We start from the raw sequence: 57,671 nt of genomic DNA, 5'->3' as shown, positions 1-57,671 counted from the left end.
TCTGCCATGATTTTTTCTTTTAGCAAATCATCCTGCTAGACTTATTGATTATCATTCTTATGCAGATTTATTTCCACTCAAAGATGTATTGACAAAATTCACTCATCTTTAACTTGTTCCAAATGAACTGGGAGTAGGTTTATCTGTTTGTTAACCCAAAAGTTTGTCATGACTTAATTTTGGGACAGTAGCTCAATCGGGATGAACTATCAGTAGAGAGCCAGCACTCAAAATATCGTGTCAAATTCGGTGTCAATCACTGATAGTATAGATGCGGAAATATTTTTATCCTAGAAGCAAAGCCTCTCTTAGGCGGGCTACGCCTACGCAAAATCCTGGAGTCCTCGACGGAGGCGGGAAAAACTGAGGAATTTTTATGAAGTTAAATGTACATTTACGATATAGCACTTATGTCCTCAAACTAGTTACAATCGCTCTGGTAGTGGCGATCGCTTTTATAGTCACACTCTCCTTTGCCAACAAAGGAGAAGCTGTCAAGGGAGTAATATGTAACAAATCTACCAATAATGTGATTGCCAATCAAGCTAGGCAGATAGTCGATGAACTGCGCCTTGAGTTGGCTGGGGTAGAGAATCAGATCCGCAACCATCCCTATCTAACGGCTCTAGAAAAAGGACAAGTGTCCCAAGAAAACCTCAAAGCTTTTGCGGGAGAGGAATACAACATAGTTAAGAGCGATATTCGCAGCGATAGCCTTTTGGTGCAGCGCTTTGGTGGGACTCGTAACGGGAAATTCTTTCGAGATATTCTCTCTGGCGAGGTTCAATCCCTCAATTTGTTATTAGATTTTGCCAAAGCCTTCAACCTCAAAGAAGATGACCTGAAAAAGTACGAACCATTACCGGGGGCGCAAGCATATCCCGCCTATGTAGTCTCCCTTGCTCTATACGGTTCGGAGGCTGAAGTCGCAGCCGCCTTTTTATTCAACTTCTCTATATTCGGTGAAAATACTGCAAGGATGAGTGCTGCACTCCAAAAACAATATCATCTCACTCCTAAAGATACGGCATTTTTCGATTTCTTTGCCAGTCCTGTACCGAACTTTGAATGTGATTCTTTAACTGTAATTGAAACAGGCTTAAAGCATGGTGCAGAACCGCTCTTAATCAAGCGTGCAGCGCGGTTGCTGCAAGCCTATGAGAAGTTATTCTGGGATACAGTTGCGCTCTTGTGATGAGCAGATGCAGGAGTTTAAAGCACTGGCTATCCGCAACAAACACATTAGAGTACTCCAAGTAAAAAAGTGCCCAATTGTCATTGCGGGAGCAAAGCGGAATGAAGCAATCGCAATATCTTGGGATTGCTTCTCTTCTCCTGTGGTCGTCGCTCTTGCTAGCTTGCTTCCACGAAGTGGTACGCTACACTTCGTTGCGTACCCTACGGGAAGGCTTTGCCTACGCAATGACAGGTTTTGGATCATTTATTTCTTGGAATACTCTTATCAAAAATTACTTGAATGTCAGTATTTTAGAGAAACTTACTCCTGTGCTCTATATAATGTCCCGAAAAGGTTTTCAGCCAACATTCTTAATAAAAGCAGATTAATTAACTTCTCCAATAGCAGATGCTGCACGTACCAAAATCACAGTTTGGTTGTTATTGCGGCAGATAGTTGCTGGGATATTACCATGCATTACTTGTTGCAACATTCCCTCACGAGAAGCTCCCAAAATAATCACATCACTGTGGTTGCGTCTAGCACAATCCAAGACGGCTTCTGACACAGAATTTGCATAGACTGGAGCAATTGTTACTAAACCATTGAGCCGTTGTTTGAGAAAATCAGCAGCTTTTTTGAGAGTTTTTGTATCCGCTTCGGCTTTATTTGGTTCAAACACTTGACATAAGTTGACTACTGGAGTTTTACTCAGTGAAGTCAGTGCTGGGAGCAATTGAATTGCCTGTTGAGCATTGGGGCCACCCGCTATCGGCACTAACCAGCGTTCCAACTGGGTTTGCTTATTCAGCTTGACTAACACCACATCACAGGCTGCTTGCCGGATAACCGTATCTACTACCCGACTGAAGACCCTTCCTGGTGTGGCTGTACTACCTTTCCAACCCATCAGCATGAAATTAATATGACGGTCTTGGATAGTTTGCAAAATTGCTTCTGACAAGTCGTGAGCAACTCGAATTTGGGTATGTACTGGGATATGCCATGTCCGTCCCAAACGTATTCCTTGTCGCAGTGGGCCCATAGCTGCTTTGATATTCACTTGGGTTTCTGCAAGAATCTTGTGCCGGGGGACAACAATAATATGCAGACATTCTATTTCATAATGGCGATCGCGGGCAATTGCTATAGCCATCTCCAACAGCATACCTGCTGTTTTTGGGTTACTCAATGGCACCAGTAACCTTCCCTGTCCAGTTTCTGGCGCACTGGTACGATAAATCACGCGGGATGGTTCGGGTTTAGAACCTATGAAATCTTCGGAACCATTGAAATAGGCAGCTTCCACCCGAATAATATCACTACGGGTAATGATACCTACCAAGCGGTTTCCTTGCACAACTGGTAAACAGTTAATCTTGTAACGGTTGAGCAAGTGCAGCACATAGGCAAGGGTATCACCAGGAGAGGTAGTTACTGGTTCTGGAGTCATCACTTGGGCGACAGTGGAATGCTCACTTAAGCCTGCTCGGGAGAGATTTGTGATATCTTGTTGGGTTAAGATTCCCACCAATTTACCCTTTTCCAATACTGGAAAGTGGCGGTGGGAGGATTGAGAAAATGCCTGCAATGCCTCATCCCAGCTCATCCGACTCCCCAGAGTTTCCACACTTGGTTGCATGACATTGGCTGCGGTTAGTTGCGTCCAAGGTGCTTGGGGATTAGTTTCTTTTGGCAAATGAATGCCTTTGAATTCTAATAGATGGTCGTATAGTGACCCCGTTTCTAGGGCTTCTGCCACCAAATAAGCAGTTACCGAAACAATCATCAACGGTAACACTAAATTAAAGTCAGTTGTCATCTCAAACACGATGATCACTGCCGTAATTGGGACTCGCGCCACACCACAGAAAAATGCCCCCATCCCTACTCGTGCATAGGTTGTCGCCAAACTCACACCGAGAAAGTGGTGTTCTAAGGTTCCTACCAAATAACCCAAAGCTGCTCCCAGTCCTAGTGTGGGAACCAGCAATCCAGCAGGCGCACCAGAAGCGTAGGTAAACAGGATAAGTAGGAACTGAAGAAAGAAAACTAGCGCCACTAATTGCCAGTTTGCTTCACCTGTCAGCAACAGTTCCCGTAATCCAGCGTTGTCCCGAAATAATGAGGGAAGGCTAGCAAATACCAATCCCGTCACTAATCCAGCCAGTCCCATCCGCCAAGGTAAGCTGATTTTGAGAAAGCGACGACTTAAACCTAAACTGGCGAGAACTCCGCGATTGAACAGTACGCCCCCGACTCCTGCCAAAATTCCCAACAGCAGGTAAAAGGGAATTTCCGACACATAAAAGCTGGTATTGACAGCCGCTAGATCCAGATTTAAATCTAAACTATGGGTGTCACAAATACGGGCAACAACAGAACCAATAAATGAAGCGAGGATTGCCGTTCCCAAGGTGATGTCAGAGACATCTTGCAAAAGTTCTTCGACAACAAATAATACCCCAGCAATCGGGGCATTAAAGGCCGCCGCCAGTCCCGCCCCGGCTCCAGCTGCAATCAGTTGGCGACGGTGTTCAGGGGAGGTGGGAAACCAGCGACTAAACTGATTAGCTAAGGCTGCACCAATTTGCACTGTAGGCCCTTCCCGCCCCAAGGGTATCCCAGATGCTAGCACCAGCGTTGCACCGAGCAATTTTACCAAAGCTATTCTCAAGTTCAGGGGCATGGGCACCTTTGCCAGCACCGCTTTTACTTCCGACATCCCACTACCAGCAGCTTCCGGGGCGATGCGCTCCACCAACCAGCCTGCGAGAAATCCGCCCACTAATCCAATTATCGGCAGTGCCAACAAAGCAGGAAACTGATGGGATATTTGCTGTCGCCACCCACCTAACAATCCCACGCCTTGCCCTAACAAGACAGCAGCCAATCCAGAGACTAAACCAATCAGACAAGCTTGCACCATTGCAAGGCGTTTAGTGGGCAAAAGCTTATGGGAGATGCGCTTCCACAAAATCTGCCCCATGCGTGTCATGTTGATTTTAAACTTGACAACCAATTGGCTACTCATTGAATTCAACCACTTTAATAATCATAAGAATAAGTTACTAGTGGGCGATCGCTTCAATTCCAGAGATTTTGCTGGTGCTAATGTTGACACCGTAGTTGGAGTCTCAGAGGATTGCTAGGGCAATTAGTGATAGTTAAACCAATAATCTACAGAAAATCCCATGACGGCAGCTATTAGTAATAATAAATATAATTCTTTTCACTCAACGTTATCAGCTGAGTTTTCAGTCAAGTTGGATTGAGATAAATTTGAGTTGACATCAACAGTGTGATGTCTCATAGAATACCTGCAACTTTATTGTTAGTAACATGGAAGAGGATTTTTATCAGTTGAAATCAAAAACCCTCGAACCGAATTACGTATTTGGTTCGGGGAGATTTTGCTATGTGGTGTTCCGATGAGTTATTCAGAATATCAGCTTAAAAAATAGTTGTGGAAATATCAGGTAGAAATCGGGTAGACAATCACAAGCTGAAACTAAAGCTGCTTCAGACGATAACCTAGTCCGTGAACTGTGTCAATAAAATCATCAGGAGCGCCAACTTATCAAAGTTGATTACGTAAACTTTTGATATGAGATTTAACAGTTTGTTCACTGGGTGGGTTTTGCAATGACCAAATTCGCTTAATAATTCCACCTCGACTCAGTACCCGGCGATCGCTAGAAACCAGCAGTTACAGCAGGGCATATTTTTTTGGAGTCAGGTATAAAATGCTCGTCTGCATATAGTTACTTTATAAGTGCTAGAATTTAAACGCAGATTTCTCCAACAAAGGTCAGCTGAAGTTCTAGATTATTGAGTTTGTCCAACAATTATCCAGTACATCCCATCTGGTGCAACTAACCCGAAAGAGGGTTCGCCAAATTCATTAGGCAAAATTGGGCTAACTTTAGTAGCAGCGCTGGCGGTAATGCGCTGATGAAAAGCGGTAATATCGTCAACTTGATAAGTGAAAAGACTCAGTCCCAAAGAACCGGGTTGAGAGTATTCCCGTTTATCTGGTGTGGGGTAAAGTGGGCTGTAGACTTGAAATAAACCCACAGATGTCTTGGGTGAAGCAAAACCTGAAAGATAAAACTCCTGCCCTTCATCAAGCATCAATGTCTGGCGAGTAGAAAGTTTTTCATAACCCGATCGCTTGGGGTTGCTCTCAAAGGGTACAAGTCCAAAAACCTCTGCGTAGAAAGAACTGAGGCTGTGATCCGAGATGATCAAACTGGAATGAGTTCCTTCGCTTACCAACAATGGGGAACTAGGATCAATCGTGCCGTAACCGGGTCTATTATAGTTATATCGCTGAAAAAACGCCTGTCGTGTCTGTGAACTAATCACAAACATTTCGCGCACCCCGACAAAGCGGTTATATAAACTCACTCCTAAATTGCCTGTAAACTCGATCGCGCGAACTGGTTCTGAATAAATCCAGTCTCCACCGTTAGCTTTATCATCGTTAAAAGCATCGGCCAGCGCATAAATATCTTGAACCAAAGAAGCAAACCAGCGGCTACCATTCACTACTGGCAAGGTATGACCTAGACCTTGATTACGAGGTTGTTTCCACGATAGCAACCGTACTAATCCATGATCTGATGAGTTACCATTTTGCAGTCGTAACGATGTCAAATCTGATGCATAACCGTAGAGTAATCCCGCCTGTTCTGCTGAGAGTTGTCCTCTATTGACCTCTCGATAACCGAACTCAGTCCAATATTTTAAAGTAGCTTCAATATCCTTTAAGCCAATACAGTTTTCAAAAATTCCACTAATCATTGCAATTTCCCTAAATTTAAGAAGTATAGCAATACCTTGTCCTAAAGGACACGCTGTTCGCGTTCGCCAATTTACGAGGGTTCAATTACATTCTCGAATAGAGACATTTTGGTGTTGTTTTCTAACGGGACTTTCACCGTTGACTCTGAGCGTTCGCGTAGCGTCCTGAAGAGAAGTTATAAAGCCTGCGGCATAGCTACGCTTAGGGCGCAGCCTCTCGTAGAGAAGTAAAAGTCAAAAGTATTATGGAATAAGCTCTTTAGGGCTTTTCAATGGTCGCTTATTTACGCCATGCTGTAGTAGTATGAATTGAGACTTTCCAACCTTTAAATATTGGCTACAAATTTGCTTTCGAGATTTTTTCAATTTGCTCAGTAAAGTATGCTTCCTGATGTTTGAGTTGTTGCGCTAGTTCTAACCCTTTTTGAAAAGCTGTTAGTGCTTGAGGAAATTCTTTGCGTTCTAGATACAATTGCCCAATTTGGTCATAAGCTTGCATCAACCCGTAAAAGTTGGCGGCTTGCGCCTCTATCTGCACAAGAATTTGGCTAGCCTGCAAAGCCTCGTCTGTTTGTCCTTGAGAACGATACAGCGCAATTAATTTCTGCAAAGCTTCACCAGCACGAACGTACTCCTGTAATTGCCAAGCAGTAGTATAAGCTTCTTGATAATTTTTAAAAGCTTCTAGCAGTAAGTTAGGATCTTTCTTTGCTAGAGATTCGTAATCTGAAGCGATCGCTAGCTTTAATTCTAGTATTTTAGTAAGATTATTTTCATTGACGTAAATTTCTGCTAATTTATTAAGTACATTCAATGACTGCTGTGGTTGTTTTGTCTGCTCGTAAATCTCAGCCAGCTGTTGCAGATATGTTATCTCGTTTACACGTTCGCCAACAGAAGTAGCTAAACCCAACAATTCCTCGTAGATTGGGGCGGCTTTGCGATAATCAAACCAACTCAAATGCAGTTCTCCAATTGTCTTGAGGATTTCTACTAGGGCTGTTGTATCTTTTTGCTGTCGCACCACTAACAAAACTTGGTCGTAAGCTTCCAGAGCTAGTTTAGGCGATCGCACATTTTGGTAAGCTTGCCCTAGCGATCGCCACAATTCTAGATCAATTTGGACAGTTTTTTTCTGAGATTGTACCTGCTTTTGAATTGCTTGCAATCGCTGCGTAATATATTGTACTTCTTGGCTGTCGTTTTGCTTCCAGGCGATCGCCCCGACTCGTGATAATGCTTGCACCTCTGGTAATGAACCTAAAAAGCGTCGCAAGCGCAGTTCCCGATTCCAAATTTCAAACGCTGCCACCTGATCCCCTGCTTGCAGTTTCGCTGCTGCTTCTTGGTTTAAGGCATCCAGCGCTGGTTCTAACTTTTGCTGTTCTTCGAGAGTTAACGGCTGTTTATCCTTGGGCAAACGCGGTAACAGTGGATCGGGTGTGGTAATTTCTAGGGGACTAGGAGGAAATTCATCCGGTGGTTTGGGCTTTTTACTCTCTGCCAGCGTCAAGGAGTTGCTAAAGAGTATAGCGGTAGTAACAATCACAATTAAGCGCTTGAGCATGGGTACTTTACCTTGCCTTGAGTTAGTTGCATGAGGTAATTGGTAATTATCCCCATGCCCTATTATTTACTAACTATTCCCCAGCTTTACAAGGTTGAGTTGAGGTACAAAAGTCAAGAGGAGCTATTGCGGTAGGCAGATAATGCTCAAATTGTACTTCTTGGGAAAACCCGCAAGGTAACAACTGGCGTTCAATAGTCAAGGGTTATTATCCTGCTCCCATACATTACTTTATGTCTCTATCTAGTTTACGTATTTAGTAAGTCAATTTAATATCAAGCTAATACAATCAAGAATTTTTAAGTGCAATTACTGATATTTTATAGTACATTAACATAATTTATGCAAGCGAAAATCTCTTGAAGATGGCTGCAAAAATATACTAAATAATTTGATTAAATTTATTATTGGCGTTCGCATCACTCAGAAAATATACCCTCCCAATAATTAATTAATACAGATATCCTTTATTAAAGCTAATTCGCTCTCGAAGTTAAGAAACTTGATATCAGTTTCCAGGACTATGACGAGTAGTGCCGTGAAAAAGTCTTGGCGGTGCTCAATTACAGTATGAATTCAGATCTAGAGACGCGATATATCGCGTCTCTAGATAGGTTTTGACATCAAACAAAATCATTTTCATACTTCTTATTCAGCAACCCCAATTTTTTCATGGGTGCTGTTTGGTGGAACGAAAATATAGCCGCTTAGACTGGGGCTGCTAGTCATCCTTCTCCTGTGGTCGCCGCAGGGACGGGTTTGCCACTTTAGTCAGCGACTACTTTTTTTAAATAGGAAGGTAAAAAATGGAATGGGCTATTTACAAAAAGAATACAGGCAGTTTTGTAATAGCAGTGGCAATTATGACTGGTGTTGGCGTCGTCTCTTATCTGAGTTTGCTTCAGTATAAAGAAAACGCTGAATGGGTCACACATACACTTGAGGTGCTAGAAAAGACTAAAGAAGTAATGTCACTGCTCAAAGATGCAGAGACTGGGCAACGCGGCTATCTGCTCACGGGCAAAGAACGGTATCTAGAACCCTATCGCGGTGCAACTGGCAAGATTGCTCAGAATGTTAAGGCTTTGCGCCAATTGACTACGGATAACCCCAATCAACAGCGGCGGCTTGATAGCCTTGAACCGATGATTGCCAAAAAACTGGTTTTTATTGAACAGACAATTAAGGCGAGGAGCGAAAATTTAGAGTCCGCACTGCAAATAGTTCAGACAGATCAGGGTCAGCAGCTCATGGAAGACATCCGAATGCTCACTACAGCTATGGAGAATGAAGAGAATCAGTTGTTGAAAAAGCGGTCAGCACAGGCAAACGCCAGCGCTCGTCAAACAACTTTGCTGACTATTTTTGGCAGCATTATAGCTTCTGTGATCGTCGGTTTAGCAGCTATGATCACCAATCAAGAACTCGTCAAACGCGAGCGGATGGAGAAGTCTCTGGAAAAGGCTCGCGATGAGTTAGAAATAGAGGTGAAGAAACGGACTACCGAACTTGTAAACACTAACAAAGAATTGCAAACTGAAATTAATCAGCGCAAAAGTGCGGAGTCAGAGATCCTGCGCCTGAACGTCCAGCTTGAACAGCGAGTCATTGAACGCACAGCACAACTCGAAGCTACTAACAAAGAGATGGAAGCATTTAGTTATTCTGTATCTCATGACCTGCGGGCGCCCTTGCGGAGTATCGACGGCTTTAGCCAAGCACTACTAGAAGACTATGCTGACAAGCTGGACGCACTAGGTCAAAACTACCTCTTGCGGGTGCGTGCGGCCACGCAGCGGATGGCACAACTCATCGACGATTTACTAAATCTGTCACGACTGACGCGCAGTGAGATGCGTTGCGAAAAGGTTGATCTGAGCGCCCTGGTGGAGGCGATCGCCACAGAGTTGCACAAAACCCAACCAGAACGCCAAGTAGAGTTTGCGATCGCGCCAGGATTGGTTACCAATGGTGATGCTCATCTGTTACGGATTGTCCTAGAAAACCTATTGGGTAATGCGTGGAAGTTTACAGGAAAACATCAAAAAGCACGGATAGAATTTGGGCTTTTGCAGCAAAATGACACCAATACGTATTTTATCCGTGATGATGGCACAGGCTTTGATATGTCCTATGTCGATAAACTCTTCGGTGCTTTTCAGCGCCTGCACGCCATGACTGAGTTTGAAGGTACTGGTATCGGATTAGCTACTGTGCAGCGGATTGTTCACCGTCATGGTGGCCGTGTCTGGGCTGAAAGCGCAGTTGAGCAAGGCGCAACATTTTATTTCACCCTTTAACTATAGGAAAATATACAAGATGATTTTATTAGTAGAAGACAATCCTGACGATGAAGCGCTAACCCTACGCGCACTCAAGAAAAACAATATTTTGAATGAGGTAGTGGTAGCACGCGATGGGGTGGAAGCCCTAGATTATCTCTTTGGTAGAGGTGTATACGCCGATCGCGACATGAGCGTTATGCCGAATCTCATCCTCTTGGATTTGAAGTTGCCTAAAATGGATGGTCTGGAAGTTTTACGACACCTGCGAACCGACGACAGGACAAGAATCCTTCCTGTAGTCATTCTCACCTCGTCCAAGGAGGAGCAAGACTTAATCAATGGTTACAGCTTGGGTGCCAACAGCTATGTTCGCAAACCAGTAGATTTTTCCCAATTTAGTGAATCAGTGCGACAACTAGGGTTGTACTGGTTTGTTTTAAACGAATCACCGCCGAGGCTATAGTTTAGATGGGTATGGGTACACCTCTGCGCGTATTACTTGTTGAGGATTCAGAAGATGACGCTTTCTTGGTGCTGCGGGAACTGCAACGTAGTGACTATCAAGTAACCTTTGAACGGATTGATACACCCACAGCCATGAAAGCTGCGATCGCAGGGCAAACATGGGATATCGTCATCTGCGATTATTCCATGCCCACCTTTAGCGCCCCTGCTGCATTGAAGCAGGTTAAGGAAAGTGGGCTTGACCTGCCATTCATTATCGTCTCAGGCACTATTGGTGAAGATACGGCAGTAGCCGCCATGAAAGCTGGTGCCCATGACTACATCATCAAAGGCAATCTAGCACGACTTACCCCTGCTGTTGCACGCGAGTTGCGTGAGGCACAGGTGAGACAGGAGCGTAAACGAGCAGAGGAGCAGATTAAAGCATCGCTTCAAGAAAAAGAGGTGCTATTGAAAGAAATTCATCACCGGGTAAAAAATAATTTGCAGATTATTTCTAGTCTGCTCAACCTACAAGCAGATTATCTCAAGGACAATCAAGCCCTTGAGGTATTCAAAGATAGCCAGAACCGGATTGAATCAATGGCTCTGATCCACGAAAAACTATATCAATCTCAAGACTTGGCAAGAATTAATTTTGCTAACTATATCCAAGATTTAGTAAATAATTTATTTTCTTCATACAACGTTAGTTCAAGCACTATAACCTTGAAAATGAACGTTGAAGAGGTTTTTCTAGTCATTGATGCAGCTATTCCTTGCGGCTTAATTATCAATGAACTTATTTCTAATTCCCTGAAATATGCCTTTCCCCAAGGGAAACCGGGAGAAATTTGTATTGAATTTTGCTCCATAGAAGCAAATTTATTTACACTTATTATCAGTGATAATGGTGTCGGTTTTACTAAAAAATTTGACTTTCAAACTACAGAATCATTAGGTTTGCGATTAGTAAAAGGTCTAACACATCAGCTCCAAGGCAATATCGATTTCATCAGCCAGAACGGAGTGAAGTATAAAATTATATTCCCAACTAAAAGTTTCTAAAATTATAAGTTAAACAAAATCATGAACCCAGTAAATATATTAGTTGTTGAAGATGAAATCATCGTGGCAATGGATATACAAAATCGGCTACGAAAATTTGGATACACTGTTCTGGGGCTTGCCGATTCTGGAGAAGAAGCAATTAAGAAGGCAGCAGATAATTCTCTAGATTTGGTTCTAATGGATATTCACCTCAAAGGAAATATGGATGGTGTGGAGGCCGCTCAGATAATTCATAATATTTTTAATGTTCCAGTCATATATCTTACTGCTAATGCAGATGAATCAACATTAGCTCGAGCAAAGGTAACAGAGCCGTTTGGCTATATTCTCAAGCCTTTTAAAGAAAAAGAATTAAAGTTCACTATTGAAATTACCCTTTCCAAACATCAGACGGAAAAAAAATTAAAGCAAAATGAACAATGGCTGACTACTGTACTTAAAAGTATTGGCGATGGTGTGATTACTAGCGATGTATTAGGAACAGTAACTTTTATGAATCCTATTGCGGAGGAACTGACGGGTTGGAATTATCCAGATGCGTTTGGTAAAGAAGCAACAGAAGTATTCAATATTGCTCATGAAAAGACTCGTACAATAATTAAAAGTCCTATTACACAAGTTCTTCAGTTGGGTGTTAGTGTCAATCTCCCAGAAGAGACAATACTTATTGCTAGAAATGGTAGAGAAATACCAATTGATGATAGTATTGCACCAATTAAAGATGACAACGGTAACATCACTGGTGCAGTTTTAGTCTTTCAGGATATCACCGAGCGGAAGCATATATTGGAGGCACTAGCGCGTCGCCAGCAAGAATTCAAAGCATTAGTTGAAAATGCACCTGATATCATTTCCAGATTTAACACTCAATTGCGCTACGTTTACGTTAATCCAGCTATTGAAAAGGTTACAAAAATATCAGCCGAAACATTTATCGGCAAAACAAACGCAGAGTTAAATCTGCCGCAAGAATTTTGTTGTATATGCGCTCATAAGCTCCAGCAAGTTTTCCAAACTAAGCAAGAGATAGAGTTTGAATGTAGTTTAGCGCTCGCTTGGCAAACAAAACATTACCATACCCGCCTTGTCCCTGAATTGGCTAGCGATGGTTCAGTATATTTTGTCTTGAGTATCGCTCGCAACATTACTGCTCTCAAACTTGCAGAGGCGCAATTAATTCATGATGCCTTTCACGATGTGCTAACTGGGCTACCAAACCGCGCCTTATTTATGGAACGGCTAGAACGTGCGCTTATGCAGACAAAACGACGTGCGAACTATACATTCGCTGTTCTCTTTCTAGACCTAGATCGCTTCAAAGTTGTCAACGACAGTCTCGGTCATATGATTGGTGATCAACTACTAACTGCGCTTGCTCGCAGATTGGAGAATTGCTTGCGCTCTGGAGACACAGTTGCCCGTCTAGGGGGAGATGAGTTTACAATTTTGCTTGATGATCTCAACAACATCAATGACGTAACAGGCGTAGTGGAGCGGATACACGAAGCTTTGACATCTGCGTTCAAACTCAGCGGGCACGAGGTATTTACTACCGTCAGCATTGGCATCGCCCTGAACAAGGGTAATTACAACCGACCAGAGGAACTCCTGCGCGATGCTGATATTGCAATGTATCGCGCTAAGGCATTGGGTAAGGCACGCCATGAGATATTTGATTCAACCATGTATACCCAAATTACGAATCTATTAGAGTTAGAGATGGATCTACGACGAGCAGTTGAACGCCAGGAGTTTCAGCTTCACTACCAGCCAATTGTTTTGTTAGAAACTGACAAGATTATTGGCTTCGAGGCTCTCGTTCGCTGGCAGCACCCGCAGCAAGGATTAATTCCTCCAAATAAGTTTATTCCCCTGGCGGAAGAAACTGGGCTGATTATCCCTATTGGTTATTGGGTACTCCGCGAGGCTTGTCGTCAGATGCGTGCTTGGCAGGTACAATTTCCTACTGACCCACCCTTGACAATCAGTGTAAATCTTTCCACTAAACAGTTTTCACAAACCGAGCTGATTGAGCAAATTAACCAAATCATCCAAGAGACTGGTCTGGAAGCCGGCAATTTAAAGCTGGAGATTACCGAAAGCGTACTTATGGAAAATATTCAATCAGCAACTTTTATACTCTTGCAACTGCAACAGATGAATATCCAATTACACTTAGATGATTTTGGCATTGGCTATTCATCCTTGAGTTATCTGCACCGCTTTCCAAGCAATGCCTTAAAGATTGATCGTTCTTTTATTATCAAAATTGGTGCTAATGGAGAAAACTTGGAGATTATTCAAGCGATCATCGCCTTAGCACACAGTCTAAATATAGATGTCATCGCAGAGGGCGTAGAAACGGTGGAGCAACTGACACAACTTAAAGCCATGAAATGCAAGTACGCACAAGGATATTTTTTCTCTAAACCTCTGGATAGCAAATCGGTAGAGACATTAATTGCATCTGGCATTCAGCCGAGATAAGGATAGGGTTAGGCAGCAATACGCTTGGGTTAAGCATTTTTCTTCTCTGTGCTTCTACAAGCCCCTGCTAATCGCCTAAGCGGTTAGCGACGGATTATTGACTCTCTTTTTTTCCTCCGGCTCGTTCGCGTGTCAAGCTATCAATAGCATCACCCAAGGCAGTAGTCAGGCTATTGCGGGTTTGGGCGTGGTTATCCTGCTCGGTTTTTAAAGCCTGCAAGAGGCGTGAGCGTTCTTTGATCACAGCGATGAGTTTAGCTTGCAAGTCCTCCACAGATTTTAGTTGTTCTATTTCTTGTTGGATCGCTGTTAGCGGTGTCCCAGCAGCCAGTGTCTCGACCTTAAGACCCTGGAGTTTATGTAGGTCTGCCTTAAGGGATGCGATCGCCTGTTGGGACAGTTGGGCATCTGTGCGGCGTTGTTCTGCTTCTGTGTTGTAAAGCTGACGCCATTTTTGGGCACTTTCCCAAGCAGCATCGCGATCGCTCTGAAGTCCTGCCATCTGCTCTTTGAGCACCTGGATTTCTGTCAACCACTGTTGTGTTAAATCTTGATTCATAAATAAATAGTTATTAGTCATTAGTTAATGGTCATTAGTCATTAGTCATTAGTCAAGAGTCATTAGTTAGGAACTCTCCCCCTGCTGCCCCACTCTCTATTCTTGCGGTGAAAAGATAGATGCGATCGCTAATAAACCCAACTAGTTTTAACTCTAAATCATGCCAAAGCCTCGTTTTTTCCGCTTCTTTCGCCACCTCAATTGGCACACGCTCAAAAAAACTTTTACCAGGACAATCGAAAGACGACTTTTGGGACTCGCCTCGGAAATCGCCTTCAATGCCATGCTATCGCTGTTTCCAGCAATTCTGGCTTTGATCACAGCCATTGGCTTATTGGCAGAATCTTTGCAAGCCACCTTTAACAAACTGGCGAATCAACTCAGTCAAATCCTACCTGAACAAGCACTGGATCTGATTCGTGATTTTGCCACCACAGAAATTACCAACTCCAAAAACAGCGGTTTGTTTTCTCTGAGCTTTGTATTAGCAATTTGGACTGCTTCTGGGGCGGTAAGTACCGCGATGACAGCCCTCGACCAAATCCATCAAATTCCTCCAGAAAAGATACGCCCCTTTTGGAAAGCCAAGCTCATCTCTCTAGGATTAACAGTCGGTACTATGTTGCTTTTAGTATTGGCTTCTTTATTAGTGTTTACCAGCGATTGGCTATTGGCAATGGTAGTGCGCGGAAATAGCTCTTTGATCTTCTTGTTGCATCTTTGGCAGTTGTTACGCTGGCCTTTAGCTTTAAGTATTGTTGCTGTGGCCTTTGGCTCTGTCTATCGCTATGGCCCAAGCGAGTGGAACTCAGGCACGCCAATGATGCCTGGAGCAATTTTAGCAGCTATTTTTTGGGCAATTTTGTCAGCCCTATTTCGGCTTTATGTGGCAAATTTTGGGAATTATAATAAAGTCTATGGTGCAGTCGGGGCTGTGATAGTTTTAATGCTTTGGCTGTCGATGAGTGCTGCTGTTCTGTTAATCGGCGAGCAGTTGAACGTGACTGTCGGCGAAGATATGCGCCCAAAAGCACAGTCAGAACCCCTCGAAAAATAGAAAATATAGCTAAAATCTCTGAGGAAATTTTTGCAAAAGCTCAGTAGAAGAGTAGAATATCTAACGATTCAATCCAAAGCTAGCGATCGCCTTTATGCCTGATTCTTCTTTTCGGTTTTCAATGATTGAACCTGATGCTAAAGCACCCACCTTGAAACGCCTGCGTCAGTTAAGTCGGCTGCTGGATAATGTTATTACCATTCCTGGTACGCAGATTGGTTTTGGTCTAGATCCAATTTTAGGACTGATACCTATTGGTGGTGATTTTTTGGGAGTCATATTTTCTAGCTACATCATCCTAGAAGCAGCGCGGCTGGGTGTATCTAGAGCCACTTTAGGCAAAATGGTTTTGAATGTGATCATTGATGGTTTAGTAGGAGCTGTCCCAGTTTTGGGAGACTTTTTTGATTTTGCTTGGACAGCTAACACTTATAATCTCAAGCTCTTGGAAGAGTACTTAAAGTTTCCTAGCCAGCAAAAGCGTGCAGACAGGTGGTTTATCTTTGCCGTTTTGGCTGGATTGTTGCTAATCTCCATTATTTTAGTGGCATTACCGATAATACTAATTAGAATGTTGTGGAACGCCTTAACTGGCACTTAAATTATTTATTGATAATCGAATGAAAGATTGGTGGCAAGCTACTTTTCCTAAAGGGCGGCAAAGTCTAGTTATTACTGATGCTAAAGGATATCCTGTACAAATTGCTTATGGCGAAAAAGGTAAAGGGAAACCGTTAATTTTATTACATGGCATGGGGAGTTGGAGCTATAATTGGCGCCACAGCATAGCACCATTATCTAAATATTTTCGGGTAATTTGTTTTGATGCCAAAGGTTTTGGTTTTTCCGAAAAACCATTGTTTCGTAGGGAACACGACGGTCATCAAGTTATTGAGTTTCAAAGAATTATTCAGGCATTATGTGATGAACCCCCAGTGATTGTGGCTGAATCTCTAGGGGGATTAGTTGCCCTTGCCCTTGCTCAAGAAAATCCGCAGTTAATCAGGCAGCTTGTAGTCGTAAATGTACCTGTTTTTACTGAACGTCTACCCCATTGGGCTATGTGGTTACTTGCTCAAATGCCCCTGGAAATAATGCAAACAATTGACTCCTTACGTCTGGCATATCTGTTTGCACCTCTATTTAGAGAAGTTATGGCAATAGAAAGACGTGGGGTATTATTTGATCCATCAATTTTGACACAAGAAGATGTCTATTGGATAACTTACCCGTTTATTGAACTGCCTGGTACGGTTGCAAAAGTCGCTGAAGAGTTACAAATAGCAGCGCGAGAAATTGAGAATTGGCAAGCAAATAAGCCAAATATGCTCACCAAAATTCAAAATAACCTAAGTGCAATTAAGTGTCCTACACTAGTTTTGTGGGGCGATCAAGATAGTTGGTTTCCTGCTAGTCATGGTGAAAAATTGCATCAGCATATTCCCAATTCCAAATTAAAAATTTTATCTAACTGTTATCATGATGCCTCAACTGGTGCTTTTGAAGTGTTGAATGCAGCGATTCTTGAGTTTTTACGAGATACTGACTTATAAAAAGAATTTATGTTCAATTGAGTTGATCGTTGTTTTTTTTGATTGGTATATTTGAGAGCGATGCCTACGGTGGTCACGTCGCTTCTCTACGAAACGCTGCGCGTAGCAAGATCCCCAAAGGGATACGCTCCCAATTCAAAATTCACGCATTTAAAATTCAAACATTTTTAATCCCATAATAAATTTAGCGCAAAGTCTGAGCGGAGGTTTCCGACGCTCTCTACGAGACGCGCAAGGGACGCGGACTCGCTCTAAGCGTTCGCGTTAGCGTCTCGTAGAGAAGCTATGCCGTTGGCGTTCGCGAACAGCGTGTCGCAGACAAGCCTCTCGTTCGCTGTCTTCGTCTCTGAAAGAGAAGAGAAGGCTTTACGCTGCGCTATCCGTTGGCTAGCAAATACCGTAGGCATCAGAACTTTGTAAGAGAGGGGCTTGTATCATGAGTCTTTGTCGGTCACTGAGCGCGGCCGTTGTGCGGGCTACGCCTACGCTAAATAAAAAAGAGTGGGAGGAAGCATATCAGTCAGCTTTCAAACTCCCACTCTGCCATTTGCTGCTGAAGTGAACAGGAATGTATACAGACGTTGCCCGTTATTTAGGGGCTAATGCGTACTTCGACAACAACGCCCGCACGCATTTAATATTCCTGTTGCAGCAAATGCCAAACCTAATTATTGATATTTATCTGCTGAGAAAAACCCTCTGCAAATAATTAGTATAGATATAGCAATACTGAATCATTCGGGAGAAAACACGTAAGAGGAAATCTAGTTTAATTTTTTACTATTTCTCTACGTATCTTTTTGGGAAAAACTCCTATGAAATAGTTTGTTTAACTCATAAATCAAATGTTAAATTTTTTACTTGCTAATAGAAGATGAGTATGGTGTTTTTTCATAATTCACTTAAGATTGCTATAGTTTTTATTTTTGTAAATCACTTAGTAGATAGTCTTTTACAAGTGGTAGCCCCTGATAACAAAACCTTTGAAGTCGTTTATCTACTACAATTTAACTGGGTTAATCAGAATCTGGTTGCCATTTTGGCAGGTTTTTAAATTTCCTGATTGTTTGTCTGTTGCAGCACCGTCGCCTTCTGCTGCTTTTCTGGTGGATAACCATATTTCCACAGCAGGCGCTTGACTAATCAGCGTAGATTCGCTTTTCCCGATTCGGGAAATAGATGTATAACGATGTAGAACAGCTTACTCATAATTGACACTTAAGATTTAGTAGCTTTGGCATTTTTACACCCAGGTTTAATTGCTTAATATGCTAACCAAAATATTAATTAATTCAGTTCGTATCGAAATATGCGCCTAATACCAATTCACAATTCGCAATGACGCTCGCGGACTCGCTAACGCTGCGCTAACGCAATTCAATAACTTAGATGCAGCAAGGCTTTGAGGGTTTATACCAATTCTGTATGAAGATGCGCCAAAACTATATAAGAAACGAACCGCGAAGGCCGCAAAGGACACAAAGAAAGAAAGAAAATTAGGCGCAGCCTCACAAAGAAATGGTATTACATTTGTTTCATTATTTTAGTGAATTGGTATAACACAGCCTGCAAGAATTTTATTTTTACTTTATAAATAGCCTCTAAGCAGCAACTGCCGCTTCTTGTTCACTGGGAAGTGGATATATACTGACGAAAAGCTTTGTCGCTTTAATGCCCAGTGAGCTTGCGGGGATAACTGGGATCAACATCTAATAGCAGTAAATCTTCGCCCTAAGCCTGTATTAGACGAAGACAACAAAGATTAAGCTCACTAGGAATTCCTGATAAACCACTCTTGGGCGATAGTATAACTGTAGATTCTTTCAATTCTCTGATCTACTATGCCAAAACAGTCTATAGGTCTTGACAACCAACTCTACAATTATCTTTTATCCGTTTCGCTGCGAGAACCGGAGATTCTTCGGAAGTTGCGCCAAGAAACTGCCAGCCATCCCCAAAGCATAATGCAGATTTCACCAGAACAAGGGCAGTTTATGAGACTACTGGTAGAACTCATTCGAGCCAAGAAAACCCTGGAAGTTGGTGTATTTACAGGTTACAGCTCACTCTCAGTTGCCTTAGCCCTTCCTGAGGATGGCAAGATTATCGCTGCTGATGTGAGTGAAGAATTTACTGCTATCGCCCGCCGATATTGGCAAGAAGCCGGAGTTGCCGATAAAATAGATCTGCGATTGGCACCAGCTTTGGAAACTTTAGATGAACTATTGGCAACTGGCCAAGCCGAAACATTTGATTTTGCTTTTATTGATGCTGATAAAGAAAATTATGATGGATATTACGAGCAATCGCTGCAATTGGTACGTCCAGGTGGATTGATTGCTATTGATAATGTTTTACGGTCAGGAAAAGTTGCTGATCCGCAAAATCAAGATCAAGGCACCCAAGCTATCCGAGCGCTCAACGAAAAGTTACATCATGACGAACGGGTAACCCTTTCCCTTATCCCCATCGCTGATGGACTTACTTTAGCAATCAAGCGACCTTAATACAGTTTAATGCCAACTTTCTATTATATCATGTGCGGTAAAATACACATAAGAAAAACTTTGGTTAATAGTGAGGACTTTAGTCCTGACTACGGACATTTTTTACTTAGATCGATTAACCAGACATGATATTATAGCTGTTTTCAATTTGCTGGAATTCAGTAGGGTAGCACAGCTGTGCTACCCTACCGCGTCTCTATTTCTATTTACTTAGAAGTTATAGCCAACTCCTAATTGTAGTCCTACATCAGTATCATCCATAAAAGCAGCATTTACACCACCTGTTAGCGTAAGTTTAGAACCGAGAGGAAGGTCTACACCACCAGTTAATAGTAATCCAATATCAGTATCAGCATTAGCTTCAATTGCTACGCCAGCACCTATGTAAGGAGATATAGCAAAGGTTCTTTCACCCACCGAACCTGCTCTGCGGGGAGAAAAATCCAAAGTTACGGGAACTAGAAATACTGTATCGTCCCCAAAGATCACCGATGGTCGCACTGATAGATAGTTTGTTAGACCAAGTTTGCTGATTACTGTAAAGTTAGTATCGCTCAGAGCTGTATCGTCGCCGCCCAAACCAATGTTACCCCCAACCCCGATGTAGCTTCTGCCACCACGAGTAGCTCTACCTACTTTAACATCAGATGTCCCATTAGTTCCTGTTGGTGGCTGATTTAACTTACTGATATTAACATCAGGCGGGATCAGGACTTGGTTAATTGCATAGATAACACCATTGCTAGCTTTGACATCCGCCTGGATAACTTTGGCATTATTCACCCCCACTTGATTGTTAGCGCGATCGATTTTAATATTTACAGGTCTTCCTTCATCGGTTCTCAGTTCTCCAGCCGAGAGTTGACTAGAAGTTACTGCACCAGGAACCACATGATATCTCAAAATCTTAATCAATGCTTCTCTGTTCTCTGGTTGCTGTAACTGTTGTAAGGTAGCAGCAGGTAAAGCAGCAAATGCTTGATCGGTGGGAGCGAAGACTGTATAAGGGCCAGGCTGTTGAAGAACTTCTGCTAGACCGGCTGTCTTTAATAAAGAAGTTAGAGTTGTAAAAGAACTACTAGATGCAGCAAGAGAAACAATATCGGTACCAGTTTGAGTTCCACCGACAATATACTGAGTAGCTGGAAGATTGCTCGCAATCGGTTGCACCCTTCCCTGTTTGACCAAAGCTTGATATAAAAGTGCCGCAGCTTCTGCACGAGTTAAGGACTGTTGCGGATTGAGTTGTTTTATATCTGGATAATTTACAACAATATTAGATTGTGTTGCTGCTGTCACACTACTAACAGCATAGTTCGGGATACTTGAGGCGTCATTGTAGTAGGTGCCCAGATCACTACTTGTTCCAGTGCTGCTAGGAGTTAAACCTAAACCACTCGCTAAGGCAACGATCCCCTGCACTCTCGGAATTTCTTGATTTGGTCTAAACACATTCCCAGGATAGCCTGCTAGAAATCCAGTTTCATAGGCGCTCTGAATTGCAGAAGCTGCCCAGTAGTTAGCAGGAACATCACTAAATCCACCTGAGCTTAATTGCCGAACCCGGTTTTGGTTACCGAAAGCTTTTTGAATTAGGGCGGCAAATTCAGCACGAGTCACAGCTTGATTTGGCCTAAAGGTGCCATCAGGAAAGCCAGCAATTACGTTATTGTCAGCTAGGGCTTGAATGAAGGGACGCGCCCAATAATCTGAGGAAACATCAGACAAGTTAACTGTTGAAGCAGGCGATGGTGTCGCAGGTGATGGTGTCTCAGGCGATGGTGTCGCAGGTGATGGTGTTTCAGGCGATGGTGTCTCAGGCGATGGTGTCGTAGATGGAACAGTATTTTGAGCTGAAGCTCGGGTAGAAATTACGATGGGAGTTATTGTAGCAGCTGTCATTCCCAGAACTAGCAAAGAAACCCTTGCTGATGACCAACGAAAGAAACTAGACATGGAAATATCCTCTTTTCAAATTCTTGGATTGACTATTGGAAAATACTGGATGCAAGGTTAAGTGAATACAAATATCGAGATAATTGTTTGGTTTGCCTCGATATGAAAACTACAACTATAACCATTAACTCTGAAAAATTCAAATGTTGGACATTAAATGTTGGACATTATGAGTAGCTGCTCTGATATTTCATAACATTTATCAAAATGTTCACTATACATAGTATGTGATTCCTATTTGCTTTTTAAAGTTCCGCAGTTCGCACTAATAAGGATAAGCAGGGATACTGTGGTAATATGGTATGTTGCAACAATAAAGATAATTAGTGCAGGTAGGCGATTTTATTAGTTCTAAAATTGCAGTCAAGCAGTAAAATAATCGGACTTTAATAGCCGTCTCTTCACAATTGCCGAGGAGGGTTAATGCCGTCAAGGTTAATGCATCATGATCTTTAGCAAGATTTAATAAATAAAATGTCTCTTGGCGATTATGATGTATTGTTAATTTTTTATCAAAATTATACAACTAACTAAGGGCTGGATTTTTAAAAAAAACTTTCACTCTTTAGATAGTTGTCTGTGATGGAAAATTTTAAAATGTTAGATTGGAAATGAGCGATCGCAATCAAAAATTTCCGGCATGATTGCGCCAAGATTTTTGGCTATGAATTATTTTTCGCCAAAGATAATTTTATAAAAATGAACTCACAGATAAACTATTAATCCAGTTGCTAGTTACTCTTGCACGCGATACCTACGGTAAGCTCGGCTAACGTAGATGCTCACTTAAGCAATAAAATCCTCTCTAAGAACAAAATTAGCAAGGATATATGCTAAACGAAATAATTTTCTAGACTATCCTCTGCTGCTGACAAATCAGTAGATCCTGAAGATGTTTTGCTGGAAGGCGCTACTACAAATACAACCAGAACCCAAGAATTTGTTGATTATCATCCCGCCACGGAACGCCCAGGCGAGGAGCCAAAGACTGGGAATGAAGAGAAATAGAGTTTTATTTACGACTTTGCCTTAGCAAATCTGCTATTGAGGTTAGTAATTCAGTTGGTTGTACTGGTTTGGCAATGTGTTTTTGAAACCCAGCTGCTAAGACTCGATGGCGATCGCTTTCTCCAGCATAGGCGGTAAGGGCGATCGCCGGAATTTCTCCTCCCTCCTCTTTTGGCATGGCTCTGAGCAGCCTAATCAGGCTGTAGCCATCCATCTCAGGCATTCCTAAATCACTGATTAATAGATTAGGTACAGTCTGTGCTACTATAGACAACGCTTCAGTCGCCGATGCTGCGACAGCTGTCAGCGCCCCATTCTCTTGTAGGAAGAAGCGCATAAACTCCCGTGTGTCAGCATCATCATCGACAATCAATATCCGTAGTCCGCTGAGAACTGACGAGTTAAATTTTCCCCCTGCTCCCCCTGCTCTCCCTGCTCTCCCTGCTCCCCCACTCTCCTTCATCAGTGGCAGTCTAACAGTAAAAATTGCTCCCTGCCCAATTCCTGGACTAGCTGCGATCGCAGTACCACCGTGCAACTCTACTAAGTGGCGAACTATTGCTAATCCCAGTCCTAGTCCGCCAAATTTTCTGGTTGTGCTGCTATCGGCTTGACGAAAATATTCAAATACGTGGGGTAGGAATTCCGGGGAAATACCTTGACCTGTGTCTTTAACTTGAATCAGTGCTGAAGGGGAAGTGAATTCCCGACTCAATGATAGGCTGACTTCCACAGATCCATGAGGGGGAGTGAACTTGACAGCGTTCGAGAGTAAATTCCCTACAACTTGCTGTAAGCGATAATAATCGCCTAATACTTTGCCAACATTGGGGTCAAGCTGTATTTTTATCTGGATGGATTTGGTTTCTGCTATTAACCGAACTGTTTCTAATGCAGCATCAATTACAGCTACCAGGTTAACAGTGGCAAAAGTCAGGTTCAACTTACCACGAATAATTCGGGACACATCGAGTAACTCATCAATTAATTGAATCTGCAATTGAGCATTTCTTTCGATGGTTTCCAAAGCACGATTTGTAGTAACTTCATCAAATTTGCGGCTTTTGAGTAGCGATGACCAACCTAGAATCGGGTTGAGGGGCGATCGCAGTTCGTGGGAGAGAATAGCGAGAAACTCATCTTTGTTCCGGTTTAACTGTTTGAGTTCCTCTGCTTGTTGTCTAAGTGCCTTTTCTAATTGCTTGTTGGGAGTTAGATCAAGAATAAAACAAATCCAAGACATCGGATCTCGCTCCACCAAGGCACCACCAATTAGTATAGGAATGCGGGAACCATCCTTGCAGATATATTCTTTTTCATAAGGAGTACATACTCCAACCGTTAAAAGTTGCTCTAACCCCTGCTGATCAAGAGCATGATATTCAGGTGGGGTGATGTGTCGTCTGTGTACCTTACCTGTCAATAGTTCCTCTCGCGTATAACCCACCATTTCTAGAAAAGCCTCGTTCGCCTCAGTAATGTAGTCAGGAGTGGCGAACATAATGCCAATAATGTTGGAATCAACTAATCGCCTTAATTGAGTTTCGCGCTGGCGCAAATCATTTTCTGCTTGTTTGCGTTGGGTAATATCCTGGGTAGTACCCATCATCCGTACTGCCTTACCCTCGGCATCGTAAAAGATGCGACCTTTAGCAGCAATCCAATGAATACTACTATCAGACCAAAGGCTGCGGTATTCAATGTCACACTCAACCTTTTCCTCAAGAGAGCGGGCGATCGCTTCATGGATGCATTGGCGGTCTTCTGGATGTACACAGTTGAGGAAAATCTCAAAGCTGATTTCGGCTTCTGGGGACACTCCAAACATCTGATAACATTTCTCTGTCCAAATTACCTCGTTGGTGGTGATATTCCAAAACCACATGCCCAGTTCCGCAGCAGTAGTGGCCAACCGAATCCGTTCTTCACTCTCGCGCAGGTTTGTTTCAATTTGCTGGCGTTCACGCAGCACAGCTTGCTGTTCGGTAATATCAGTAGTAGTACCAACGACCCTGACTATCTGACCATTTGCATCCCGAACAGCAAACGCCTGGTCTTCCACCCACAAATAGCGACCATCTTTGTGACGCACTCGATACTTAATGCTATAACGGTTTCCATTGGCCATACTAGCCATGAACTCGTCATTAACTCTTTGTTGGTCATCGGGGTGAATGCGTTCTTGCCACCACTCGAAGGTAGGTTCAGCTTCTTGTTGTGTGTAGCCAAAAACCTGGGTTAGACCCTGAGTTCTTTCCACAGTATTTCTCTGAATCTCCCAGTCATAGATTAGGCAATTAACCGCCGCCGCTGCTAGCTCAAACCTTTCGTTACTTTGGCGCAGGGAAATTTCTGTGTGTCGTCGCTCTGTAATATCAAAAGCGATCCCTAAAATATATTGCGGCAATCCATCAGCAGTTCTGCTGTACACCGTGTCATAGCTACAAAACCAGCGCCACTCTCCATTAGCGTGTCGAATCCGGTACTCAAAGCTGAGGACTTCGCCATTACCAGCAGAATTAAATCTTTCCAAATTGCTAGAGAGCCGAGGCAAATCTTCAGGGTGGAGAAGTTGGGTAAATAACTCCTTTCCCATTGCCTGGATTTCTGCTGGTGTGTAGCCCCAACTTTGAGCAATTTCGTAATTAACGTAAGAATTTCGTTGCTCAATTAGGTCATAAATGTAGAGTATCCCCGGAAGAGTACCAGCAATTTGTTGAAACAGACGTTGACTATCCCAGTGTGCTTTAAATTCATCTGCATCAACTTGTTGAGTATCTTGAGCACAGCTACAGTTTTCTTGAAGCTGCGCGTGCTTAGATTCAGTAATATCCGAAAAAGTTGTCATGATCGCGTAGGGAGTGCTGACTCCAGCTTGGAACAGAGGTTGTGAAGACACCAATAGCCAGACTAGCTGACCATTTAGCTTATAAAAACCACACACCACATTCAAGCAAGGTTTACCTGTATTTTGGGCAATGATCGCAGGGTAAGTTTCACAGAGGAAAGGAGAACCATCTTCATGAATAAATTGCCACCTGGGATCAAGCAAATTTTGCCCCACAAGCTGTTCTGCGGTCAGTCCCAGAATGCGATCGCAAGTTGCATTACAAGCCGCAATAGTGCCATCGGCCAACTGAAGCACCATTCCGTCTTCTTTCCTGGCTATCAACGAATAATTTGCTTTTTTACTAACTTGGGGGTGCAGCAGCTTCTCATTAGCCAGCTGGTTTTGGGATTTTTCCGCGTCTGGCATTCTATAAAGTTATATAAATTAAAGTTAATGTAAGATTCAGCAGCTTCATACTTACACAAATTTTAGGGCAATTTCTTCCACTTTTAGATTTAATCTAGCTAATACGCTGATCTATCCTTGCTGCCACAGGGACAGCTTATATCGTTGCCAAAGCCACTACAGCGATCGCCTGTGAGATCATAGATTGGCTAGTCTCAGTGGGATGGGGTGTTGCAGCAGCAGCTTCTGTCCATCTGCTGCGCTGAAGTGTTGGGCGGCTGGTGCTAACATCTTCAAAGATATTGCTTGAACCAATCAGCAACGACCCTCTCAATTTCAACAATATCTGCTTGTTGTTCCGGTGAGGAGTTCGATGTTAGATCAATCGCATGTCTCAAATGTTGGAATACTCTCAGTGACAACCTTTCAGGATGACTGAGCTGCTGATACTGAATTTTGAGTGCATCATGCAATGCTTCTACATCATCTAGATTGAATGCTTCATCTTGAACACCATGCACAAACAGGATTGCAGGAAGTGGATCTCTTTGAACAATTTCCTTTGAATGAGCAACGAAATCAAGACGATTTCTGGCTGTCTCAGATTCCTCAGACCATTCATACTCTGGCTTCAGCCCAGGATACTGCTCAGAGAGCATTTCATAGGATGACTGGGTAAATCGTTCGTAAGTCGCTACTGCTGCTGAAAGGTCTTTTGTGACACCCGTAAGGACAACAGATTGAATTGGAAGATGACTTTCTGCAAGGGTTAAAAGTGCAGCAAGTCCACCTGCGGAAAAGCCAAATAAACCAAGGGGCGAGTTCCTGTCTAAATCACAATGCGATCGCAATGCCTCAATTACCTCTGGTAACTCTTCTACCGCTTGCTCAACTACAGGTAAAAGCAGTTGCAGCACATAGTCTTCCATCTGTCGGCGCATCAGATCTTCAACACCAACTGACCGTTGACCAAAAAGCGGCAACCCTAAATAGGCTTTCCAAGCTTCGACGTGTTCTAGAGCAAACGCCTCCGCAATATCAGCCTCACCGTTAGGAGAACCAAAACCATGCCAGAACAAAATCAGAGGAGTGTGACGATCACGGTTGGCGGGTGGACGCAGTAGCAGCGGAACGCCAGCGACCTTTAAGGTTTCTAGACTGGGCATCAATACCTCCAGCGTAAGTTATTGTTCCTTCACGAAAGAATCTAACTTGGTCTGTTAATAAACACTATCAGTCTGATGCTAGGAGCCAATGCTGGGCAAGGAAGTTAGGCAGCACTGGCAGCCCTAAACCTTTACTAAAAGTCATTGCCAGCCAAAAAAAACTAGAAGCGCAAAACTAGATTCATCCACTTTTGATACTCATTCATCCACCTTTGATACTCATTAACGAGTCTTTGATACTTGTTCATCCACTTTTGATACTCATTCATCCACCTTTGATACTCATTAACGAGTCTTTGATACTTGTTCATCCACTTTTGATACTCATTCATCCACCTTTGATACTCATTAACGAGTCTTTAATACTCGTTCATCCCCAAATGATCAAAGCAATTGCTAATAATTCCCAAATTGCCGACAATCAGCCCAAGGTACGCTCATCAATAATGCTACCAGAGCCATAAAATAAGAAAAAATTCGCTGTTTTTTTTCTTTTGCTATCCAAATACCAAGATGCCTTCTAAGCGAATCTTATTTATCAGTAACGGCCACGGAGAGGACAACCATACCTCTCATGTTATTCAAACCCTGCGTCAATCGTGTCCTTCTCTTGACATGGCAGCAATGCCGATTGTCGGGGAAGGAAAAGCTTACCGCAACTTAAACATTCCGATTATTGGCCCAACGCAAAGGATGCCCTCTGGGGGATTCTTTTACATGAAGCGCCTCTATTTGCTCAAAGATTTTCAATCGGGATTGATTGGGTTAACCTGGCGACAATTACAAGCGGTGTTGGATTATGCTCCCAATTGCGATTTGATTATGGCTACTGGGGATTTTATCTCTCAGACATTTGCTTACTTAACAAAGCGCCCCTTTGTCTCCTTTATCTCTTGTCTTTCTGCCCTCTACGAAGGGCGGTTACGACTCAATCCGCTTTTGTGGCACGACCTCAATTCTTCTAGATGTCTGGCAGTTTTCACCAGGGATTCCTATACGGCTGATGACCTGCAACGGCAAGGTATAACTAAAGCTCAGTTTGGTGGCATTCCGGCTTTAGATTGGCTCGTTCCTGTTGGCAAAGACTTGCACCTGAAACCGAACCAAAGAGCGATCGCTCTTTTGCCAGGGTCACGGATGCCTGAAGCTGCGCGAAATTTCTGTTTGCAGTTGCAACTGGTGGTAGAAATCGCCAAGGTGATGCCTGAATTAGGATTACAGTTTCGTGCAGCCTTGATCCCGGATTTGATCGAACAACTGGACGACATTGCCAAAAGTCAAGGTTGGCAACATCAGCAAGGCGTACTCAGCTATTCTCCTCCAGGAAGTTCTGCTGACGAATCACCGCTTGTGGAAGTGAGATGTTATTCAGATGCCTTTAATGACATCCTATGTTACTCTACCCTCGTCATTGGTATGGCAGGGTTGGCAGTAGATTTAGCTGTAGCGATCGGGAAACCTATCATCCAGATTCCCGGAGAAGGCCCTCAATTTACCTATCGATTTGCAGAGGCGCAAACACGGCTGTTAGGCATTTCTGCCCAAACCATCGGCACCAAGCCAGCAACCCCTGAGATTCTCAAGCAAGCAGCTCGACGAGTAGTCGAGACTTTACAAGATTCAGACTACCTGATTAAGTGCAAAGAAAATGGCCCTGAGCGATTTGGCCCGCCCGGCGCATCTGAGAGAATTGCCCGCTTTCTGCTAACCTATCTAGGAGAAACAGAGTAGAAATTACTGCTGCCAAATTTCAATAATGAAGGTAAGGCATACTTTGCGGCGTTGCCAGAATATAAGCATACAAAATTGAACTATGAAAGTCCGCTCTAGCTACTGGCAACTGTTGCCTTATCTGTGGCCCCAGTGGCCGCTATTAATTCGGGGATTGGCTTGTATCTTAGGATTTGTGTTATTCACCCTAGCAGTGCCCTATTTAGCAGGTAAGGTCGCTTTTTTTATTGGCCAGGGAAATGTTAACCAGATTGCCTACTGGCTCGGACTAGCCACTTTAGTATTTTTGGTTCGAGGGCTTTGTCAATACGGGCAGAATGTCTTTATGATAGCTGCTGCTCTGGAGATGGTTTTAAACTTGCGTAAGCGAGTTTACGCTCACCTGCACAAACTCGGATTGGATTACTTTGAAACCACACAGACGGGAGACCTCACTTATCGCCTAACTGAAGATATCGACCGGGTAGGCGAGATTGTTGATAAGTTATCCCATCAGTTTCTTTCCAATCTGTTGCAGTTAATTGTAATTCCCATTTACATGCTTTACTTGAATTGGCCGCTCACGCTTGCGGGTTTGATTTTGGCTCCCTTCATGGCTTGGTTAATAGGGCTATTTGGTCAGCGATTACTTGTACTATCTCGCCAGAGTCAAAATCAGGTTTCCAATTTGTCGGCGCTGCTAACTGAAGTATTTGGCGGGATTCGTGTGGTTCAGGCTTTTGCAGCCCAAGAGTATGAAGTGAAGCGATTCAATCAGGAAGCAGAACGCAATCGCCAGGCTCAGTATCGCACTCAACAACTCAAATCCATTCAGTTTCCCGTTGTCGGTTTTTTGGAAGCAGTTAGTATTATGCTGCTATTTTTATTGGGAGGATGGCAGATTTCTCAGCATCAGCTGACAGCTCAAGGGTTTATCAGTTTCTTGGCTGCTGTGGCTTTACTGATTCAGCCAATCGACCTAATGATTAGCAATTACAACGAGTACAAACAGGCCGAAGCTTCCGTAGAACGCATCTTTGAACTGATGGCAAAGCAGCCTAGCCTCAGCGAAAAATCGAATGCTAAGGAACTGCCGCGAGTTGCTGGCAAGGTAGAGTATCGTCATGTCAATTTCGCCTACAATCCTGGCCAGCCAGTCCTCAAGGATCTTTGCCTGCACGCTTCTCCTGGTGATGTGATTGCCTTGGTTGGTTCTTCTGGAGCAGGAAAATCGACGTTAATTAACCTTTTACTTCGCTTCTATGACCCCCAGGCGGGTGAAATTCTGATTGATAATATAGATATCCGCGACGTTACACTCACCAGCCTGCGCCGTCAAATTGGGATTGTTCCCCAAGATGTTACCCTTTTTTCGGGAACGATCGCCGAAAACATCGGTTACGGTCAGGAAAAATTAGATTTAGCAGCGATTCAAGAAGCAGCAAAGATTGCCAACGCTCACTCCTTTATCACCCAGTTTTCTCAGGGTTATCATACGTGGGTGGGCGAACGTGGAGTTAACCTATCGGGAGGACAACGCCAAAGATTAGCGATCGCCAGAGCGATCGTCAACAATCCGCGAATTCTCATCTTGGATGAGGCCACCTCTGCCTTGGATTCGGAATCAGAAGCACTAGTTCAAGAGGCGCTGGAGCGAGTCATGCAAAACCGTACCGTGTTTATTATTGCCCATCGCTTGAGCAGCGTTCGTCGTGCTAACTGCATTCTTGTAGTAGAACAAGGACAGGTGGTTGAAGCTGGTACCCACGCCTCCTTACTATCTAAGGAAGGACGGTATGCCCGTTTTTACGCCCAACAGTTTTACTCTACAGATGAGTAGGGCATTGTCAATCAATTTTGGATTTTGGCAGCAATTCCAAATTCAAATTTTGACAGGAGGATCAACTGGGGAGAGGATAGAGGTTCAAGAGTGAGAGCAGAAACACAGAAGCTACTTCAGACCTTGACTGGGAGTCGTGAAGTGCGTCTTGGTTCAATCATACGAAGCATGATCGAGCTTTCCTCTTACCCATTTGGGTGCTTCTCAGGTGTGGTATCAGTAACGGAATCGGGTGCAACGCGATGATCAGTCTATGAGCAGCTTCGCACAGCGATTCTCTCAAGCCTTAAGTTGCGGCTACTGTTTCATTCAAATGCAGTGCTAATCGAAAGAGGGTTCCAAGCTTCGAGTTCAGCTTTCATCGCGTCGAGCTTTTGCACAATCCCATTCGCTGAATCTTCGCCGAGCGCTAATCGCATGGGTGGATCGTCGCTTTCAACCACTTGAATCATCGCGGCAGCAGCTTTTGCTGGATCGCCGGGTTGGTTACCATGCAATGACCGTATGACATCGATCATCTTGCCGCTGGTCTCGGCATAGTCTGTGATCGGATGCTTTGGCGTGACCATTGATGAACCAGCACCATTCGTCCGAAATGCTCCCGGTTCGATCAGCGTCACTTTGATGCCTAAGGGCTTGACTTCCTGTGCCAACGCTTCCGAAGCTCCTTCGAGCGCAAACTTGGTTGCACTATAGACCCCAAGTCCACTCAAAGAAGCCACACCAGCAAAAGAGGAAATATTGAGAATGTGACCACTGCGTTGCTCCCGCATGGTCGGTAGCACGGCACGAATCATGCTCAATGCACCAAAGAAATTCGTTTCAAATTGCTGTCTAATGTCGTCGTCGCTCAATTCTTCAATTGCGCCCATTGCAGCATAACCTGCATTGTTAACTAGGACATCAATGCGATCGTACTGATCCAATGCCGACTCGACCGCAGCTTGAACGTTTTGTAGATTCGTCACATCTAGACGAACCGGATGAATTATCTCTGGGTATTGTTGAGTGAGATCATCCAGTTGTTCGGGTTTTCGAGCCGTGGCGACGACGCGATCGCCTCCTTTGAGAACAGCCTCAACTAGCGATCGACCAAAGCCACTAGAGCTACCTGTAATCAACCAAACTTTAGCATCAGAATTTGTCATGATTTGTTCCTTGTGAATGTAGAGTGAGGTAAATGAAGGATTGGAAACGGCGATTGTCCGTCTTTTTGAGTTGCGATCGCTTTCTGCAGAACAGCAACGGCAGCATCAACGGAGTGAACCTTTGTACAGTCATGTTATGGCTCTTTGATATAGAAATTTAAGAATAGGGTATGTTGCCATTGTTTTCCTCTCTAATTAGGCTGATCGTTGAAGCTCAATCCCAAGAGTTGGTATAACGAGACACTTGCAGCAATTCCAAATTCAAATTTTGACAGGAGGATCAACTGGGGAGAGGATAGAGGTTCAAGAGCGAGAGCACAAACATGGAAACCCTGCCCCTCATCTATATTTGATATGAAGTCTGGCTGATCATTAGGGAGCATCCCAAATGTGTAAAAACATATTTTGTCATTGCGTTCGCCCTTGGCGTTCCCGCAGGGTACGTAATGAAATGGAGCGTTCGCGGAGCGTCTCGTAGAGAAGCAATCGCAACATCTAGACTTTGCGATTGCTTCATTCCGCTACCCTTCGGGAACGCCAAGGGCGAACGCTTCATTCGCAATGACAATAGACCTCTTGCAAAAGTCCCAAAATCAGGTATGTCATTCTGTTCGCGCAGCGTTCCCGCAGGGTACGAAACGCAGTGGAGAGAAGAATCTCACTAGATGTATCGCTCCGCTTAATATGACAATTTAAGCATTTATGCAAGAGGTCTAATCTATTATCTTGGTAAATTTGCAAAATTGGGATGCTCCCGATCATTGGAGGTGTCCGCTGCGGAATTTTGATTTGGAGATTTCTTTTTCAAATCAATATCCCAGCAATACAAGCGGTGATAAAACCTGCTAGCAATCCGCCAATCATTGTCCTTACACCCATGCGAGCTAAATCATGCTGACGATTAGGCGCTATCCCAGTAATGCCGCCAATGGTAATACCAATTGAACCGATATTTGCAAAATTACATAATGCGTAAGTCGCAATAATAATTGCACGTTGGGAAATCTTCCCACTTTCAATTAGTGCCTTCAAATCCAAAAAAGCAATAAACTCATTGAGAATTGTCTTTGTACCCAATAAAGCCCCAACTTGCCGACAATCAGCCCAAGGTACGCCCATCAGCCACGCCACAGGAGCCATGAGAAAAGATAAAATCCACTGTAATGAGAGTTGCTGTAGACCCACAAATGCGCCCAACCATGCCAGTAACGCATTCAGGGCGGCTAATAATCCTAAAAAGGCAATAATCGTCACCCCAACATTAACTGCTAACTTTACACCGTCAAGCGCTCCGGTAGTAGCAGCATCAATTACATTTACATAATTGGTTTCTACATTCACTTTTGCCTTACCAGCCGTCTCGGATACTTCTGTTTCTGGGTAAAGTAATTTTGATACCAGCAACGATGTGGGAGCTGTCATAAAGAAGGCAGCAATCAGGTGTTCTGCTGGTATGCCAAAGGAAAGATACGCTCCTAGTACTCCACCGGCAATTGTGGCAAAACCACCCGTCATCAAGGCATGGAGTTCTGATTGCGTCATATTCGCTATATAAGGTTTAACCATCAGCGCTGATTCTGTTGGCCCCAAAAAGATGTTACCTGCACAAGATAAAGATTCAGAACCGGATGTTTTCATCGTCTTGATCATTACCCACGCCACCAGATTTACGATTTGCTGTAAAATGCCGTAGTAATATAAGACGCTAATAAAGGCAGAGAAAAAGATAATTGTCGGCAACACTTGGAAAGCAAAGAAATGATCCTTAAAATTTTCTCCAAAGACAAATTTAGCACCGACATCAGAAAATGCTAAAAATTGGCTGACAATATCTCCCAGAGATTTAAACACATTTAAACCCCAAGGAGTTTTAAGAATCACTAGCGCAAATGCAAACTCCAATCCCAAGCCCCAAGCCACTATTCGCCAACGCACCGCACGCCGATTAACAGAGAAGGCGTAGGATATACCAATAAAAACTAAAATTCCTAACGCAGAAATGACGCGTTCCATATTGACTCCCGTCCATGTATTGCTAAGGCACTTGGTCACAAAGCATACACAAAATCCGCCTGGTTTTGGGGCTTTTTAGTCAATTACTAAAGTTTTAATCCTGTAAAGATGAATTTAGCGATCGCACATCAAGTTATTGTAGAAAAACATCGTGCCACTCTGGAGGTTAATTCTGTACTTGACTTTTTACGGTACTAAGCTGTTCCACAAAAACCAAAGTATATATTGGGCGCGCGAGACGCCCACCCCACAATAAATGTACAATTTCAGATTATGCAAACTAGATGTGGTTTAGCTTATTTCCAAAAATCTTTGCAACAAATAAATCGATTGTGATTCATTGATTTGATAAGGGTAAGCAAATGGTGAAACAAGTTCTGCCTGGCTGCGACTCAAATGAGAGCGTACCGTGATGGCGATTTTCTATAATCCGGCGAACGGTTTCCAAACCGAGTCCTGACCCATGCCCCACTGATTTGGTGGTGAAGAAAGGTTCAAAAATGCGGGTTTTAATTTCAGGTGGAATTCCACTACCAGAGTCAATAATGTCAATATGAGCAAAGCGATCGCAATGGCTAGTTGTAATTTTCAGCAGTCCCTTACCATCCATTGCATCAATAGCGTTGTCAATTAAGTTCGTCCACACCTGATTAAGTTCACTGCCATAGGCAAGCATTTTCGGAAGCTGTTGATCGTAATTGCGTTCAACTTGGACACCACATTTGAGTTTATGAGCAAACAATCGCAAGGTATCTTCCAAGCCTTGATGTAGATTTACTTCTTGCTGAATGCCTTGATCGAGGTAAGTATAAGACTTCATCGCTTGCACAAGTTCGGAAATCCTCTGAGATCCTCGCAAACCATGTTTAATCATCGACATGACTTCAAACGAAAGCGATAGCCAGTGCAATCCCATTTCTCGCAATTCGGTGTCGTCGTTGCGCCAACGTTCCATGAGCTGCTCCAGGGTTTCGACCTCAATACCGCCTTCTGCTAAAGGTTCCGCTAATTTCCATGCTTGGTTCACACCATAGTCTTCTAACCATTCCAGCAATATGGCTTCGCGATCGCTTGATGTCACAGGATCTAGGCGATTATTCAGAATCACATCATAGCCCTGATCGCGTACTCTCAACCAGTGTTGAGTATGCGCTTCCTCAACATTACGTTGCCCATAAACTAAGTTCATTCGTTGTAACTCTAGGATGGCGGCTGGCATTTCCTTTAAAGTCCGAACCAGGGCTGCGGCTGGGTTGTTGAGTTCGTGAGCTAGACCAGCGGCAAGTGTCCCTAAAGCTGCCATCTTTTCCCGCCCACGAATGAAAGACTCTAGCCCCCGGACACGACGTTGCATAATCCGGAAAATCATCCGTTCAAAATCACGACATTCATGCAGCAGTTTGCAAAAGTCTTCTCCTTTTACTTCATAAACGCTGCAATTTGTCAACGCCCGGAATGTCACAGGTGCAGGTTCATCTGTGAGTACTGGAATTTCACCAAAAAAAGATGGGGCTTCGTGTTGCCCGATCGGAATTTCAACTCCTTCTGTGCGCCTGGTGATATTAATTTTACCTTTAACTAGGATAAATAAACCGCGTCCAGGGTCTCCCTCATGCGCCAACATTTCTCCAGCGCTAAGTTCAATTGTTTGAGCGCGATCGCAAACCCACTGCAATCGCTCTTTGGGAAGCTGTTGAAACGGGTCTAAGTTAATTAATTCCTCAACACATAACATCAATGAACCTCCTTAAAAGGGCAGGGGGGCAGGGGAGCAGGGGAGAGGGTTGCAGATTTTACTTAAACAGCTTAGTATTCGCCGCTTCAGCTAAACATTACTTAGGTAACGGTGAACGAATTGAATGGCGATCGAACCTTCTCCCACACCGGATGCTACCCGCTTAATTGAGCCGTAACGCACATCTCCAGCTGCAAAGATACCAGGAACGCTGGCTTCTAATAGGAAAGGAGAGCGTTCCAAATGCCAACCTGGGGGAGATTTGCCATTATGCATCAAGTCGGGCCCCGTTAAAATAAACCCCTGAGTATCGCGTTGAATAACGCCATCAAGCCAATCTGTTTTGGGGCTAGCTCCGATGAAAATAAACAGCGATCGCACCGGCACGGTTTCGGTTTGTCCAGTCTTGGCATGGGCAATCACAATTGCTTCTAAATATTCCTCTCCCTTCACTTCCACGACGCTGCAACCTGTGCAAACTTGGATATTTTCAGTAGCGGCAATTTGGTCAATCAAGTATTGCGACATACTCGATGCTAGTGACTCTCCCCGCACCAATATGATCACTTTGCTGGCATACTTAGAAAAGTGCATTGCTGCCTGTCCAGCAGAGTTCGCCCCGCCTACCAAGTAAACCTCTTCGTTGGTACAGGCGATCGCCTCAGTCATGGCAGCACCGTAGTAAATTCCTGCCCCTGTCAGTTTCTCGGCTCCTGGGACATTTAACCAACGGTAGGAAACGCCCGTTGCAACTAAAAGTGCATGGCAACTAATCTCGCTGCCATCCGCTAATTGCAGAACCCGATAAGGATTTTGCAGTCGAACCCCGGTTACTACTTGAGGTGTGAGAATCTCCACCCCAAATCGCCGCGCTTGGGTAACTCCCCGCCTTGCCAAATCACTGCCACTCAAACCAACAGGAAACCCTAGATAGTTTTCAATCCGCGAACTAGTGCCTGCTTGTCCCCCTGGCGCTTCACGCTCAATTAAGACAGTACTCAATCCCTCAGAAGCGCCATAGACGGCGGCTGCTAGTCCGGCAGGGCCAGCACCCACGATCGCCAAGTCATAAAAGGGGCGCTCTGCCTGAGTTTGCAGTCCAATTTTGGCAGCAATCTCTAAATTGGATGGTTGAATTAATCGGGAACCATCGGGAAACAGCACCAAGGGTAATTGCTGTCTACCATCAGCTTGTGCGTATTCCACCAGTTTTGCGGCATCTTTCGCCAGTTCAATATCCAACCACTTGAATGGAATTTGGTTACGCGCCAAAAAGTCTTTCACGTGATGGGAAAAAGGCGACCAGCGATTACCAATGACTCGAATGCCTTCAAAGGGTGGGCGGAATGCTGATAGCCAATCATCTAGCAAATCATCTAAAACAGGATATAGCCTCTCTTCTGGTGGATTCCAGGGCTTGAGTAAGTAATAATCCAGTCTGGCACTATTAATTGACTTAATGGCAGCATCCGTATCTGCATACGCCGTCAGCAAAGCACGTTTCGCGTCAGGAAAGATGCCTTTTGCCTGTTCCAGGAACTCCACACCTCCCATTTGAGGCATACGTTGATCCACCAAGAAGAGAGCAACTGCTTCATTCCGTAATTTTAGTTGCTGCACCATGTCCAGAGCAGTAATACCGGAATCTGCCCTGACAATCCGGAAGCGATCGCCATACTGATGCCGCAAGTCTCGTGACACTGCTTGCAGCACTTCTGGATCATCATCGACGGTTAAAATTGCTGGTTTCGCCATAATTACTATTACTCAACAATTGCAGTGCCTAGTCGTTATCTTCAAAAATCTGTCGTCAAAATATTTACTGTTTAACCAGTTGCTTTAAACGAAGGTATGCCTCTTCTGGTGTCAGTGGTTGTGATTGACTTTCATTAGGAATATAGAATACCCAGGTATCAGGAAAGTAATGCACCACAAAACTTGGAATCAAACCCGATGTTAATGCTTGCTTTGCCAATTTCTCAGTTTGTTCCTCTAAACTTAGTTGGTCATGAAATGAGTGTTCAGCCATACTTTTTCATCTCCCTGCACTTTATTTGACCCTGGAAGAACGTTCAACACCAGCATTGCACAGAATCACTTCAGATGATTTACCATTCACCATGTTCCAGAATGAGCTTGAGAATATTTTGCTAGTAGACTCCGCAAGATACTATCTAATGGCGTATCCCAAAACCCACTCATGCGGTATTTGTCCCCAAATAATTTCAAATATGCTTTCGTAGAGAATCATAAAACTATTTTGGTCATTCACGTTAATCTGAAATTGGATTGAATAAAGGAGTAGGGCATTCCTTCCGGGAAGCAACGCGATTTTGTGATCATTCTGCGTACAAGGCAGGAGGCAGAAGGTATCCAAGACTTAAGCTTTTGACTGCTTGACACTAAAGCACAGTTGAGCGGCAGCAAGTAACCTCAAACTCTTGCAAACCGAAGCCAGTGGAGTGTTCGCGGTAGCGTCTAGTAGAGAAGCAATTGCAAAAACTGAAATTACTTCTCTAAAAGACGAAAGCGCGAATACTTCGTACCCTTCTCTTGGCAAAGACGCTACGCGATTGGGTTCTCCAGAGGCTCATCAATTTATTTTTTCTGCTCATTGACCTCTTGTTTTAGTTGCTGAAACCTAGCTGTAACACCACCATCCTTAGAAATAGCAAAGTCCTTTAGTACAGCGGGCGCGTAAATAGCACAAAGTCGAGCCAGTCGCTTGGGCGGGTTTCCCGACTTGGGCGTTAGCGTAGCGGTAGCGACGCAGAAGCGTCACTGGCGTTGAGCGGCGGTTCCCGCCGTTGGCGTAGCCCGCCTTCAGCATCAGTTAGCGCAGCCTCTTCGTTAGCGAAGCGGTAGCGTTCGCGCAGCGTCTCGTAGAGAGGAACGAGCGTCCGCAGGAGCGTCACTTTGCAAGACGAGCAGACTATTGAAAAGCCCTAAAGAGCTTATTCCATAATACTTTTGAATGAGTGACTTTTGCCTTGCGGTACTAGTCTATTGAGCAAACCAGAGTTAAATAATAAAACAATGGCAATGACTATAAACGCCTACGCACCATCTACAACCTGTACATCTACTGTTGCATAATTATCACGGACGGCAATCAATACATTCTGGATGGTGAAACTTACCATATTTAACCTTGATTAAGTAATTGTATTTTCAACTAAATTTCAAGTTACAAAATAGAAAATGGTGTTGGGTATTGCAATTTTATGAATTTGCCTTTTCGGACATTGGGAGTTGCGCCAAATGCGTGGACAGTGAATGATGCGATCGCAGATATCACTCGTCCTCAAAAGACCCCACAACCCGTTATTTTATCAACAGAAACTAAAACCCTGCATTTAGACTTGGCAAAAACTGCTATCCTCGTCATTGATATGCAAAACGACTTCTGTCACCCTGATGGCTGGTTAGCGCATATCGGCGTGGACGTAACTCCAGGGCGTCAGCCTATTGAACCTTTGAACAACTTACTTCCAGAACTGCGTGAGGCTGGTGTTCCAGTCATTTGGGTAAATTGGGGGAATCGTCCCGACTTGCTCAATATTAGTGCTGGTACGCGTCATGTCTATAATCCCACAGGTGAGGGTGTGGGATTAGGCGATCCACTGCCAAGCAATGGTGCTAGAGTACTCATGGCAGGTAGTTGGGCAGCGGCAGTAGTAGACGAACTAGAACAGATTCCCGAAGATATTCGTGTAGATAAATACCGGATGAGTGGGTTTTGGGATACACCATTAGATAGTATCTTGCGGAATCTGGGAAGGACAACATTATTTTTTGCTGGTGTTAATGCTGATCAATGTGTGCTAGTCACATTATGTGATGCCAACTTCTTAGGATATGACTGCGTGTTAGTTAAAGACTGTACCGCTACCACTTCTCCTGAATATTGTTGGCTGGCGACATTGTACAACGTCAAACAATGCTTCGGTTTTGTCACTGACTCGCAAGCAATTTTAACAGCGCTGCAAAAGAGTGAGGAGTAGGAGAGACGCGATTAATCGCGTCTGTACAGGTGATGAAAGTGATTTAGACATACAACTAACAACTGAATATTCAGGACTTGGATTTTAGGAATTTTCATACCCATCAATAACTTCAAAGGGGATAAATAAATGAACGCTACTCGTTGTGTAATTCCGGTGATCAAATCTCCCAAAGATTACCAAGTATATCGCATCAGTCCCAATGACTCTAATCGATTAGCAATTATCTTTGATTCGACAAATGCTAATACTTCCTTGACTTGCTGCATAGAAATTTTTGATGTTGGTGGACAAACACCGCCAAATCGCCATCAGTGGGCAGTGGAAATGTTTTTTGTTCTCAAAGGGGAAGCGATCGCTATGTGTGACGGCAAGACTACCACGATCAAAGCTGGAGATAGTTTATTGGTGCCTCCCACTGGGACTCATTTGATTAAAAATACTGGTTCTACTCGTTTGTACACGTTAACTGTTATGGTTCCCAATGAAAACTTTTCGGAATTGATTCGCAGTGGTATTCCGACGGAGCTAGATGCAGAAGATATGGCAGTACTGGGGAGATTAGATGCTTTGATGCCTTGTTAAAGATATTTGAAACTTCTCTCTAAATTTCTTTCCTACAAAGCTACGGTGTACACACAAGTTTTGCCGTAGCTATATCTTTATTACAGCAGTTTTCATGTATTTGAACCACATCTATCGTAGGGGCACAGCAATGCTCATTGGTGTCAACTTAAACAAAAAGTAAGCAAAAGATGTAATCTCAGAACATCTTGATTGATGTTCTTAGTGATACATCATGAGCACAAAACGTCCAGCGCGAAAAGGCAACCCAGACCTGCGGCAACAAAAACATGTACCAGCGCCACCAATCGAAGAAATTGAAAAACAACTATATTCATTGCTATCACCAGCTAGCTTCAAGCCACTCAAGTTATATTCAGACAAGGACGAAAAAAAACTGCGATCACGGATACTAACATTGCCTGTAATGATGGCAGTAGTATTAAGTTTGGTATATCGGCAGATAGCCGGATTAAGGGAAGTGCAACGAGTACTCAACGAGGAAGGATTATTGTGGGTAGGTCGAATTGAAGTGAGTGCTCAAGCAATATCAAAAAGACTTAGAACACTACCAATAAAATTGTTGACGCAGATTTTTGAGCAAGTAATTGAGAGAATTCAACAGCCAGATAACAATACGGCTATAGAGCCAAAATGGCTCCATGTGAATCAAAGATTTACAGCCATCTGGATTGCCGATGGTTCGACCTTAGAAGCACTCACAAGGAAACTCAAAGCACTCCAAGACACAGAAAAAACTGTGGCAGGAAAAATAATGATGGTGGTGACAGCATTCACTCACAACCCAGTCACAGTCTGGTATACGCCTAACAGCACAGCCAATGATAAAACTTGGTGTGACAAGTTACTAGAACACTTGCCAGTGAATGGATTATTAATCTTTGACTTGGGATTTTTTAAATTTCCTTGGTTTGATGAATTCACAAATGCCAACAAGTTTTTTGTCACAAGATTGCGAAATAAAACTGCCTACACAGTACTTTGTTGTTTGAGTAGTGGTCAATTCTATCGTGATGAAATTATCAATATGGGTGAATACCGCTCGAATCCTTGTCAGCAGCAAGTCCGCTTAGTTTCTGTGTTGTGGGGTGCAACTTGGTATTACTATCTGACTAATGTAGTTGACCCACAAATGTTATCTGCACAGCAAGTCTGTGAATTATATCGTCGTCGTTGGCGTGTTGAAGACGCATTTTTGCTGACAAAAAGGCTTTTGGGTTTGGCTTATATCTGGGTTGGTGATTCCAATGGCGTACAAATCCAAATTCTGGCTACTTGGATTTTTTACGCTGTTCTCAATCAATTATGCATTGATGTAGCGTTCGCGAAGCGTGTGCGAAGCACTCTCGCTCTCAACCAACCCTTAGACCGCATTTCTACAGAAATGGTCTTTCGTGGCTTATACCATTTTTCCCAAGCTGTTATCCGTGGTGATGCTAGTGATGCTGTTCCTTATCTTGTGGAACGTCAAAAGCTGTTTGGATTAGTCAAAACCAGGCGTAAGCGTCATCGACAGATTGACGCTTACACTCAACAAATTTGGGCTTTATCTTCTTAAGTTGACACCAATGAGCAATGCTGTGCCCCTACCGCGTGGTCTATTTACCTGAAAATAGCTGTAATAAATGAAATCTCACATTGCGCTTCTATCCCGCCTCCCCTGCTCCCCCTGCTCAAGAACAGCCTGCCTTAACAGATATAGCGGTTCTCGAATGGATGCAATACACTTTGACCTCTCTCCAAACCTCTCTCCTAAAAGGAGAGAGGCTTTGAATTTTATTCCCCAACGCTAGTAGGGAAGGGGCTGTTCTTGTTAGGTCTGTATTACACTTAGCCCAGAAGCGCTATAAATTTCCACAAAGCCAAGCGTATTGCACTATCTAGTCCGCAACAACTGCACGAAAGTATTACTCACCGTGTTGTCTTTGGTGTCGGCGGCGTATTGAATCAATTCTTCCCGCAGTTTTTTGGCTGCATCTATCTCAAGTAAGGTTGTTAGCAAGAAATAAACGCCACGAAATCGGGGGTCGCCCATTCTATCAACTAATAGTCCTTCGGCAGCATCAGTTTCGCCGAGAAAGTTTTGCACGAGAAAGAAGTCCATGATTTTATCGTGGCGGAAGTACCATTCTTTCTGAGCTTCGCCTTTTTTATCTTGCCACTGACGGCTGACTACCATTTTGTATTTCTCGTCTGACAAAGACATGGCAACTTGGAAAAATTCATCTGCGGGTAAAGCTTGTTTGTCTTCGAGTCGCATTTGGTAGACGGCGGCTGAGAATTTTTTTAAGGGAAATTCTTGATTCCATTCTTTGAGGTATTCTGCCGCCATTAAATTGTATTGCTGTTCTTGTAGGCGAAACAAGTTTGGATATTTACCTTGTGATAACATCAGCGCTACCACTGTTAAATCCATTGGATTGGAAAGAGTTCGTTGGGCAGCGTTTAACTCTTCTTTGGCTTGCTGGTTATTGAGGACTTCTGTTAAATAATTGGTGCAGGCTTTGGCGTAATCATCGCCTTGAACTTTGGCATCTTGGGGGAGTCGCGGCTGACGGGATATCAAAAATTCTTGAATTTGTTGTTGCTCAAGGGGTTGCAAGTAGTATATTTTTGCTGTTGAGGGCGGTGTCCACTCTAGGGGCTGGGTAGTCATTATAATGTTGCCCCGGAAATAGCTTTCGACAAACTGGCAGATTTTTGCCCGTGTGTCGGCGGTGACTTCGTTGAGTCCGTCGATGCAGATGTCAATCGCACCACTGTAAATCAGGTTTTTTAGGAAGTCGGCATCTTTGGCTTGGCCGTGTAGCTTGTCTTGGATTGCCTCAATTACGCCTTTATTACACTTTTGGGCGGGGAGATAGACAAGAATTCGCTGGGAGTTTTTGACAAGATGGCGCAAAAACATCGACTTGCCTAAACCAGAATCGCCTTCTAAGACAATTTGCCCTTTGATACTGGGTAATGCTGTGGTAACTGGAAGGATTTCTTCGGAATTGGGAATTTTAACTCTGGACTCTGGGAAGTATGTTTTGTCATTAAAGTTATCTAAGCCGGCATCGGCTAATAGAGAAGGCTGGAACGGCTCAAAGAGTTTGCGGCGCAGGAAGGGAACCCAGGCGAGGAGAAAGCCGACATAGCCGATACCGAGAATTCGGCGTACCCACGGGTTCCAAAAGAAGATGGCTTGGACTTGGGGGAATTTGGGGTAGGCAAAGATCAGGGCTAGCCAAAAGGCAGCATGAATGAGGATGGTGTTTCTAGCAAGGACGAACCACCGCCACACTTTCAATTTATCTATTGCTGACTGCACGGCATTAGCGTTGGTAGAGTGGACTTGTTCCAGGTTGCTGTAATGGTTTTGCAGTAAGACAATATTCTGTAATTTCCAAGTCACGTTTTTGTTAGTTGTAACTTCCGAGATTTGCTTGGCTAAGTCGTTGCGTAAGCGTTCTAGCCCTTGACTACTATTGCAAACTTGCAGGAATACGTTGAGGGTTTTGACGCCTTCATCGTGTGTGAGCTTGTCAGGAACTACTTGAGGAGAGCCAAGCCATTTTAGTAGAGTTTTCACCTCCTCAGTGCCTCCACTCAGGAAATAAGTAAGAAAACGCCAATCTAGATATTCTAAACTTCCAGGTTCATAAACATTATTCAGAATTACAATAACTTCCTTTAACTCCAGTTTTCTGATCTTGCCCAATGCCACTGCCGCACGTGACCGAAGGTTGGCGTCCACCTTTTCATCCTTGAGGAAATTGAGGATGTCAGGGACGTAGTTAGCCGCCGCTGACCCCAGGTTGCCCAATGCCACTGCCGCACCTGAACGAACGTCGGGGGACACCTTTTCATCCTTAAGGATTTTGGCAGCTTTTTGAGCAATTTCCTCTGGCTTCTTGCCGACAGATTTTAAATCTTTGAGATTATATTCACCTAATTGGTAGAGAGCATATTCCTTAACTTTGTCGTATCCATCATCAAGGGCTGCTGATATACCGTTAATTTGCCAATCTTGGGGTTTGGGTTTAGGTTTTTCTTTGGCGCTTACCCAAGGCAAACAAAGGAAAAGAGTTAGAAGTAGGGTAAAACAGAAAAGGAAAAAGAGCGAGAGCTTGCTGGTGTGACGGGGTATGGTGAGCATAATTGGGGGCAAGGCGGCAGATTACACGCGGTTATGGGTATAATAACAACCTTGCAATTTCTAATTCCTGATTGAGAGTCTTTAATGCTTGGGGGCGAGTATTAAAGACTCATTAACGAAGCTCTGAGGTTCATTCACAAAGCTCTGAGGTTCATTCACAAAACTCTGAGGTTCATTCACAAAGCTCTGAGGTTCATTGACGAAGCTTTGAGGTTCATCGACAAAGCTCTGAGGTTCATTGACGAAGCTTTGAGGTTCATCGCCGAAGCTCTGAGGTTCATTAACGAGTATTAAAGACTCATTTAACGTAAATTTAACAAACCTCTTGCTGCCTTGAACTTTAGTTCAAGTCTGTCCCTCTCTGAGTCGGAGCTACAGTGTACACACAAGTCGAAAATATTAGTCTGTCAAGGAATAATTGACGAGTACATTCTCTGTAGAGACGGCGATTTATCGCGTCTCTCTAACGTGCCAGTTTTTAGACGCGATAAATCGCGTCTCTACATGAGGATCTGGCAATGTTTACAGGTTATGAATCAGATGCAGGTTTTGTAGGTTTACTTTTAATCGCTTTAAACCGTTCACCTAATTGTTCAGCAATAGTTTTTAATCCTGGAGTTTTCTTAGCAGCTGTCTTGACGTAATCATAAACAGTCAAACTGCTACCCATTGCTTCGCTACCGACTGCCATTAAAGTATCATCTACTTGTTCTGTCAGTTGTCGCAGTCCAATCAACAGTTCGGTGAGGTTAGCGGCTAGTTGATAATCCCGGATAAACTCATCTAAATCAAAGCTGGCTGGTAAGATTTCCTTGTTAGATTGGGCAGCAATCAGGCTAGTGTTGACAAAAGCTAGTCTTTTATCGCCCATCTTAAATAACTTGCGTCGTTCTTCTGCACTTAGAGTCACGAGAAAAGGCATCTTTGCTTGGATAGTCGCAAAGGCTGCTTTAATTTCTTGGATATCTGCTGGAGAAAGGGAGGCGGTAATGTTTTGGTAAGCCATTGGATATTTACCGTAATGAATCTGTTTGTTATGATTCCCACTGGTAAATGCGATCGCACATCTCAACGTCAACCTGACTTTTCACGGTATTTAGTAGTTTACTAGCACTTGTGTGTACACCGTAGCCTACAAGGACAGGACTTATGCAAAATTATGAAAAAACGAACCGCAAAGGACGCATTCGCGCAGCGTCTCGTAGAGAAGGACACAAAGAAATAAGAGTTTCAGAGAGTTTTTGCGTAAGTCCTAAAGGAGAGAGACTTTGAATTTTCTCCCTTCCCGCGTCGGGAAGGGGGTTAGCAGGGTGGTTTCATACAAGCAGAGAAAAACTAAAACTGGGTTTCAAAGCCTCTCCCCCCGTGGGGGAGAGGTTTGGAGAGAGGGAAAAAGCCATGCTACTTTCACGAGAAATCAAGACTTATGTATTTTTCTTTTTTCGTATGAAACCACCTTGCGCGTCGGGAAGAGGGTTAGGGGGTTAGGTTTCTGAAGTGAAAAGTCAGTTCACCGAATAATTTCCTTAACAACAACAATAAAGCGTTCCATATCAGCGTGGGTAATAGCTCCCATTGTCGAGACTCGGAAGATAGATTGAGCTAAATTTCCCTGTCCAGAATAAATGATATAATCTTGTGCTTTCAGTTGGTCGTGAAATTCTTCATAGCTAAAACCGTTTGGCAAATAGTAGGCATTTAAGACAACGGATGAACTGCCAAGAGGAAGTAGGGGTTTAATTCCAATTGAGGCTAACCCGTCTTTAACTAAGCTGGCAAGTTGGTTGTAATGGCTGTGTCTGGCACGCCAACCCCCTGCTTCTGCCATTTCTTGCAAAGCTTCTGTTAAAGCATAAAATGTCTGTACTGATTGCGTAAAAGGTGTGCCGCCTCGGTCTTGCTGCTGGCAATAGGTTCCTAAATCTAAATATAAGGTGCGGGGGATTGTGTCTACTGAGGGCAGTGCATCCCGTCGCAGGATGACGAAGGAGGTTCCTGGGACACCATGCAGACATTTATTGGCTGTCGCAGCGCAAGCGGTGATTCCCCAATCTGCAAAATTCAGTTCCTCGGCACCAAAGCTGCTGACTGCATCCACTAGGAGTTTGATGCGGCGTTCTTGACAAATTGGCGCAAGTTCCTGCAAATTATTTAGGCGACCGGTAGTAGTTTCGTGATGGACGACAGCAAGGTGGGTGATGTCGGTGTTTTCATCCAGGAGTTTGACTAAACCGTTGATATCTATTTCGGCATTCCAGGGATGAGAAAGTGTGATGTAATTAATGCCGTGGATTTTGGCGATTTTGGATAGTCGTTCGCCATATACACCGTTTTCAATTACTAGTAATTTCCCATCTTTGGGTACTAAACTGCTGATCATCGCTTCCATCGCTGCGGTACCAGAACCCGTGAGGAGAACTGCTGCCCAGCGATTGCCTTCAAGATCATAAACTTGAAGTAGCTGTTCGCGGATTTTGCTTTGAAGTTGAGAAAATTCTACTTCACGATGACACAAATCGGGACGCAACAGGGCATTTCTGACGCGATCGCTCAAATTGACGGGGCCGGGATTTAGTAAAATCATTAGCAAAGAGACGTGATTAATCGCGTCTGTACAGGAGTTAGGAGTAGAGACGCGATTAATCGCGTCTGTACAAAAGTTAGAATTTTATTGGCAGTTGGAACCAATATGTTTCATGAAGCGTTGCAAAACTGCTTCCGGGGTAATATTGGGTCGGGGTAACTTTTCTAAAGTTCCGGGACGGATTTTCAGATGAGCGAATTTAGGTTTAGTGTTGGTATCTGCGGTAAATAAGGCATCTAAAAGGGCGGGGTCGTCTCCGGCTAATGTAACGCCATAACCGCACGCTTCGGCAATTTTGGCAAAGGAAATACCCGCAGAGACTGTGGCTTGTGCGCCTGTGGAATCGTGGACTTCATTATCTAAAAGAATATGGATCAAGTTAGCACCGCCATAAGTGCCGATAGTAGCAAAATTACCCATTCGCATCAGTGCTGCCCCATCGCCATCAATTACCACTACCTTCAGGTCTGGACGTGCTAAGGATAGTCCCAATCCCATTGAGGAAGCACAACCCATTGACCCGACCATATAAAGATGATTGGCGCTGTCTTTGCTGGCGAAGAGTTCGCGTCCCGTGTATCCGGTGGTGGCAATTACTACAGTGTTTTCGGTATCGGTAAGTTCCACAATCCGAGCCAATGCTTCGCTGCGAGAAACGCGTTGTTCTTTGTGATCCCGAAAAAAGCTTTGCTGAATATGAGCGCTACTACTATTTTCTCGTTCGGGGATAGAAGAACGGGTGAGTGCATGGGGTGCAATCGCTCCTTTACGCATAATTAGAGCATAAGGACAGCACTCTTGTTGCATGTAGGCTGTAGCTCTTGTCATAACTGGTTCTATTTCTGCTGCGTTTGTGGGAAAAAATTCCCAAGGTATAGTCATTGTTTGCAACAATTTATCTGTGATTTGCCCCATCAGTTGATGTTGCGGTTCATCTTGCAACAAGCGATCGCCTCGCAGGGTACAAATCAGCAGCAGCGGAATCCGAAAGATATAATTTAAAGAGGTTAGCGGGTTAACAGCATTCCCCAAACCAGAGTTTTGCATCATTACTACGGCTGGTTTACCAGCAATTGCTGCTCCGGCTGCGATCGCCACAGCATCTCCCTCATTGGCTGCGGAGATATATCTAAGTTGAACGTCATTGATGACGTAGTTAATAAAAGGCGTCAGAAAAGAACAGGGTACGCCAGTGTACCACTCAAAGCCTAGATTACGCGCAGCTTCTACAAATTCCTCTGCCTGGAGCATAATTAAAAATTTACAGTAATTTTTGAGATAGGGAGCGGGAAATTGAGAGGAAAGATTATTACTTCGACCTTTGAACTCGGAAGTTCGACCTTTTTACTCGGAACTCCGACCTTTTAGCTCGAAACTTCGACCTCTGAACTCAGAACCTCAACCTCAGAATAACGTGAGTTCGACGGCTTATGTGGTGTTCGCCTAACAAAATAAATCAAAAAACCTCTCCCTGGTTTTACTACGCAAAACCGTCCCTCTCCGAATCGGAGAGGGACAGAGTTGAACTTTAGTTCAAGTCAGGGAGAGGTTCATTGAACTCACCTCAGAATACAAAGCCTCAAGCTTAGAACTCCTAACTCTCCACTCCCTATTGTTTCAATTGAAAAGCAAGGTCAAGATCATCTAAAGAATTAACATCTAACCAGTTACCACGAATATAAAGTACCTTGATCGGTTTCCCTTGCTCGATTAAATAATTGCATAATTCTGGCAAACCCAGACTGTTGAATTCCGGTCGTTTTTGCAATTCATTGAGTGCTTCACTCAGCCACTGTCTACCTTGACTCCGTAGGCGCAGCATCCCAATCCAGCGACCGCTAGATTTCCCCAATTGCGTTTGCATTGTTTTAGAAACGTTCAACAGCTTGACATCCTGTCCAAACAGAGAAAGGTCGTCTGGAATTGAGCAATAAGCGTAGTCAGGTGAACCGCTAATAGACTTGCTGTTGGCCACAGAATCAACCACAGCCACAATTTCTCCGGGACATTCTAATAAATCCCGCAGGATGTAGCTTCTAAATAGTAAATCGCCGTAAAGCACCAGCATTTCGTCGCTGAAGCTGGTTTGAGCGCAGGCTAAGGATGCTAATTCTCCTGTTGTTTCATAATCTGGGTTGCGGATGACTAAAGTCCCCGGAACATCTATAGTTTCTGCTTTGTAACCCGCGACAACGGTAATATCGTTGATGGCAAGTTTTTTGAATTTGTCCACCAATAACCTAAGTAAGGGTTTACCTCCAAGGGGTAACATTACTTTTGGTTTATCTTGCGTTAACCCTGCTAATTCTTGGCCTCTGCTAGCAGCCAAAACGATCGCTTGGGTATCGTGGCGTCCATTGTTGAAGTAGCGTTTTTCAGCTTCTTGGAGTTCATCAGCCCCCTGTAGCCGGAAAATTTCTTTCACAGGCGCAATATCATCTTCAATGTTGATTAAAGTTTCGCTGGCTTTGACTTCGCGGGCGATCGCTTGCATACTAGCAACAGCAGCTCGAATCAGATGATTTGCCCAGATGACTAAATTAACTTCAGCTTTGCGAAAGACATCGGTAGCAGTGCTGTAATATTTGGTCGGTATAATCACTAACGGGGAACGGCCCGCCCACTCTTTGGCAAAGGCTAGCACTTGGTCAGGACGCGATGATTTACTGTGAATCAGGATGGCGTTGGCTCCGGCTGCATGGTAAGCTTCAGCTCGGCGCATTGCCTCTGAGAGATCCCACCCGGCAATCAAAGCTTCGAGTCTGGCGACGATGCAGAAATCTGGGTCTGTCTGACTATCCTTGCCTGCCTTAATTTTGCCGCAGAATTCATCAATATCAGCCAAAGCTTGGCGACTACCGTTGATGAAACTGTTGGTTTTGGGAAAAAGCTTATCTTCAATACAGACTCCAGCAATACCTCGCTGTTCTAACTTCTTAACTAGGCGACGCATATTATTAAAGTTGCCATAACCAGTATCCCCGTCTAATAAGATGGGAATGCTTGTGACATCAGACATGAACTCCAGCATTTCTACAACTTGAGTCCAACTGGCTTCATTATTATCTCGAACGCCATATTGAGCAGAAAGGGCGAGTCCACTGCCCCAAATTCCTTTAAATCCAGCCTCTTCCACAATGCGGGCGCTAATCCCATTGTGAGCTTCCATGATGAAGTCGAGTTGAGGCGATTCTAGTAATACCCGCAGTTGGGCACACTTACTTAATTTTGTAGCGTTGTCAATGGGTGCAAATATTTGATGCATCTATTCTGCTTTTCTCAAACTATATAATATAGGGGTTCTCAATTGGAATACAGACCTAACAAGAACAGCCCCTTCCCTGCAAGAGAAGAGGAGTAAGATTCAAAGCCTCTCTCCTAAAAGGAGAGAGGTTTGGAGAGAGGTCAGACTGTAATGCATCCATAGACGCGTAGCGGCTTCTCGCAGGGTACGATAACCGCTATGAATTAAAATATTTTCAGACATTTTCTGCGACTTCTATCTGAGGTAAAATATCGTTTTGGGCACGTTGAATATCTTGTGGAAAATCGATTTCAAGCCAAGGTAAACCAGTGATATCTTCGTAGCCAAATGTTTCGGGAGTTTCTAACAGCAGATCCCGAATTACTTCTTCATAAGGTTGATCATCCAGTCCATCTGCAACATATTGTTCTGTGCGAGTAGCAATCCGGTGAGCAGCAGCACTCCCAAAACGAAAGAATCCCACTGACTCGCCAATCAAATCATAAGCCAAACCAAGAGCTACTTGTTTGCGAAACTCTACGAGATAATTATCTCTGACGCAAAGCTTTACGGGTTCATCTCCCGGTTCAAAATCCCGATCCAGTAAGAAGCAGTTGGGGATATTTGTCTTTACCAGTCGTTCGATGATGCGGCGATCGTACAATACATCTGCATCCATTAATAATATGTCATCGCCAGCAACTAGATGTTGACGTAAAGTCCAAAGGCTGATAACACTACCTTTAGTGTAGTCAGGATTATAAACTGTACTGACCCAATTTTCGGCTCCTAATGCTTTGATTTCCTCCTGAATTTTTTGTGCTTGGTAACCCACAGCAATCACTACTTCCTCAATTTGGTAATGACGAAGATAGTTAAAATGGCGCTCTAATAGAGATTTGCCGTTAAATTTCAGTAAGCATTTGGGTTGGATTTGCCCATCTTTACCTAAGCGTCGTCCAACGCCAGCAGCTAATATAATTGCCTTCATCGTCAAGTCACCAACAAAGCTAAAATACCAGGAAATCTGGAAATTTTCCCAGTATTTATAATGACTGCTTTTTGCTCAAGACAATATTTGTTAATTAATTCTTAACATGGAAGAAACAGTAACTCTGTATCGCCCCACTGGCCCAAAAGAGCTAGAACTAGTTAAGCAAAGCGACTACACCAAATGGCCACCGAGACTACCTGAACAACCAATTTTTTATCCAGTTACAAACGAGCAGTATGCCCAGGAAATTGCGACTAAATGGAATATAAGGGACAGTGGCGTAGGTTATGTTACACGGTTTGAGGTTAAGAAAGTTTTCATGGATAAGTATGAAGTTCATCAAGTTGGGGCTTCATATCATACAGAATGGTGGATTGCAGCCGAAGAACTGGAAGAGTTAAACAGCAACATTGTGGGTAAAATCGAGGTGATTGGGGAATATAAAAGCTAATTGCCCCAAATGCGAAACACTTGACGAAAACCAAAATAGGCGATCGCATCTTTCATATTCGAGACAAAACGTTTTAGCATACCCATGCGGGTGTCGGTGACGTACTCTAAAGTCAAGACAATGTGCTGTTCATTTTCACCCAAAGGAGTAACTCTGTGGTAAAGTTTGTCACCATTGAATAATACTAGAGTACCAGGGGTTAAGGAGAGCGATCACATTTCCGTCTCCTGTTCTGGAATATCTTTGTAGAGCTGTTATTGCAAGTTAAATGCGTAACAGCTTAACAGGTTGCAAAGACGGCAACAGCGCCAAGAACTGCTCGATGATGGAGTTAGGGACAAAGTTCTCAAGCACCAACAATTCATTTTGAGCTTGAAACTCAGCTAGTTAATTTAACATTAGTAAGAGAATGTTTGAAAAGTAGTATGTTGTAATTTTAATCACATTATTACCCCCCCTTAATCCCCCTTGTAAAGGGCGGAAACAAGAAAATCTGGTTTCCTCCCCTTGACAAGGGGAGGGTTAGGGTGGGGTCAAAAAATATTTGATAAATCAAACATGACTTTTCAAATATGCTCTAAGATAGTTTGATTTGTTCTTGCCCATTTACTTAGTCAAATATTAATTGATAATTGATAATTCACAACTTCTGTCTTCTTGTATTAGTAGCTTTCCATCTTTAGTTAGCTTCAATTGTTGTCCCCGCCACTCTATAGTGTTGCCAATAAAGCCAAAACACCAAATAACAAAGCTTAACAAGTCGCACCCAGGAACGAGCCACAGAAACTTTTTGACAATTGGATCTTTTAAACTAATAGTACCAACAATCCAAGCCATTACCAATCTTGTTACCCAACAGATACATAATCCTAGCCATCCTAGTATTGAACCATCTGTAGCAATCAGCAGCAGCAAGCTGGTGACAATACCATAGGTAAAAATTAGTCCTAAATAACCCCAAGGACGAGAAACTCGTTTACCACGCGCCCAACGAATCTGTCGCTTGATGGCATCAACTAAGTTTTTGCTTATCTGTACGTGTTCAACTATGTAGTCGGAAAGCACAACTTTATAACCTACTTGGACAGGTAGATAACCAAGTTGGAAATCATCTGCCAGATAATCAGCGATCGCTTCAAATCCACCGATAGCTTCTAGTACTTTTTTCGGGATGACAATGGTGGAACCAAAGGCGTATTTTATACCATTTTCCTGGATGTTGCTGACTAAAACCCCAGCGTGAAACTCAGTATTAGTAATAATAGCCTCTAATGTCGATATCCATCCTTGAGTTAAAGTTCGATACATACAAGTAACTACACCCACGTTTTCGTCTTGTAACGGCTGGATAACTCTTTGCAAATAGTCTGTTCCAACTCGGATGTCACTATCAGCAAGGACTAGAATTTCGTATTTAGCTTTGGCTGCGGCATTGGCCAAATTGCTAACTTTCAGGTTTGTACCGATGACGCGATCGCTTACAATCAGCAAAATATCCAAATCTGAAAAATTGTGGATGATTTTCTCTACAACCTCTATGCAAGGGTCTTGATAATTTCGTACTGCAAAGATGATTTGATATTTTAGATAGTCCTGTTGACAAAATGAGGCTAGGTTTTCATAAGCATTACTATCAAGTCCACAAATAGGTTTGAGGATACTAACAGGTGGATGAAACTCTCGATCAATTGCCTGGGGAACAGCAAAAAAAGTTATTGCAGCATAAATTGCATAGCAATAAAACAAAACAGATGATATGCACAAAATTAGAAAAAAATTACTAGCAATTGCGTGAAGATTTGTTAAGAGGGTAGATGCAAACATAGCCATTGATTACCAGGCAATTAGTATTAGCATTTTCTAGATTCACTGCCAAGAAGTTTAGGATTTTTGTATGTACATTAAATGAGGTTTGGATGACAAAGCTATTACTTTGAATTATGAAAAATCAAATTTAAGTGGTACGTTGGGATAGGAAATGATGGTTAGTAATTTCAAAGCCGTTACTCAGAAGCGCTTCGCGTACCTGACGACTTAACAATGCAGCAAGTTCTGCTTCACCTGTCCCTAGTTCTCCATTCAAAGGATTGTCATGAATTGCGTTGGCGTTCGCGCAGCGTCTCGTAGAGAAGCCCGCCGTAGGCATCGCTGGATGAGAGTAAATCTCCACCAAGTTTGCCTGAATTTGGGGTATCAACCCAAGTAAATATTCTTCTGTAATACCACCAGTTTGCAATAAACCATAAACTCTTTGGGTAAAGCTAATACCTTGAGACTCTAACAGCTTCTTACCATAGCGGCATAATTTGCCAAATACTCCTGACCAAACTAGCTTTGTCAGTAGATGACTGCGATTAATTTTCAAGTTCATCCCCAGTTCTTCGCTGGGAAGACGAATAACTTTAATATCAAATTCTGCTGCCAAGTCAACTAAAATACGCAAGATTACCGGATGTATATGCAAATGCAAATGTCCATCAACGTGAGAAAGAGGCAAACCAGTAGAACGGTATTTTTCTAATTGAGCGCGAATTTCTTGGCGCAGTTCTTGATGGGTTTGCTTAACAAATTGATAGCGCAACCCAGCGAAAAATGGACTGTTGGAAAAGTTACCTTGTTTGTCAACTAAATGGAGAATTTGCTCTGGCGGTAAGACAGAACGACCACAGACCAACACAAGATGTAGTCCAACAGCCAGGTTTGGATTGGCCTTTGCCAAAGTGACAGCCTCTTTTGCAGCATCAGCGCTCACCATCAGGCTGGTACTAGTTAGCACTCCTTCTTTGTGTGCTTTGATAATTGCTTGATTAACTCCTTTAGAGAAACCAAAGTCATCACCATTGATGATGGCGAATCGCTGTGCTTGCATAAGTTTTGGATTTTTAAGGTTCCGATAATTGAGCTATTGAATTAGACTGACGCCGAGGTATAAACCTAAAAGTTACTAAGGCAGTTTTAGCTAGGTTCGGTATTAGCTGCGGTTGGAGTAATTCTTTATCAAAGACATCAAGCCGTCGAGTGTTTTCTTGCAAGCAAGTAGATAACAATAACTCTGGGGTTAAATTATCTATAAAGTTGCTAGCGCCAATGGCTGTGAAACCCTCTTGTTGTTCTTCGTTAGAACCACTGAAGGCTTTAATCTTATCTTGTAATGCTCTGCTGTAATGTACAAGAGCATTTATTCCCCGTGACCAATTACTTTTGCCCTCCTGAATTTGTAGGTAAGTTACCCAATTAATAAAGAACATGATATGACGAGCTTCTTCATCCAGTACCGTATCGAAGATATCAAACAATACTTCTGGAATGTAGTTGATATGACGACAAGCAATCCCGAATAGACCAAAACCAAAGTCAAGGAAGGCGGTTTTGATATTACTAGGAAGTACAGGTTCAGGAGGCGATGAAATTTGAATATCGTAGTGATTGATGAGGAATTTAATTAGTCTCCCGTGGCGAACTTCTTCCATCCCTTGTAGAGCGATCGCTTCTTTTAATAAAGGGTCGCTAATTGTGGCTGCAAAAGCGTTCACCATCACTCCTGCTTCTTGTTCTGTATTGAGTGCTTCTCTCCAAAAGGGAATGCTTCGCAAGCTTTCGAGAGCTATATTATCCAGATTCGGCCAAGAGAGGCGTTCTGGCTCGTACTCCAAGTGACTTTCAAAAAAGCTACGACAAAAAAGTTCTTTGTGTTCTTTACTTCCTATTTTCATAGCTGAAGAATTTCTTTAACTTTTTGATAAGTAGTCGGACAGAATTAATTACACGGTATGATTGCGATCGCAATCACAGGAAATTATTTTTGTTCATTTACTTATTTGGTTGGGTTATCGTCAATTCCTCCACAAAAAAAGCTAACAACTAACCAACAACTACTGATTCTGCTTTTGCTGTTGCTTGGGTGCGACGGTCTTTTAAGTATGAGAAAAATTCCCGCCCTTCACGCAAGCGGCGCACTAGCATTTGGGGATCGGTGAGCATTTCACCTACAATTGGGATAATCGCTCTGGGACGGAAGTAAAACTTACGATACATTCTCTCAACTGCATCCTCAATCTCAGCACTGGAGAGATTTGGATATTGCAGTGTGGACATTTGAATTCCTGAACTAGCAACTAAAGAACTGTTGCTAAACCAATTATTTTCTTGTGCTTGACGATAAAGTTCTGTTCCAGGATACGGAGCTGCAATGGAAACTTGAATTGTATGAGGACTAATATCACAAGCAAACCGGACTGTTTCTTCAATCGTTTGTGGGGTTTCGTCGGGTAAACCAATGATAAATGTGCCGTGTACGGTAATGCCAAGTTTATGACAATTTTCCATAAACTTTCGCGCTACTTCCAGCTTGATGCCTTTCTTAATCCCATCCAAAATCTGTTGATTGCCAGATTCAAATCCGACTAAAAGTAGGCGTAAGCCATTATCGCGTAGTTGTTTGAGGGTATCATAATCTAGATTGGCACGGGCGTTGCAACTCCAAGTTAGTTTGAGTCGCCGCAGATGTTCGCTAATTGCGATCGCTCGCTGTTTGTCTATAGTAAAGGTGTCGTCATCAAACATATATTCTCGCACTTTGTCGCCGAAGATCACTTTGGCTTCTTCCATCTCGCGCCCAACTGCTTCCGGGCTTTTTGTGCGGTATAGATGTCCACCAATTGTTTGCGGCCAAAGGCAGAAGCTACATTTTGCTGGACAGCCCCGCCCAGTGTAAAAGGAAATGTATGGATGCAATAAGTAGCCAATAAAGTATCTGGTAATATCTAAATCGCGGTGATAAATCGGCAATACGCTGGGCATAGAATCCCAATCGTGAATCAAGGGGCGGTCTTCATTATGACGTATATTACCCTGGCGATCGCGGTAGCTTAGACCGATGATTTCTTCCCAAGATTTACCTTCGGCTATTTCTTTGCAGGTATAGTCAAATTCATGACGACACACAAAGTCAATGATAGGGTTTTCAACCAGCGTCTGCTCTGGTAATACTGCGACGTGCGCTCCAATCAAGCCAATTTTGACATCAGGGTTTTGAGCTTTGATTGTCTCGGCGCACTTCACATCATTAGCCAACGAAGGCGTGCTGGTGTGCATGATAATTAGCTCGTAATCTTGAGCAATTTCGATGACATCTTCTACTGTTTGATCGTGTGGTGGTGCATCCACAAGCTTGCTACCAGGCACAAGGGCTGCGGGTTGCGCCAGCCATGTAGGATACCAGAAGGAAGTAATCTCACGCTTGGCTTGATATCGGGAACCTGCACCACCATCAAACCCATCGAAGGAAGGAGGACTGAGAAACAAAGTTTTTTTCACAGGTAGATTTCCTTGTATATAGTTTGCAGGTTTCAGCTAACACTTTTTTAGAATAAAACCTAAAGAGCAGTAGATGCGATCGCAGTCCTAAATCATTCATTAAATTTTTTATTTCTCTCTCTTTAATGAAAAATATTTTTTAATTGAACTGCTCCAGACACAGAGAACATAGAGATATAATAAATAGAGATTTTCCTCCTGCCCCCCTGCCTTGACAGGTGTAGGTGTGAGTATTCATTAGCATTTCTGTGAAAATAGAGTATGAAACTAGGGTGCATACAGAACTAAAAATGCTGAAAAATAGGCATATTAGAGATTGTTTACTTACCCTAATTGCTAACCTACTCAACAATATTCCAATTTCTCTTCATCACTGGAGTTCTTTTTCTACTACCCCTGTTGATGAATTTTACTGCCATAACTCCTCCTAGTTGTAAAAAACCTACACCTGTCAGAAGGGGCAGGAGGGATCTAAGATGGTGGTGCTAAGAGCGAAACACTTGGCGAAAACCAAAATAGGCGATCGCATCTTTCATATTCGAGACAAAACGTTTTAGCATACCCATGCGGGTGTCGGTGACGTACTCTAAAGTCAAGACAATGCGCTGTTCATTTTCTCCCAAAGGAGTAACTCTGTGGTAGAGTTTGTCACCATTGAATAATACTAGAGTACCAGCGGTTAAGGAGAGCGATCGCGTTTGTGTCTCCCGTTCAGGAATATCCTTGTAAAGTTGATATTCCAGCTTACTGGATGAGTCGTCAACCAAACCAAGCAACACTGTATAGCGTTTCCCATGATAGTAAGAGGTATCGTAATGATACTGGATATGGTCTCCAGGCTCAGTGTAAAAATACAGCGCGTAAGTATGGGGATCAGCATCAGGACAGGGAAGGAGTTTTTCTGCGGTAATTTTGTTGAGGAACTCGAAAAAGGCACTAAGTTGATAAAACTCTCCGAAAATCGGAGCAAGGCTGTCTAAGCTATAGCGGCTGATACTACCACCCTTTTTATGATTGGGAATATAGTT

Annotated in this window: 46 protein-coding genes (1 of these 46 only partly in view); 16 read left to right on the top strand and 30 right to left on the bottom strand. The window is 43.4% G+C overall.

Features of this window, described 5'->3' with window-relative positions:
- The first annotated feature begins 376 nt into the window (after window positions 1-376).
- Window positions 377-1,195: a hypothetical protein gene (locus V7L29_RS05390; protein WP_334734778.1), complete on the top strand. Its 819-nt coding sequence runs from the start codon at window positions 377-379 to the stop codon at window positions 1,193-1,195.
- Between the two features lie 101 nt (window positions 1,196-1,296).
- The gene (locus V7L29_RS05385) at window positions 1,297-1,566 is read left to right on the top strand and encodes a hypothetical protein (RefSeq protein WP_334734777.1); all 270 of its coding nucleotides are present in this window, start codon (window positions 1,297-1,299) and stop codon (window positions 1,564-1,566) included.
- Here the strand turns inward: V7L29_RS05385 and V7L29_RS05380 are convergent.
- From V7L29_RS05380 to V7L29_RS05360, 5 genes are all read right to left on the bottom strand, one after another.
- Window positions 1,563-4,175 carry a chloride channel protein gene (locus tag V7L29_RS05380; RefSeq protein WP_334734791.1) on the bottom strand — a complete coding sequence of 871 codons (2,613 nt, stop codon included), beginning with the start codon at window positions 4,173-4,175 and terminating at the stop codon, window positions 1,563-1,565. The two genes, V7L29_RS05385 and V7L29_RS05380, sit on opposite strands and share 4 nt — an antisense overlap.
- A gap of 582 nt (window positions 4,176-4,757) precedes the next feature.
- A complete protein-coding gene (locus V7L29_RS05375; RefSeq protein WP_334734790.1) occupies window positions 4,758-4,832 on the bottom strand; it encodes a hypothetical protein in 75 nt (24 codons plus the stop codon).
- 173 nt (window positions 4,833-5,005) lie between these two features.
- Window positions 5,006-5,983, bottom strand: a complete 978-nt coding sequence (locus V7L29_RS05370) for a hypothetical protein (protein WP_334734776.1) — start codon at window positions 5,981-5,983, stop codon at window positions 5,006-5,008.
- 337 nt (window positions 5,984-6,320) lie between these two features.
- Window positions 6,321-7,550 carry a tetratricopeptide repeat protein gene (locus V7L29_RS05365; protein WP_334734775.1) on the bottom strand — a complete coding sequence of 410 codons (1,230 nt, stop codon included), beginning with the start codon at window positions 7,548-7,550 and terminating at the stop codon, window positions 6,321-6,323.
- 73 nt (window positions 7,551-7,623) lie between these two features.
- Window positions 7,624-7,752 carry a hypothetical protein gene (locus V7L29_RS05360; RefSeq protein ID WP_334734774.1) on the bottom strand — a complete coding sequence of 43 codons (129 nt, stop codon included), beginning with the start codon at window positions 7,750-7,752 and terminating at the stop codon, window positions 7,624-7,626.
- A gap of 604 nt (window positions 7,753-8,356) precedes the next feature.
- On the opposite strand from V7L29_RS05360, the gene V7L29_RS05355 reads away from it, so the two are divergent.
- Genes V7L29_RS05355 through V7L29_RS05340 form a run of 4 tightly spaced genes read left to right on the top strand, consistent with a single transcriptional unit; the run spans window position 8,357 to window position 13,837 of the window.
- Complete coding sequence (locus tag V7L29_RS05355) at window positions 8,357-9,850, top strand: sensor histidine kinase (RefSeq protein ID WP_334734773.1); 1,494 nt, start codon at window positions 8,357-8,359, stop codon at window positions 9,848-9,850.
- A gap of 19 nt (window positions 9,851-9,869) precedes the next feature.
- On the top strand, window positions 9,870-10,298 hold the full coding sequence (locus tag V7L29_RS05350) for a response regulator (protein WP_334734772.1): 429 nt from the start codon (window positions 9,870-9,872) through the stop codon (window positions 10,296-10,298).
- Window positions 10,299-10,303: 5 nt separating this feature from the next.
- Complete coding sequence (locus V7L29_RS05345; RefSeq protein ID WP_334734771.1) at window positions 10,304-11,347, top strand: sensor histidine kinase; 1,044 nt, start codon at window positions 10,304-10,306, stop codon at window positions 11,345-11,347.
- Between the two features lie 21 nt (window positions 11,348-11,368).
- On the top strand, window positions 11,369-13,837 hold the full coding sequence (locus V7L29_RS05340) for a GGDEF domain-containing response regulator (protein ID WP_334734770.1): 2,469 nt from the start codon (window positions 11,369-11,371) through the stop codon (window positions 13,835-13,837).
- A 94-nt stretch (window positions 13,838-13,931) separates the two neighbouring features.
- On the opposite strand, the gene V7L29_RS05335 is transcribed toward V7L29_RS05340, so the two are convergent.
- Window positions 13,932-14,396, bottom strand: a complete 465-nt coding sequence (locus V7L29_RS05335; RefSeq protein ID WP_334688560.1) for a hypothetical protein — start codon at window positions 14,394-14,396, stop codon at window positions 13,932-13,934.
- A gap of 160 nt (window positions 14,397-14,556) precedes the next feature.
- Between V7L29_RS05335 and V7L29_RS05330 the strand changes: the two genes are divergently transcribed.
- From V7L29_RS05330 to V7L29_RS05320, 3 genes are all read left to right on the top strand, one after another.
- Window positions 14,557-15,453, top strand: coding sequence for a YihY/virulence factor BrkB family protein (locus V7L29_RS05330; protein ID WP_334688561.1), 897 nt, complete (start codon window positions 14,557-14,559; stop codon window positions 15,451-15,453).
- A 94-nt stretch (window positions 15,454-15,547) separates the two neighbouring features.
- Window positions 15,548-16,054 carry a DUF4112 domain-containing protein gene (locus V7L29_RS05325; RefSeq protein WP_334688562.1) on the top strand — a complete coding sequence of 169 codons (507 nt, stop codon included), beginning with the start codon at window positions 15,548-15,550 and terminating at the stop codon, window positions 16,052-16,054.
- 19 nt (window positions 16,055-16,073) lie between these two features.
- Window positions 16,074-17,006 (top strand): alpha/beta fold hydrolase, encoded by a 933-nt coding sequence (locus tag V7L29_RS05320; protein WP_334688563.1) that lies wholly within the window; start codon window positions 16,074-16,076, stop codon window positions 17,004-17,006.
- Between the two features lie 1,000 nt (window positions 17,007-18,006).
- On the opposite strand, the gene V7L29_RS05315 is transcribed toward V7L29_RS05320, so the two are convergent.
- Window positions 18,007-18,132, bottom strand: coding sequence for a hypothetical protein (locus V7L29_RS05315; protein WP_334688564.1), 126 nt, complete (start codon window positions 18,130-18,132; stop codon window positions 18,007-18,009).
- 715 nt (window positions 18,133-18,847) lie between these two features.
- Here V7L29_RS05315 and V7L29_RS05310 point away from each other — a divergent pair.
- Window positions 18,848-19,513, top strand: a complete 666-nt coding sequence (locus tag V7L29_RS05310) for a class I SAM-dependent methyltransferase (RefSeq protein ID WP_334734769.1) — start codon at window positions 18,848-18,850, stop codon at window positions 19,511-19,513.
- Between the two features lie 210 nt (window positions 19,514-19,723).
- On the opposite strand, the gene V7L29_RS05305 is transcribed toward V7L29_RS05310, so the two are convergent.
- The 5 genes from V7L29_RS05305 to V7L29_RS05285 form a co-directional block, all read right to left on the bottom strand.
- A complete protein-coding gene (locus V7L29_RS05305) occupies window positions 19,724-21,469 on the bottom strand; it encodes a fasciclin domain-containing protein (protein WP_334734768.1) in 1,746 nt (581 codons plus the stop codon).
- A 1,012-nt stretch (window positions 21,470-22,481) separates the two neighbouring features.
- The gene (locus V7L29_RS05300) at window positions 22,482-25,733 is read right to left on the bottom strand and encodes a hybrid sensor histidine kinase/response regulator (RefSeq protein WP_334734767.1); all 3,252 of its coding nucleotides are present in this window, start codon (window positions 25,731-25,733) and stop codon (window positions 22,482-22,484) included.
- Window positions 25,734-25,869: 136 nt separating this feature from the next.
- Window positions 25,870-26,034 (bottom strand): hypothetical protein, encoded by a 165-nt coding sequence (locus V7L29_RS05295; RefSeq protein ID WP_334734766.1) that lies wholly within the window; start codon window positions 26,032-26,034, stop codon window positions 25,870-25,872.
- The gene (locus V7L29_RS05290; protein ID WP_334734765.1) at window positions 26,006-26,878 is read right to left on the bottom strand and encodes a prolyl oligopeptidase family serine peptidase; all 873 of its coding nucleotides are present in this window, start codon (window positions 26,876-26,878) and stop codon (window positions 26,006-26,008) included. Before V7L29_RS05290 ends, V7L29_RS05295 begins: the two co-directional genes overlap by 29 nt.
- A gap of 161 nt (window positions 26,879-27,039) precedes the next feature.
- On the bottom strand, window positions 27,040-27,210 hold the full coding sequence (locus tag V7L29_RS05285; protein WP_334734764.1) for a hypothetical protein: 171 nt from the start codon (window positions 27,208-27,210) through the stop codon (window positions 27,040-27,042).
- Window positions 27,211-27,391: 181 nt separating this feature from the next.
- On the opposite strand from V7L29_RS05285, the gene V7L29_RS05280 reads away from it, so the two are divergent.
- Both V7L29_RS05280 and V7L29_RS05275 read left to right on the top strand, forming a co-directional pair.
- A complete protein-coding gene (locus tag V7L29_RS05280; RefSeq protein ID WP_334734763.1) occupies window positions 27,392-28,609 on the top strand; it encodes a lipid-A-disaccharide synthase-related protein in 1,218 nt (405 codons plus the stop codon).
- Window positions 28,610-28,691: 82 nt separating this feature from the next.
- Window positions 28,692-30,428, top strand: a complete 1,737-nt coding sequence (locus V7L29_RS05275) for an ABC transporter ATP-binding protein (protein WP_334734762.1) — start codon at window positions 28,692-28,694, stop codon at window positions 30,426-30,428.
- A gap of 305 nt (window positions 30,429-30,733) precedes the next feature.
- Here the strand turns inward: V7L29_RS05275 and V7L29_RS05270 are convergent, their stop codons facing one another.
- The 6 genes from V7L29_RS05270 to V7L29_RS05245 all read right to left on the bottom strand — a co-directional run bounded on the left by V7L29_RS05270 (window position 30,734) and on the right by V7L29_RS05245 (window position 38,154).
- Window positions 30,734-31,576, bottom strand: coding sequence for an oxidoreductase (locus V7L29_RS05270; RefSeq protein ID WP_334734761.1), 843 nt, complete (start codon window positions 31,574-31,576; stop codon window positions 30,734-30,736).
- Window positions 31,577-32,380: 804 nt separating this feature from the next.
- On the bottom strand, window positions 32,381-33,589 hold the full coding sequence (locus V7L29_RS05265; RefSeq protein ID WP_334734760.1) for a NupC/NupG family nucleoside CNT transporter: 1,209 nt from the start codon (window positions 33,587-33,589) through the stop codon (window positions 32,381-32,383).
- 337 nt (window positions 33,590-33,926) lie between these two features.
- Window positions 33,927-35,324 (bottom strand): ATP-binding protein, encoded by a 1,398-nt coding sequence (locus tag V7L29_RS05260; RefSeq protein WP_334688574.1) that lies wholly within the window; start codon window positions 35,322-35,324, stop codon window positions 33,927-33,929.
- A gap of 90 nt (window positions 35,325-35,414) precedes the next feature.
- On the bottom strand, window positions 35,415-37,079 hold the full coding sequence (locus V7L29_RS05255) for an FAD-dependent oxidoreductase (protein WP_334688575.1): 1,665 nt from the start codon (window positions 37,077-37,079) through the stop codon (window positions 35,415-35,417).
- Window positions 37,080-37,143: 64 nt separating this feature from the next.
- Window positions 37,144-37,353, bottom strand: a complete 210-nt coding sequence (locus tag V7L29_RS05250; protein ID WP_334688576.1) for a hypothetical protein — start codon at window positions 37,351-37,353, stop codon at window positions 37,144-37,146.
- Window positions 37,354-37,986: 633 nt separating this feature from the next.
- Window positions 37,987-38,154: a hypothetical protein gene (locus V7L29_RS05245; RefSeq protein WP_334688577.1), complete on the bottom strand. Its 168-nt coding sequence runs from the start codon at window positions 38,152-38,154 to the stop codon at window positions 37,987-37,989.
- Window positions 38,155-38,548: 394 nt separating this feature from the next.
- Between V7L29_RS05245 and V7L29_RS05240 the strand changes: the two genes are divergently transcribed.
- The 3 genes from V7L29_RS05240 (at window position 38,549) to V7L29_RS05230 (ending at window position 41,471) form a co-directional block, all read left to right on the top strand.
- A complete protein-coding gene (locus V7L29_RS05240; RefSeq protein ID WP_334734759.1) occupies window positions 38,549-39,328 on the top strand; it encodes a cysteine hydrolase family protein in 780 nt (259 codons plus the stop codon).
- 129 nt (window positions 39,329-39,457) lie between these two features.
- Window positions 39,458-39,913: a cupin domain-containing protein gene (locus tag V7L29_RS05235; protein WP_334734758.1), complete on the top strand. Its 456-nt coding sequence runs from the start codon at window positions 39,458-39,460 to the stop codon at window positions 39,911-39,913.
- Window positions 39,914-40,127: 214 nt separating this feature from the next.
- On the top strand, window positions 40,128-41,471 hold the full coding sequence (locus V7L29_RS05230; protein ID WP_334734757.1) for an IS4 family transposase: 1,344 nt from the start codon (window positions 40,128-40,130) through the stop codon (window positions 41,469-41,471).
- Window positions 41,472-41,789: 318 nt separating this feature from the next.
- Here V7L29_RS05230 and V7L29_RS05225 read toward each other — a convergent pair whose 3' ends face one another.
- From V7L29_RS05225 to V7L29_RS05200, 6 genes are all read right to left on the bottom strand, one after another.
- Window positions 41,790-43,970 carry a HEAT repeat domain-containing protein gene (locus tag V7L29_RS05225; protein ID WP_442944133.1) on the bottom strand — a complete coding sequence of 727 codons (2,181 nt, stop codon included), beginning with the start codon at window positions 43,968-43,970 and terminating at the stop codon, window positions 41,790-41,792.
- Window positions 43,971-44,583: 613 nt separating this feature from the next.
- Window positions 44,584-45,060, bottom strand: coding sequence for a hypothetical protein (locus V7L29_RS05220; protein WP_334734789.1), 477 nt, complete (start codon window positions 45,058-45,060; stop codon window positions 44,584-44,586).
- 504 nt (window positions 45,061-45,564) lie between these two features.
- Window positions 45,565-46,638: a 2-aminoethylphosphonate aminotransferase gene (locus V7L29_RS05215; protein ID WP_334734755.1), complete on the bottom strand. Its 1,074-nt coding sequence runs from the start codon at window positions 46,636-46,638 to the stop codon at window positions 45,565-45,567.
- Window positions 46,639-46,722: 84 nt separating this feature from the next.
- Window positions 46,723-47,889 (bottom strand): phosphonopyruvate decarboxylase, encoded by a 1,167-nt coding sequence (gene aepY / locus V7L29_RS05210; RefSeq protein WP_334734754.1) that lies wholly within the window; start codon window positions 47,887-47,889, stop codon window positions 46,723-46,725.
- Between the two features lie 358 nt (window positions 47,890-48,247).
- Window positions 48,248-49,903 (bottom strand): phosphoenolpyruvate mutase, encoded by a 1,656-nt coding sequence (aepX, locus tag V7L29_RS05205; protein ID WP_334734753.1) that lies wholly within the window; start codon window positions 49,901-49,903, stop codon window positions 48,248-48,250.
- A 214-nt stretch (window positions 49,904-50,117) separates the two neighbouring features.
- A complete protein-coding gene (locus V7L29_RS05200; protein WP_334688585.1) occupies window positions 50,118-50,873 on the bottom strand; it encodes a phosphocholine cytidylyltransferase family protein in 756 nt (251 codons plus the stop codon).
- Between the two features lie 106 nt (window positions 50,874-50,979).
- Between V7L29_RS05200 and V7L29_RS05195 the strand changes: the two genes are divergently transcribed.
- Window positions 50,980-51,327: a hypothetical protein gene (locus V7L29_RS05195; protein WP_334734752.1), complete on the top strand. Its 348-nt coding sequence runs from the start codon at window positions 50,980-50,982 to the stop codon at window positions 51,325-51,327.
- Here V7L29_RS05195 and V7L29_RS05190 read toward each other — a convergent pair.
- From V7L29_RS05190 to V7L29_RS05165, 6 genes are all read right to left on the bottom strand, one after another.
- Window positions 51,324-51,470 (bottom strand): hypothetical protein, encoded by a 147-nt coding sequence (locus V7L29_RS05190; protein ID WP_334688587.1) that lies wholly within the window; start codon window positions 51,468-51,470, stop codon window positions 51,324-51,326. The genes V7L29_RS05195 and V7L29_RS05190 overlap by 4 nt on opposite strands.
- 478 nt (window positions 51,471-51,948) lie before the next feature.
- The gene (gene hpnI, locus V7L29_RS05185) at window positions 51,949-53,151 is read right to left on the bottom strand and encodes a bacteriohopanetetrol glucosamine biosynthesis glycosyltransferase HpnI (RefSeq protein ID WP_334734751.1); all 1,203 of its coding nucleotides are present in this window, start codon (window positions 53,149-53,151) and stop codon (window positions 51,949-51,951) included.
- 130 nt (window positions 53,152-53,281) lie between these two features.
- The gene (gene hpnK / locus V7L29_RS05180) at window positions 53,282-54,196 is read right to left on the bottom strand and encodes a hopanoid biosynthesis-associated protein HpnK (protein WP_334734750.1); all 915 of its coding nucleotides are present in this window, start codon (window positions 54,194-54,196) and stop codon (window positions 53,282-53,284) included.
- A gap of 13 nt (window positions 54,197-54,209) precedes the next feature.
- Window positions 54,210-55,040: a ferritin-like domain-containing protein gene (locus V7L29_RS05175; protein WP_334734749.1), complete on the bottom strand. Its 831-nt coding sequence runs from the start codon at window positions 55,038-55,040 to the stop codon at window positions 54,210-54,212.
- A gap of 148 nt (window positions 55,041-55,188) precedes the next feature.
- Window positions 55,189-56,643: a hopanoid biosynthesis associated radical SAM protein HpnJ gene (gene hpnJ / locus V7L29_RS05170; protein WP_334693975.1), complete on the bottom strand. Its 1,455-nt coding sequence runs from the start codon at window positions 56,641-56,643 to the stop codon at window positions 55,189-55,191.
- A 485-nt stretch (window positions 56,644-57,128) separates the two neighbouring features.
- Window positions 57,129-57,671: the 3' portion of a 2OG-Fe(II) oxygenase gene (locus tag V7L29_RS05165; protein ID WP_334693976.1), read on the bottom strand. 243 nt of this gene lie beyond the right edge of the window; 543 of the gene's 786 nt are visible here — the last part of the coding sequence; its start codon lies beyond the right edge, outside the window; its stop codon occupies window positions 57,129-57,131.

It is taken from the genome of Nostoc sp., assembly GCF_036916575.1.
GTDB lineage: Bacteria > Cyanobacteriota > Cyanobacteriia > Cyanobacteriales > Nostocaceae > Nostoc.
Note: the sequence above shows the minus strand (reverse complement) of the source record. Positions and strands in the feature narration are given on the sequence as shown.

What these genes read in the sequence shown, in the direction of transcription:
- V7L29_RS05175 (WP_334734749.1), bottom strand. Translation starts at nt 55,040, where the DNA reads ATGAAAATAGGAAGTAAAGAACACAAAGAACTTTTTTGTCGTAGCTTT.
- V7L29_RS05200 (WP_334688585.1), bottom strand. Translation starts at nt 50,873, where the DNA reads ATGAAGGCAATTATATTAGCTGCTGGCGTTGGACGACGCTTAGGTAAA.
- V7L29_RS05340 (WP_334734770.1), top strand. Translation starts at nt 11,369, where the DNA reads ATGAACCCAGTAAATATATTAGTTGTTGAAGATGAAATCATCGTGGCA.
- V7L29_RS05385 (WP_334734777.1), top strand. Translation starts at nt 1,297, where the DNA reads ATGAAGCAATCGCAATATCTTGGGATTGCTTCTCTTCTCCTGTGGTCG.
- hpnK (WP_334734750.1), bottom strand. Translation starts at nt 54,196, where the DNA reads ATGCAAGCACAGCGATTCGCCATCATCAATGGTGATGACTTTGGTTTC.
- V7L29_RS05320 (WP_334688563.1), top strand. Translation starts at nt 16,074, where the DNA reads ATGAAAGATTGGTGGCAAGCTACTTTTCCTAAAGGGCGGCAAAGTCTA.
- V7L29_RS05300 (WP_334734767.1), bottom strand. Translation starts at nt 25,733, where the DNA reads ATGCCAGACGCGGAAAAATCCCAAAACCAGCTGGCTAATGAGAAGCTG.
- aepY (WP_334734754.1), bottom strand. Translation starts at nt 47,889, where the DNA reads ATGCTCCAGGCAGAGGAATTTGTAGAAGCTGCGCGTAATCTAGGCTTT.
- hpnI (WP_334734751.1), bottom strand. Translation starts at nt 53,151, where the DNA reads ATGTTTGCATCTACCCTCTTAACAAATCTTCACGCAATTGCTAGTAAT.
- V7L29_RS05235 (WP_334734758.1), top strand. Translation starts at nt 39,458, where the DNA reads ATGAACGCTACTCGTTGTGTAATTCCGGTGATCAAATCTCCCAAAGAT.
- V7L29_RS05270 (WP_334734761.1), bottom strand. Translation starts at nt 31,576, where the DNA reads ATGACAAATTCTGATGCTAAAGTTTGGTTGATTACAGGTAGCTCTAGT.
- V7L29_RS05310 (WP_334734769.1), top strand. Translation starts at nt 18,848, where the DNA reads ATGCCAAAACAGTCTATAGGTCTTGACAACCAACTCTACAATTATCTT.
- V7L29_RS05230 (WP_334734757.1), top strand. Translation starts at nt 40,128, where the DNA reads ATGAGCACAAAACGTCCAGCGCGAAAAGGCAACCCAGACCTGCGGCAA.
- V7L29_RS05215 (WP_334734755.1), bottom strand. Translation starts at nt 46,638, where the DNA reads ATGATTTTACTAAATCCCGGCCCCGTCAATTTGAGCGATCGCGTCAGA.
- V7L29_RS05265 (WP_334734760.1), bottom strand. Translation starts at nt 33,589, where the DNA reads ATGGAACGCGTCATTTCTGCGTTAGGAATTTTAGTTTTTATTGGTATA.
- V7L29_RS05245 (WP_334688577.1), bottom strand. Translation starts at nt 38,154, where the DNA reads ATGCTGAAGGCGGGCTACGCCAACGGCGGGAACCGCCGCTCAACGCCA.
- aepX (WP_334734753.1), bottom strand. Translation starts at nt 49,903, where the DNA reads ATGCATCAAATATTTGCACCCATTGACAACGCTACAAAATTAAGTAAG.
- V7L29_RS05220 (WP_334734789.1), bottom strand. Translation starts at nt 45,060, where the DNA reads ATGGCTTACCAAAACATTACCGCCTCCCTTTCTCCAGCAGATATCCAA.
- V7L29_RS05365 (WP_334734775.1), bottom strand. Translation starts at nt 7,550, where the DNA reads ATGCTCAAGCGCTTAATTGTGATTGTTACTACCGCTATACTCTTTAGC.
- V7L29_RS05380 (WP_334734791.1), bottom strand. Translation starts at nt 4,175, where the DNA reads ATGACACGCATGGGGCAGATTTTGTGGAAGCGCATCTCCCATAAGCTT.
- V7L29_RS05325 (WP_334688562.1), top strand. Translation starts at nt 15,548, where the DNA reads ATGCCTGATTCTTCTTTTCGGTTTTCAATGATTGAACCTGATGCTAAA.
- V7L29_RS05355 (WP_334734773.1), top strand. Translation starts at nt 8,357, where the DNA reads ATGGAATGGGCTATTTACAAAAAGAATACAGGCAGTTTTGTAATAGCA.
- V7L29_RS05280 (WP_334734763.1), top strand. Translation starts at nt 27,392, where the DNA reads ATGCCTTCTAAGCGAATCTTATTTATCAGTAACGGCCACGGAGAGGAC.
- V7L29_RS05255 (WP_334688575.1), bottom strand. Translation starts at nt 37,079, where the DNA reads ATGGCGAAACCAGCAATTTTAACCGTCGATGATGATCCAGAAGTGCTG.
- V7L29_RS05285 (WP_334734764.1), bottom strand. Translation starts at nt 27,210, where the DNA reads ATGAATGAGTATCAAAAGTGGATGAACAAGTATCAAAGACTCGTTAAT.
- V7L29_RS05350 (WP_334734772.1), top strand. Translation starts at nt 9,870, where the DNA reads ATGATTTTATTAGTAGAAGACAATCCTGACGATGAAGCGCTAACCCTA.
- V7L29_RS05260 (WP_334688574.1), bottom strand. Translation starts at nt 35,324, where the DNA reads ATGTTATGTGTTGAGGAATTAATTAACTTAGACCCGTTTCAACAGCTT.
- V7L29_RS05305 (WP_334734768.1), bottom strand. Translation starts at nt 21,469, where the DNA reads ATGTCTAGTTTCTTTCGTTGGTCATCAGCAAGGGTTTCTTTGCTAGTT.
- V7L29_RS05240 (WP_334734759.1), top strand. Translation starts at nt 38,549, where the DNA reads ATGAATTTGCCTTTTCGGACATTGGGAGTTGCGCCAAATGCGTGGACA.
- V7L29_RS05290 (WP_334734765.1), bottom strand. Translation starts at nt 26,878, where the DNA reads ATGCCCAGTCTAGAAACCTTAAAGGTCGCTGGCGTTCCGCTGCTACTG.
- V7L29_RS05195 (WP_334734752.1), top strand. Translation starts at nt 50,980, where the DNA reads ATGGAAGAAACAGTAACTCTGTATCGCCCCACTGGCCCAAAAGAGCTA.
- V7L29_RS05250 (WP_334688576.1), bottom strand. Translation starts at nt 37,353, where the DNA reads ATGGCTGAACACTCATTTCATGACCAACTAAGTTTAGAGGAACAAACT.
- V7L29_RS05330 (WP_334688561.1), top strand. Translation starts at nt 14,557, where the DNA reads ATGCCAAAGCCTCGTTTTTTCCGCTTCTTTCGCCACCTCAATTGGCAC.
- V7L29_RS05345 (WP_334734771.1), top strand. Translation starts at nt 10,304, where the DNA reads ATGGGTATGGGTACACCTCTGCGCGTATTACTTGTTGAGGATTCAGAA.
- V7L29_RS05370 (WP_334734776.1), bottom strand. Translation starts at nt 5,983, where the DNA reads ATGATTAGTGGAATTTTTGAAAACTGTATTGGCTTAAAGGATATTGAA.
- V7L29_RS05335 (WP_334688560.1), bottom strand. Translation starts at nt 14,396, where the DNA reads ATGAATCAAGATTTAACACAACAGTGGTTGACAGAAATCCAGGTGCTC.
- V7L29_RS05390 (WP_334734778.1), top strand. Translation starts at nt 377, where the DNA reads ATGAAGTTAAATGTACATTTACGATATAGCACTTATGTCCTCAAACTA.
- V7L29_RS05275 (WP_334734762.1), top strand. Translation starts at nt 28,692, where the DNA reads ATGAAAGTCCGCTCTAGCTACTGGCAACTGTTGCCTTATCTGTGGCCC.